The sequence below is a fragment of the Streptococcus thoraltensis DSM 12221 genome (assembly GCF_000380145.1).
Lineage (GTDB): Bacteria > Bacillota > Bacilli > Lactobacillales > Streptococcaceae > Streptococcus > Streptococcus thoraltensis.
This window is the reverse complement of sequence record NZ_KB904586.1, coordinates 1-57,671: the sequence shown is the minus strand read 5'-3', so window position 1 is coordinate 57,671 and position 57,671 is coordinate 1. Positions and strand designations below refer to the sequence as shown.

The window sequence follows — 57,671 nt, the reverse complement described above, 5'->3', positions numbered from 1 at the left end:
AGAAACGTTTGATGTTGACATGGTTATCATGTGTGTTGGTTTCCGTCCTAATACAGCACTCGGAAATGGTGAACTCGAAACTTTCCGCAATGGTGCTTGGTTGGTAGATAAAAAACAAGAAACTAGCATGAAGGATGTTTATGCTATTGGTGATTGTGCAACTATCTATGACAATGCTCGCGACGATCACAGCTATATTGCCTTGGCGTCAAATGCCGTTCGTACAGGTATTGTAGCAGCTCATAATCTTGCAGGACATGAACTTGAAGGAGTTGGTGTACAAGGTTCAAATGGTATTTCAATCTTTGGGCTTAACATGGTTTCAACTGGTTTGACTGAAGAACGTGCTAAAGAAGCAGGCTTTAATGCCGCAGTTGCATCTTTCAATGACAAACAAAAACCTGAGTTTATCAAACATGACAACCATGACGTAGCAATTAAGATTGTATATGATAAAGATACACGAGTTGTTCTTGGTTGCCAAATGGTATCACGTGAAGACATGTCAATGGGTATCCACATGTTCTCACTTGCTATCATGAAACACGTGACAATTGAAGAGCTTTCACTCATGGATATCTTCTTCTTGCCACACTTCAATAAACCGTACAACTACATCACAATGGCTGCACTTGGCGCAGAATAATCATGAAAAATCGGAGATCTTTTTGATCTTCGATTTTATTATGGCTTCGATCCAGTTTTTCTCTTCGAGAAAATCAGGAAAAGCATCAGCTAAATTGGTGGTTAAAAGGTTTTAATCTTCCAATTATTTTTCTCTTGAATAATTTAACTTGACAAAACATGAAATCCCTTGCATAATTAATGTAAGCAATGAAAATACATTGAAAGGGGACCTCTTATGCAAATTATTAAACGTGATGGACAAGTCGCAGAATTTAATCCTGATAAAATTTACCAAGCCATTGTGAGAGCAGCTCAAACAGTTTATGTCATTGATGATACTTGGCGTTCAAATCTTGCTCAAGTTACAAAGAAAGTCGTTCTTGATTTAGAAGAAGCACAGGTTGAGCGTCCAACTATTAACATGATTCAATCTCTTGTAGAAAATCGTCTTATGGATGCTGGCTTTATCAATATTGCAGAACACTATATTTCTTATCGTTTGCAACGTGATTTGGAACGTAATGGCTATGACGATAAGGTTATTGTACATCTTCATTTTGAACAGATTATGTAAATATCAAAAAAGTTGGAAATCATTCCAACTTTTTTCTTTAATAAAGACTCTGATACCTAGATGTTAAACCTTTGGAAATAGCAATACGATGATCTTGTGTTATAATGATGCCTTCAATATCAGGCGTTGACTCAATCATCATCATGGCTTCAACTATTGGAAGTCCAAAGAGTTTTGTTGTCCAAATTTCGCAATCAACGGACAGGTCAGCGACAATAGTTATACTGGCCATTTCTGTATCAATGGGATAACCTGTATCAGAATCAAAAATATGATGGTAGGTATGCCCATTATGAACTAGTTTTCGTTCATATATACCAGATGTGACTACTGATTGGTTTTCAATTTTGATAATCCCTAGATTCTGTCCGCGTTCTAATTCTGGATGTTGAATACCGATATACCATTTGGCATCGGATCTTTTCTGATTGGGACCATAAACCAAGACATTTCCACCAAGATTAATCATAGCAGAAGTAGCACCTTGTGATTTTAGATAATCTATAATACGGTCTGCAATGTAGCCTTTGGCTATCGCGCCTAAATCGATACGCATGCCTTTTTTAACTAAAAGTACAGTTCCCTCATGAGGGTTAATTTGAATGTGGTGAGGATCAATTAAAGTTAAAGCGTTTTGAATCGTAGAGTGTTCTGGAACGTGGGCATCAGAAAAGCCAATTCTCCAAGCATTAACGAGAGGACCAATGGCAATGTTGAGGTGGCTTGGTTTCCCTAGGCTGTGTTTTTTACCTAGAGCAATCAAATCGAGTAACTCAGGGTGTACTTTGATAGGCTTGATACCTGCATTTAAATTGACAGCCATCAGTTCAGAAGTCTCATCGTTGGCACTAAATCTTTTATTGTAGAGGTGTAGAAGATCAATGCAGTCATTAATCAGCTTTTCAGCATTGTCACTATCAATAAGAAGATCAATTTTTGTTCCCATTAGTCGCAGAGAGTGGGATTTTAAGGTCATGATACTTAGTTTTTCTTTTTGATTTCACCATGAGGGAAGTAAGTTCCTTCTGGCATATCATTAATAAAGACGTGGATAGCTTCTTTTGGAGCTTCTGTAACTCGAGAAACTACTTCTGTTACTTCGCGTGCAAGTTGAGCTTTTTGTTCGTTAGAACGTCCTTCAAATAAATCGATTTTTACAAATGGCATAACAGTTCTCCTTTAAGTTTTTTTGTAATTAAAAATACTAACTCACTAAAGAGTTTTATTTGCCAATATTTTAGCATAAATATGAGCAATTGTCAGATTTTTATAGAAGTTTTTTAGCATATCCTAAGTCGCAATAACCCTTGTTTTATGGTAAAATAGAAAAGATATTGAAAGAAGAGGTCGATATTTTGGCACAGTTATATTATCGCTATGGCACTATGAATTCAGGGAAATCTATTGAGATTTTAAAGGTTGCCTATAACTACGAGGAGCAAGGAAAACCTATTGTCCTAATGACTAGCTCTCTTGACAATCGTGATGGATTTGGTTTCGTTTCCAGTCGGATTGGTGTGAAGCGACAAGCAGAAGTGATTACACCCGAGACTGATATATACGGCTTCATTCAAAAACAGGCTATCAAACCTTACTGTGTGCTTATTGACGAGTGTCAATTTTTGTCTAAGGCTAATGTCTATGATTTAGCACGAGTCGTTGATGAATTGGATATCCCAGTCATGGCTTTCGGGTTAAAAAATGATTTTCGAAACGAATTATTCGAAGGCTCAAAGTATTTTCTATTACTAGCGGATAAGATCGATGAAATCAAGACTATCTGCCATTATTGCTCCAAAAAGGCCACAATGGTTTTACGGATGGAAGATGGTAAGCCTGTGTACGATGGGAATCAAATTCAAATTGGTGGGAATGAAACTTATACTTCGGTCTGTCGAAAACATTATTTCAATCCCATTTTAAATCAATAATAAGCGCAGCTATTTAACAAAGGAGAAAGAAAATCAATGAATATATATGATCAATTACAAGCCGTAGAAGATCGATACGAAGAGTTGGGAGAACTTCTATCGGATCCGGCTGTCGTTTCTGATACCAAACGTTTTATGGAATTGTCAAAAGAAGAAGCTAGTACACGTGACACAGTGAGTGCCTATCGTGAGTACAAGCAAATCCTTCAAAACATTTCCGATGCAGAAGAGATGATTAAAGATGCTGCTGGGGACGCTGACTTGGAAGAAATGGCAAAAGAAGAGTTGAAAGAGTCCAAAGCATCCAAAGAAGAGTATGAAGAAAAATTGAAAATCTTGCTCTTACCCAAAGATCCCAATGATGATAAAAATATCATCTTGGAAATCCGTGGAGCTGCTGGTGGTGACGAGGCAGCACTCTTTGCGGGCGATCTGTTACAGATGTATCAAAAATACGCTGAAACTCAAGGGTGGCGATTTGAGGTCATGGAGGCATCTTATAACGGAGTCGGAGGTATCAAAGAGGTTGTTGCCATGGTTTCTGGGCAATCCGTTTATTCCAAATTAAAATACGAATCTGGTGCTCACCGTGTGCAACGTGTCCCCGTAACCGAAAGCCAAGGACGTGTCCATACCTCAACAGCGACCGTCTTAGTTATGCCTGAAGTAGAAGAAGTGGAATACGAGATTGATCAAAAAGATCTTCGTGTTGATATTTACCACGCCTCTGGTGCTGGTGGTCAGAACGTCAATAAGGTTGCGACTGCCGTTCGTATGGTTCACATTCCAACGGGAATCAAAGTTGAAATGCAAGAAGAACGTACCCAGCAGAAAAACCGAGATAAGGCTATGAAGATTATCCGTGCGCGTGTGGCAGACCATTTCGCCCAAATCGCACAAGATGAGCAGGATGCTGAACGTAAATCAACTGTCGGCACAGGTGATCGTTCAGAACGTATCCGTACTTATAATTTCCCACAAAACCGTGTGACGGACCACCGTATCGGCTTGACACTTCAAAAGTTAGATACTATTTTGTCAGGGAAAATGGATGAAGTAGTAGATGCATTGATTATGTACGATCAAACGCAAAAACTTGAAGAATTAAATAAATAATGACTTATAGGCAGTTGATTAATGAGCTTTGTGAAGCTCTTGGAACCTTTGACGAAGAAGGAGAAGCCTTAATTTTCGCATTTAAGGAAAAAAAGGGGTGGTCCACAACAGATTTTGCCTTGAATCAGGCTAAGGAAGTCACGCTAGAAGATCAAAAACTCTTAGAGGGTATTTTTGAACACTTAAAAGCGCACAAACCTGTCCAACATTATCTTGGCTATGCATACTTTAAAGATTTGGTTTTGACAGTAACTCCAAATGTCTTGATTCCGCGTCCTGAGACAGAAGAGTTGGTGGATATTATCCTAGCTGAAAATGATTCTAAACCTTTGAGAGTGCTGGATATTGGGACTGGTAGTGGTGCTATTGCTTTAGCGCTCAAAGCTCAACGACCTGATTGGAGTGTGACAGCTGTTGATATTTCAGAAGCTGCTTTAGAGGTGTCTCGCTATAATGGCGAAAAACTAGGGCTCACAATCGAATGGTTGCAATCTGATGTGTTCAATCAAGTTTCAGGAAAATTCGATATTATCGTGTCAAATCCTCCATATATTGCGGAGAAAGATAGTGCTGAAGTGGGAATAAACGTTCTTTCACATGAACCGCATAGAGCACTTTTTGCGAATAATGATGGCTATGCTATTTATGAGCAAATTATTGAGGAGGCATCTGATTTTCTCCTTGAAAATGGACAAATATACTTTGAAATTGGTTATAAGCAAGGGCAAAAGGTCAAGGAGATGTTGGAGAGAAATTTTCCCAATCGTCAGGTGTCTGTTCTAAAAGATGTTTTTGGTAAAAATAGAATGGTGGTGTTAGGCAAATGACAAGTATAGAAAATCTATCTCAAGAATTGGATAAAGGGCAAGCAGTCGTTCTACCAACAGAAACAGTCTATGGTATTTTTGCCAAAGCCTTAGAAAAGCCATCTGTGGACTTGGTTTATGAGTTAAAAGAGCGTCCATATGACAAGGCTATGAATCTTAACGTGGCTTCTTATGCAGATATTTTGGACTTCTCTAAAAATCAGCCGGTTTTTCTTGAAAAATTAGTAAAAGGATTCTTGCCTGGCCCTTTGACCATCATTTTACAAGCCAATGAAAAAGTGCCAACTTGGATTAATTCTGGTCTTGACAGTGTTGGCTTTCGCTTTCCCAACCATCCTGTTACGCAGAAATTGATTGCTGAACATGGGCCGCTTATCGGACCGTCTGCTAATAAATCCGGTCAAGAAAGTGGAAAGTATTTTAATACTATAATGCAATCTTTCGACAACCAAGTTTTGGGATATGAAGATGATGCTTTCTTAACGGGTATAGATTCAACAATTCTTGATTTATCATCTGACAGAGCTAAAATTTTGAGACAAGGTGCCATTTCAAAAGAAGATTTGTTGGCACTGGTTCCAGAACTTAACTTCTAAAAGGAGGATTTTATGCTTCGCTCTTTAACTATGGCAGATATGCCAGCAATTCGTGAGATTAATGCTATATCATTGGGCTATCCTGTGACATTAGAATTGACACAAAGGCAATTTAAAAAAATGTCAAAGAGTCCTGAACATCTTTTGATTGGATTTGAGGATGATTTGTCGCATCAAATTGTTGGTTACATACATGCTGAAGTATACGAAAGTTTGTATTCAGAAAGTGGACTAAATATCCTAGCACTATCAGTCTTGCCTGATTGTCAAGGACAGGGAATCGGCAAAGCGTTAATATTGGCATTAGAAAAACAAGCTAAAGAACAAGGATTTTCCTTTATCCGCTTGAATTCTGCTAGTCATCGGGAAGAAGCGCATGCTTTTTACCGTAAAATGAACTATAACGGTGATAAGACCCAATTACGCTTTATCAAAGAATTATGAGGTAATAATATGATTTTTGATCAAAAAGATTTTAAAGCATACGATGCTGAGTTATGGCAGGCTATGCAAGATGAGGCTGACCGTCAGCAAAATAACATTGAATTAATTGCTTCTGAAAATGTGGTTTCAAAAGCTGTTATGGCTGCGCAGGGGTCGCTATTGACTAACAAATACGCCGAGGGGTATCCAGGAAATCGCTATTATGGTGGTACACAGGCAGTTGATGTGGTCGAGAAGTTAGCCATTGAACGTGCTAAAGAGTTATTTGGTGCTAAGTTTGCCAACGTTCAACCACATTCTGGAAGTCAGGCAAATGCAGCTGCATATATGGCTTTAATTGAATCGGGTGATACAGTTTTAGGGATGGATTTGTCATCTGGTGGTCACTTAACACACGGCTCTCCAGTTAACTTCTCTGGTAAGACTTATCACTTCGAGGCCTATGGACTAAACCCAGATACAGAAGAGCTTGATTATGAAGCCATTTTAGAAAAGGCAAAAGCGGTCAATCCTCAGTTAATCGTAGCAGGCGCATCGGCTTATTCAAAAGCCATTAACTTTAAGAAATTTCGTGAGATTGCTGATCAAGTTGGTGCCAAGCTCATGGTTGATATGGCGCATATCGCTGGTTTAGTGGCAAGTGGACTTCACGATAATCCTGTGGCTTATGCTGATGTCGTAACCTCAACGACCCATAAAACACTTCGTGGACCACGTGGTGGCTTGGTTTTGACTAATGATGAAGCTCTTGCTAAGAAAATCAATTCAGCCGTCTTTCCTGGACTTCAAGGGGGACCTTTAGAGCATGTTATTGCTGCTAAAGCAGTTGCTTTTAAAGAAGCCCTTGATCCAGCTTTCAAAGACTATAGCCAACAGGTCATTGCCAACGCTAAAGCTATGGTTGCTGTTTTCCAAGAAGATGCTGAGTTTCGTGTCATTTCAGGTGGCACAGATAACCATCTCTTCTTAGTTGATGTGACAAAAGTTGTTGAAAATGGTAAAGTAGCACAAAATATATTGGACGAAGTCAATATTACCCTTAACAAAAACGCTATTCCCAATGAACAGTTATCCCCATTTAAAACATCTGGTATCCGTATTGGAAGTCCTGCCATTACCAGTCGTGGCATGAAGGAAGATGAGGCAAGGACTATTGCTAAATTGATTATCAAAACCCTGAAAAATACTGATAATAAGACTGTTTTAGATGAGGTTAGAAGTGACGTGAAAGCATTGACAGATGCCTTTCCGCTTTATGAGAACTAAAAGTCATGCTGGATTTATATTTAAAACAATTAGTCATCCACCAATTTAGTCCAAATGATACCGAATTGGTTTTGGCGCAAGCTCCCATTCAATTTACACCGCGTCTAGACGAGTATTTTCGTAAGAAAATTTCTAAAGTTTTCTCAGATGATGCTAAACGTGGACAATTTACTGAAGACCATCCTTTTTTAAACAATCTGAACGATGATTTATTAGAATCATCCATCAAAATTGCACAGCTTTGGAAAGAAGAATTTGTCATTTCTGAAGATCAAAAGACTAACGACCTTGTTTTTATTGAGTTCGATAAAGATGGTCAAACCCACTTTGCTTTCTTAAGAATCGTTCTCCGTGAGAATTTGGCACACCTAGCTGATGGTGATACTCCGATTTCTTTGACACAAAATAACTTACCAAGTGCTGCTCAGACTCCTGACGAAGCGCTGATTATCAATCAAGAAAGTAATCGTTATTATCTGATTGAAAAGCGAATCAAGCACAATGGCTCGTTTGCCAATTATTTCTCAGAAAATCTTCTTCAAGTTGAACCCGAGCAGTCGGTTAAAAAATCCATCAAAATGATGGAAAATACAGCTCAAAAGGTTGCAGAACAGTTTAATAAGGACGATTTCCAATTTCAATCAAAAATGAAGGCAGCTATTCATAAGAATATTGAGGAAGAGCAGCAGTTATCGCCTGAAAAATTAGCAGACGAGCTTTTTGATGATAATTTGACGGCTCGTTTAACTTTTGTCGATCAATTAAAAGAGACGGTGCCAGAACCGATTTCCGTGGCGGATATTGACCATAGCCGTCAGTCGAAAAAATTGGAAACCCAAAAACTATCCTTATCCAATGGTATTGAACTTTTAGTACCAAATAATGTTTATCAGGATGCTGAATCGGTTGAATTCATCCAAAATCCAGATGGTACATACTCAATCTTAATCAAAAATATTCAGGATATTACCAATAAATAATGTTTAAATTTATTAAGAGAGCGATAGTAATCGTTGTAGCTGTCGTTCTTTCTTTTCAACTTTTCAAAATACACCGAGATGTCTCTAACGTCCTTTCCTATCGTCCAATGATTGAGGAGATTTTGGCTGAAAATGATTCAACAACTAATGAGGATTTGATTTTAGCCATGATTTATACCGAAACGAAAGGACAAGAAGCTGATTTGATGCAATCGAGTGAAAGCTCAACGGGGGTTGCTAATTCTATTACAGATAGCCGAGAGAGTGTCAGGCAAGGTATCACTGTCTTGTCAGATAATTTAGAGAAAGCCTATGATTATGACACGGATGCCTGGACAGCTGTGCAGGCTTATAATTTCGGAAATTCCTATATTAATTATGTTGCTAAACATGGAGGGGAAAATACTATTGATTTAGCCAAAGACTATTCTAAAGCGGTAGTAGCTCCAAGTCTTGGAAATGAGTCAGGTGATACTTATCGCTATTATAATCCGGTTGCCCTTTTCTATGGTGGCGGTAAATTGTACCGAGACGGTGGCAACATCTATTACGCTAAACAGGTTCAGTTTAACTTGTTCTTGATTAAAGTTATGAGTAAATTCTAGAAAGGGTGCTATGACAGCATTATTTCATTATTTTAAAAGGTATCTTAAAGAGACAATCTTAGGACCCCTATTTAAGTTATTAGAAGCCTCTTTTGAGTTGCTCGTTCCCATCATTATAGCTCGAATTGTCGATCAGATTATCCCACAAAACAATGAAAATCATCTGCTTATGATGATTTTTCTGCTATTTGGACTTGCTCTTGTAGGGATAGTAGTTGCTATTACAGCTCAGTATTTCTCATCTAAGTCAGCTATTGGGTACACACAATCACTGTCTGATGATCTTTTTGCAAAGATTATGAGTTTGCCTAAGGAGAGAAGAGATAGACTTGGAACCTCTAGCTTGGTTACTCGGATGATTAGTGATACCTACCAAATGCAAACAGGAATTAATCAGTTTCTTCGGCTCTTTTTGAGGTCACCCTTTATCGTTTTTGGAGCTGTTATTATGGCTTTTACCATCAGCCCAAAGCTAACGACTTTTTTTCTGATAATGGTTGTGGCTCTTTTTGTGGTGGTTTTTGTCATGAGTCGCCTACTGAATCCTATTTATGGGAAAATCCGTCATTCCATTGATCATCTGGTTGATTTAACCAGAGAACAATTGGAGGGGGTTCGAGTTATTCGAGCCTTTGGTCGGGCAGACAGCGAAGCACAAGCCTTTCAAGATGAAAATATAAGATACAAAGACCACCAATTATCGGCAAGTGTCCTGTCGAGTTTAGTTGGTCCTTTAACTTTTATCATCGTTAATCTAACCTTGGTCGTGGTTCTATGGCAAGGGAATCTTTTGATTAATGATTCTACTTTGACACAGGGGATGCTGGTTGCCTTAATCAATTATCTTTTACAAATTCTAACAGAATTGCTCAAGATGACCATATTGGTTACCTCACTCAACCAGAGCTTTATCAGTGCCAAAAGGGTTCAAGAGGTTTTTGATAAAACCAGTGAACTTTTAGAAGCGCCATTTGAAGCTATGGAAACAAAAGGGCAAGAAGATTTGTCTATTTTAGCTGAAAACCTTACTTTTATTTATCCCAACTCTGCCAAACCATCTTTGGAAAATATTTCCTTTACTCTTCGAAAAGGAGAATTTTTGGGCATTATCGGTGGAACGGGATCTGGGAAATCTACTCTTGTTAACCTACTGGCTAACCTTTATCAAGCACAGTCAGGACAGTTGGTGATTTATGACAATGGAAAAACTCCCAAACATTTAAAAGAATGGCGTGACTGGACAGCAGTTGTCCCCCAAAAAGCTCAGCTTTTCGAAGGAAGCATTCGCAGTAATTTAAACCTTGGTAGTGACATTGATTATGCTGATGAAGATTTAAAAGATGCTTTGGACATTGCTCAGGCTAGTGAATTTGTCGAAAACAAAGAGGGGCAATTAGATGCTGAAGTTGAAGCCTTCGGTGGCAATTTTTCTGGCGGTCAGCGTCAGCGTTTGACGATTGCACGTGGATTGATTAAACAAGCACCTTTTCTCATTCTTGATGATTCTAGTTCAGCTTTAGATTTTCTGACAGAAAGTCGCCTTTTAGCCGCACTACATGAAGAGCGACGTAGAAACAATGGTCAATTAATCATGGTTTCCCAAAGGACAAGAAGTTTAAGATCTGCCGATAAGATTTTAGTCTTAGACCAAGGTTGCTTAATTGCCCAAGGTAAGCATGAAGAACTACTTGAAACCTGCCAACTTTATCGCGATATTCACTATTCTCAAGAAAGTCAGGAGGCAAAATGAAAGCAAGAAATCAGCAAACAACTCGCCAACGTTTAGTCTCAGATATGCTAGAATATTGCTGGCTTTTAGTCATTATTTTGCTTGGTACAGTTCTACAAGTTGGGTTAACCGTTTATCTGCCTGTTCTTATCGGACAAGCAGTGGATGGGGTTATTAGTCCGCATCGTCTAAGTATCATTCCACCACTCTTAGTTCAAATGATTTTTGTTATTGCCCTAAATGCCGTAGTTCAATGGATAAATCCCCTTTTGACCAATCGTTTGATTTTTTCATACATCACTGACTTGCGTGAAAAGGTTAATCATCATCTGAATCAGCTACCGATTGCAAGTATAGATCGTTTTGGTGTTGGTGATTTGGTTAGTCGTGTTACCGCTGACTCTGAGCAACTGACTAATGGTTTACTTATGATTTTCAATCAATTTCTAGTTGGTATCCTAACCATTATTGTAACGATTTTAACCATGGCCAAGCTAGATTTACTGATGGTTCTTATCGTCTTAGTATTGACGCCGTTATCGCTTTTAGTGGCTCGTTTTATTGCTAAGAAGAGCTATACCTTTTTCCAAGAACAAACTAAGGCTCGCGGAGCTCAAACCCAGTTTGTAGAAGAAGCTTTTAACCAAGAGACTTTAGTTCAGGTCTTTAACGCCCAGCCTCAGATGGTTGAACATTTCAAAAATCTCAACCATCATTACGCTAATGTTTCTCAAAAGGCTGTCTTTTATTCTTCTACGGTCAATCCGACAACTCGATTTGTCAATGCTATTATTTACGCTTTACTGACGGGAGTAGGAGCTTTTCGTATCATTCATGGTAATTTTACCGTTGGGCAATTGGTAACGTTTTTGAATTATGTTAATCAATACACCAAACCTTTTAATGATATTTCCTCGGTTATGTCAGAACTACAAAGTGCCTTAGCTTGCGCTGAGAGACTTTACACCATTTTAGATCTTCCAGCGCAAGAGGAAAATCAGCACCAATCCTTCCATGATAATCTTGCTGGCCAAGTAAGTTTTGAACATGTTGCCTTTGGTTATGAACCAGATAAACCCTTAATGAAAGATTTAAATTTAAGGATTGAAGCCGGTAGTAAGGTTGCAGTTGTTGGTCCGACAGGTGCTGGAAAGTCGACTCTTATCAATCTTCTGATGCGATTTTACGATATTGACAAGGGAGAAATTGCTATTGATGGCATTGCTATCTCTCAAGTCACGCGCCAAAATTTGCGCGATCAGATTGGTATGGTGCTTCAAGAAACCTGGTTAAAATCAGCTACCGTTCATGATAATATCGCCTATGGCAATCCGAGTGCTTCAAGAGAAGAAGTGATTACTGCAGCTAAAGCCGCTAACGCTCATTTCTTTATCAAGCAACTACCTAAAGGCTATGATACTTATCTGTCAGATGGCGGTGCTTCTTTATCTCAAGGGCAACGACAATTGATTACCATTGCTCGTGTCTTCTTGAAAAATCCTAAATTGTTGATTTTAGACGAAGCAACCTCGTCCATTGATACAAGAACAGAATTACTGGTACAGGATGCTTTTGATAGTTTGATGGAGGGGAAAACCAGCTTTATCATCGCCCATCGTTTATCAACCATTCGCAATGCTGATGTGATTTTGGTGATGGTTCAGGGAGATATTGTTGAACACGGTAACCATGAAGAATTAATGGCTAAAAAAGGCATTTATTACCAAATGCAGACAGCGCAAGAATAATATAAAACCAGCAATTCGGGCTTCTGAATTGCTGGTTTTATGATTGTTGTTCTTGTTGCAAAACACCTTTAAACCATTTCATCATAAAATTCCTTTTTTATATCATTGCATAAATCAAAAATGTGTTAGTAATAGAACTTTAAAAATAGAATGAGTCATGACAAATAGGAGCGTTTTTGATAAAAATATACAAAATAAACACTGAAAGCACAAGACAATATTGATAAAAGGACTAGGGTACCTAAATTTGACCAAAAATGATTAAATAGATAAGATTCATTGAAACTCATATGCTCAAAAATGTTCTTCAATGTAAAATTATTTGCTGGGAAATATTGTATGATCTTACTGAAGAGAGTGCCTTTTGGTAACAATTTATCTAATCCTTTTGGTAAAATAGTCACTGCTACTGAAGCAATCATTGTTACATTTGCTGAGGATGTAAGGGTAGAAAGAACTAAAGTCATACTTGTGATGACTAAAATATTTAAAAGTTGAATAAATAAAATAAGTAGGAGTACTTGAAGATTTGTGATCAGTATTGGAAAATTGAAAAATTTTAAATAAAAATTGGCTTGAATATTACCCTCCCAACCTGAAAATCCATATAAATACCAAAAAACCAATAAAACACTTGAAAAAACGGAGATGAAAATCATAAAAGAGAGTGAATAGGAAACTGCAATTTTATTGATTGTTAACTTACTGCGTCCATATTTTGTGGTAAGTATTAGCCCATCGATACGTTGATTCTTTTCTTCAGAAAAAATACCTGCAATCACAATTATGCTTACTAAAGCAATAGGAATAAAAATTGAGGTTATCGTTTTAAATAAGTCAGACCAGGAATAATATGTTGTCAGTTTAAACTTTTTAACTTGTTTGGTATCGTGATATAGCCTAGAAAGAGGTCGTATAGGGACATTCTCTATTGATATATTAGGATTTTTTGCAACTAAACTTGGTAAGTTGCTTTGATTACTGAGCATAGTGTCAGCTATATAATATGAAAATACATCCATAGGATAACTAGTAAGTTTTTCTGGACTCTTTTTATTTTCTGTATAAAATAGAAGGTAATCATTTAAGACTTGTTTGATTTTATCATCATCTAAATGACCTTCGAACTTTTTAGCTATTTTCTGATTGTATTGAATAGCCTCTCTTTTTGAAAATTTAGTCCCTGTGGCCATTTGAGAATTACCAAAATCTAGCCAAAGTATTCCAAGTACAACAACTAACAAGATAGGAATAATAAACTTAAAAATAGGAGTATTGCAAATTTTTTTAATCTCAAAGCGATATAAGTTTTTCATTAGTTACCTCTTCTGACTAGGAAAATAATTAAGATAGATATCCTCAATATGGGGGGATACCAATATTGCTCCATTAACTGGTTGGATAGGGGAAATAATTCTTAAATGAACAGTATCTGAATCAATTTTCTGATTCGAAATGATGAGATCTTGTGGCAATTTTTCAACAACGTCTGTTGCGACACTAACTTCCCAGACTTTTCCTTCAAGTTGTTTTAGATAGTAGGCAATGTTTTCATTCTCTAAAATTTTCCCCTCCTTTAAGATGATAATGTTATTAGCTATTGACTCAACATCACTTATAATATGAGTTGATAGTATTACTGTTTTTTGATTTCCTAATGAACTAATCAAATGTCTAAATTTAATTCGCTCATTAGGATCTAAACCGACAGTAGGTTCATCTAGAACCAGTAGATGTGGGTCATTTAGCAAACTTTGTGCTATTCCCAATCTCTGTTTCATTCCTCCAGAAAAGGTCTTTATTTTGTTATTTGCCTCAACTGTTAATCCAACCAATTCTAACAACTCCCAGCATTTTTCCTCTAAATTATATTTAATTCCCTTTAGAAGTCCCATATAAATGAGAAATTCCAAAGCTGTGAAACTAGGATAATAGTTAAAATTTTGAGGTAAATATCCAATCTGATCTAATAACAAGCCTCTATTAGAAAGTATGTTTTTATCATTAAAATAGAGATTACCTGATGAAGGTTTGACAACGCCACAGATGATATTCAGTAATGTCGTTTTTCCTGCTCCATTTGGTCCTAATAGTCCATATACTCCATTTTTAAGTTTCAGACTTACATGGTCAATCACCTTTTTATCAGAATAATTTTTTACGATATTTTCTAGTTTTAACATTTGATTACCTCTAAAAAACAAAAACTGCTAGTGTAAATGATTAAACTAGCAGTTTTTACTCAAAAGCTACACGAACTAGCTAAAAAATACTAGTTACTTATTTATCTTACACGGGTTTTACCGTAATGACCATACCTTGACTCATGTTCGTAGGCTCTTTGACTCGCAGTAGAAGTAAAAAGATGCCATGCACTACGATAACCACATTATAAACATTCCCAACTTGCTTCACCATTTACAGAAATTTGTTCTTCAACAGTTAATTTTTTCATATTACAGCCTCCTTTATTACTATTTAAAATATTGGAGGCGCTTTAATTTTATATTATTATTTTATCTTATATAAGAAAAAAGGTCAATATTGGATTTAGAATGGATTAATCTTTTATCATTCGAAAGTAATAGTGTCTTGGTTGGTTTGAGATAAAAAGGCTTAAAACCAATTTCTGATTATCTGTAAATTCCACAAAATCCACATCATCTTCATTACATCTTTTGTAGAACTAGGGGAGAGCCTTTGACTGACTTTTAGATAACTATTTTTTTACAATTCTAATTTCTACTGCCATTGTGAACATGTTTTAGTTTAGAAACCTTATTCCAGATGGGTCACGAATGGTAGAATTCATTTCCTGATTCAAATGTTTATATGAGGTTGAATTGTGTGGAGGTAGGATCAAGTCGTCTGAAAGACTGTTTGAAGTCGGGAATGAGAGGAACGAGGAACATTCGCCTTATACTAAAACAACGTCTTTTGAATTACCTTTGATACCTCGTCACTTTCAGTATTATCTGTGCCTTAGTTTCTTGTCTGAATGTTAATTTATTTCTATAATCCAGCAGACTAAGCCATCTGTTCCTGATAGTGATAACGTAAAGTTAAATCAGTAGTCTTCTTAAGATGTTCCATATGAGTCTTTCTAGTGTGAGTTTGAACAGTTGCCACTAGAAGTCATATGGAACTTTTTTACGCCCAAAAAGCCCTATAATCCCTGCGGTGGCATTACCCACTACAGAAATGATAGGGCTAGAAATTCGAATTTCTTCGCTTTATTGTGACCTTATTTTACAAAGTCATTAATTTCTTTTTCGATGTTAGCAACTTTTTCGTTTGCTTCATCTAAGGTCTCACCAACAGTTGCGATATAGAATTTGATTTTTGGTTCTGTTCCTGAAGGGCGGACTGCAAACCATGAATCATCTGTCAAAGTGTATTTAAGAACATCTGAAGGAGGAGTTGTTAGTTTAGTTGTTGTGCCATCAAGTGCAACAGCTTTTTGTTCTGAGAAGTCTTCAAAGAGTGCAATATCGGTTTTATTGAACTGTTTCGGAGCATTGACACGGAATTTAGACATAATGGCTTTAATCTGTTCAGCACCATCCTTACCAGACAAAGTGACAGAAATGGTTTTTTCTGCAAAGTAGCCGTATTCCTTGAAAATCTCGTCGATACCGTCAGCGAGGGTCAAACCACGAGAGCGATAGTAGGCAGCGATTTCAGCGACCATAAGAACAGCTTGAATAGCGTCCTTATCACGTACGAATGGTTTAATAAGGTAACCAAAGCTTTCTTCAAAACCAAACATGTAGGTGTGGTTACCGGTTTCTTCAAATTCTTGGATTTTTTCAGCAATGAATTTGAAGCCTGTCAAGACGTTAAACATGGTTGCGCCGTAGCTTTCGGCAATTTTAGTGACCAATTCTGTTGACACGATTGATTTAGCAAGAGCAGCATTTGCAGGGAGTGTACCAGCTGTTTTGTGAGCTTCAAGCACATACTTGGCTATAAGCGCACCAATTTGATTTCCAGAAAGATTCCAATAAGAACCGTCGGATTGACGCACTTCAACACCAACGCGGTCAGCATCTGGGTCCGTCGCAAGGAGAACGTCGGCATCAATTTCGCGACCTAATTCTTCAGCGAGTGCAAAGGCTGCTTGGCTTTCTGGATTTGGAGAAGTAACCGTTGAGAAATCAGGATCTACAGTCGCTTGTTTTTCGACGATTTGAACGGATTCAAAGCCAGCTTCAGCTAGGGAACGGCGAGCTAACATTTCTCCAGTTCCATGAAGTGGTGTGTAGACAATTTTCATGTCCTTACCATATTGTTCAATCAAGTCATGGTTGATATTAATTGTTTTTAACGCATCAAGGTAGAGACGGTCTGTTTCTTCTCCAAGAACAGTGATAAGCCCAGAAGCCTTACTTTCTTCCAAATCTGCCAATTCAACAGAGAAGGGATTATCAATTCCGCGGATATAGTCCGTGAGTGCAGATGCGTCTGCAGGTGGCATTTGCCCACCATCTTCGCCATAAACTTTATAGCCGTTAAATTCTTTAGGGTTGTGGCTAGCAGTTACCATGATACCAGCGATGGCATTGTAGTGGCGCACAGCAAAAGATAGCTCTGGTGTTGGACGGAGACTTTCAAAAACGTATGACTTGATACCATGAGCCGCCAAAACCTGTGCAGACTCAAAGGCAAATTCTGGTGAAAAATGACGGGTATCATAAGCGATAGCCACACCACGTTTTTTAGCCTCCTCACCTTTTGATTCGACCAATTTGGCTAAGCCTTCAGTTGCTTGACGGACAACAAAGATATTAATACGATTAGTACCGGCACCGATATAGCCGCGCATACCTGCTGTACCGAATTCCAAATTTGTATAGAAAGCATCTTCTTTAGTCGCTTCATCCATCCCTTCCAGTTCTTGGCGAAGGTAATCAGGAAGCTGGTCAGAAGCTAGCCATTTGTTATAAGTTTCTTGATAGGTCATAAGCAACTCCTTTTAAAGTTCTTTAAATCGTTTGAAATTTGTTCTAAACGCTTTCAATTATACCATGTTTACAGAAAAAAAACCATGAGATTTACATGGTTTTGCTTATTTTTTAAATCGCTCCAGTCTGGGTACCATAACAGAAACAAGAACTGCAGAAATAATCATCTCAGCGATAGCATTTGACGAAACGATAGCTGCGAGTAATGCCTGAATATTACCGCCATAAATCGTTGAGAAAAAGACAAAAATTCCTGAAAGGACAAATACGGTATTGGTTAAGGAACCAATCAATCCAGAGAGGGCTAAACCGACTCGATTATTGAGCCACTTATGTATGAAAAAAGGAGTAATACCGATTAAAACACGGGGAACGATGGCTATAAGAGCAGAAGTGAAATTCCCATTTTCGACAAATGGTGAAAAGAGGTAGCTAGTAGGTAGTATGATGATACTATTTGTAATAAGACTCATCAACCCCATCAAGAAACCTAAACTAGCTCCGACTCTGGGACCATACAAGATTGCTGCGATAATAACTGGGATTTGAACAAGTGTTGGCTTTATAGGGATAGGCCAAAGACTAAAAATCATATTGCTCAGAAGTTGAATGACGAGCATGACAGCGAAGAAAATAGCGATGATTGCTGTTCGGCGGGCTTTGTTAGTTTTCACAGAGTGTCTCCTCAATGGTTTTTAAAATAATATTAAGATCAGCAAGGGCACCACGTCCAACATCACCACAGGCAAGAACTGCTGATTTGGGTTCTATCTCACGATAGCCATAAGATTTTAACCGTTCGATATTGGCTTGTGTTGCAGGGTGGTCATACATCTTGGTATTCATGGCGGGTGCAAAAAGTTTTGGAATGCCAGAAGGTAACGCAAGAGCGGTTGAGGTTACCATGTTATTTGCCATTCCATTTGCTAGTTGGGCAATAGTATTAGCAGAAGCTGGAGCAAGAATGAACAAATCAGCTTCCTTACCAAGGTCAATATGATTAATGCGATCTGCTATTTTTTCCTCCATAACATCTAAATGCACAGGATTTTTAGAAAGAACTTGTAGGGTTAAGGGAGTGATAAATGTTGTAGCAGCTTCTGTCATGAGAACATGGACCTTGTATCCCAATTTTCCCAACTGACTAGTAATATCAGCCGCTTTATAAGCCGATATAGAACCTGAAACCGCCAGTAAAATCGTTTTAGTCATCTTTGATCACCTCTTTATATATTAGCTTAGCAATTTCTGTTTTAGTCGTAGCTTCTTGAACAGTATCATAGCCAACTAGCCAAGCTTGGTGATGACTGGCAGTGATTTGACTCAAATCATTAGCCAAGATAAAGTCTGCTCTGTTGTTTCTAAGGCTATCACGTGCTACCGATACTAACTCTTCCTTGGACACATCCACTAATAGTTTAAAACCAATCAACTTGATATTTGGGTTCCATCGTTTAACCTGTGAAATCAGTTTTGGTGTTTTCTTTAAAAATAAGACCTGATAATCGGATTTTGAAGAAATCTTAGTTTCAGAATTACTTTTTTCTAAAAGTTGATCTATGTCAGATGTCTGTTTCAACTCATCTAAGTCAGTCATATAAACTGGAGTATAATCAGATACAGCCATAGCATGGATTAGAACATTGTGCTGAGGTACCAATGCTTCTAAAGCCTCCTGTAAGTTAGCGACAGAAGAGATTATGTTAAGCGCTAAATGAGGATGGCTTTCTGGTTTTAAAGCCTGTTTTGTTGTAATCAATGTCACTTCGTGACCTTGATTTAGAAACGTTTCAGCAATAACTTTCCCCAATCTCCCAGTTGAATGATTGGTGATGCCACGAACAGAATCAATAGCTTCAGTTGTTCCGCCTGATGTAATCAAAATTTTCATAAGCATATTGTACTAAAAAAGCCTTAATTGGTAAACTTTTTGATTGGTTTACAAAAAAAGATAAGTTGTTGAGTTCTTCAAGATCTTGATGTATCATAGATAAGGTTAAGAATCTATAAAAGGAGCTAAGTCTTGTCCAAGTCTTTAGAAATACTCAGTCCCTTGAAGCTAAATGTTTTTGGTCTTTATGAAGATCCAAGTAAACAAACCGTCCAACCGTTTGCTTGGGCGGATACTTTCTTGCGTTATATTAGTCAGCAGCCAGAAAGTATGATCCTACATTTTTGGCCAATGGAAAATATTGTAATTTTGGGAATGCTTGATCGACAAGTGCCCTATTTTGAAGATGGCTTACAAACTATTAAGAAACTTGGTTACCAGCCGATTGTGCGAAACATTGGTGGACTAGGTGTTATTTCCGATGATGGCGTTTTGAATTTTTCATTGATTCTACCAAATGCTAATCAATTATCTATAAATGATGCTTACCTTCTCATGGTGGATTTGATTCGAGACATGTTTAATGATTTTGAAGCACTTATTGAGCATTTTGAAGTGCCGCATTCCTATTGTCCGGGAACTTTTGATTTGAGTATCAAGGGGAAAAAATTTGCAGGAATTGCTCAGCGACGAATCAAAGATTCCGTCGTTATTTCGATTTACCTCAGTGTCTACGGAGATCAGGATTTTCGTGGTCGTTTGGTCAAATCCTTCTATGAAAGTGGGATTCAGAAAGAACCGACTACAGCTAAATACCCTGATATTGACCCAGAGTGCATGGCTAATCTCTCAGACTTACTTGGTACTTCATTTAGTATAGATGATATTCAAAATAGAGCCATTCAAAGCCTTGAAAAATTGGGGATGATCAAACACCAACTGCATTTAAATCAAGACTTAATGACAACTTATGAAAAATTTTTAAACCAACATTTGAAGCGTAATGTGAGCACTTTAAGCTGATTTTTAAGATAAATCTTGCTATAATGGTATGGTTTAAAAGAATGAAAAAAGACACAAGGAGAACCCATGGCAAAAGTAGCAAATTCATTACTAATTACAAAAGAAGAAGACCTTTATAGAATTAGCATGACTCCAGAATTACAAGATGTTCTTGGCAATATCGCCTACATTGACTTCACAGAAGAAGATACTATAGATGTTGATGATAGTCTTTTGAATCTTGAAAGTTCAAAAGCCGTTATGGAATTGACAAGTCCTCTAGCAGGTACTATCGTTTCTCGCAATGAAGCAGCGGGCGCGGATCCTGATTTACTAAATCAAGCAGATGCCTCTAAAAACTGGATTGTTGTTTTATCAAATGTTGATGAAGCTGCCTATAATGCGTTAGAAGACCCTAAAAATTAAGAAAACAGAGATTTTTATCTGTTTCCTTTTTTTATTTGGGTCAAAAACGAACTTTTATCATTAAAAAAGAAAACATCATGCGTTTTTTGTTCTGGTATGATATAATATTCTTACTATCTAGAAGAGGTGTCTCATGAAATCTGATATTGAAATTGCTCAAAGCATTGAACTAAAACCGATTACGGAAATTGTTGAAAAAGTTGGTATTGGCTTTGATGATATTGAACTTTATGGAAAATACAAGGCTAAATTATCTTTTGATAAGATTAAAGAAGTCCAATCAAATGAACCAGGGAAACTGATTTTAGTAACGGCTATTAACCCTACACCTGCAGGGGAAGGGAAGTCGACCATGTCTATCGGTCTTGCAGATGCTCTCAATAAGATTGGTAAACAAACTATGATTGCCCTTCGTGAGCCATCACTTGGTCCGGTTATGGGGATTAAAGGTGGTGCAGCTGGTGGCGGTTATGCGCAAGTTCTTCCGATGGAAGACATCAATCTTCATTTTACAGGCGATATGCACGCTATTACAACAGCTAATAATGCTTTGTCTGCTCTTTTGGATAATCACCTCCAACAGGGTAACGACCTTCAGATTGATCAACGTCGTGTCATCTGGAAGCGTGTGGTTGACCTTAATGATCGTGCCCTTCGCCAAGTTATTGTTGGCTTGGGTAGCCCAGTCAATGGGATTCCTCGTGAAGATGGTTTTGACATCACTGTTGCCTCAGAAATCATGGCTATTCTCTGCTTAGCCACTGATCTCAAGGACCTCAAAAAACGGCTTTCTAATATTGTGGTCGCCTATGATGTCAAGCGTAAGCCTGTTTACGTGCGTGACCTCAAAGTGGAAGGCGCATTGACCCTCATTTTAAAAGATGCTATAAAACCAAACTTGGTACAAACCATTTATGGCACACCAGCCTTAGTTCATGGTGGACCGTTTGCGAATATCGCTCATGGTTGCAACTCAGTTTTAGCCACGACAACGGCTTTACGTTTGGCAGACTACACTGTGACAGAAGCTGGTTTTGGTGCAGACTTGGGAGCTGAAAAATTCCTTGATATTAAGACACCAAACCTTCCTAAATCACCAGATGCCGTTGTTATCGTAGCGACTCTTCGTGCTCTAAAGATGCATGGTGGAGTTGCCAAAACAGAATTGGCAGAAGAAAATGTTGAGGCTGTCCGTGCAGGATTTGAAAACCTAAAGCGTCACGTTGAAAACATTCGTCAATACGGGATTCCTGCGGTCGTTGCTATCAACGAATTTGTAGCAGATACCCCAGCAGAAATCGCTGTATTGAAAGAGATCTGCCAAGAACTCGATGTGCCAGTTGAATTAGCTAGTGTTTGGGCTGATGGTGCCGACGGTGGTATTGAACTTGCTAAAACCCTCGTTGAGACAATCGACAAAGGAGAAGCCAATTACCAACGTCTTTACAATGACGAAGATAGCTTAGAAGAAAAAGCCCGCAAAATTGTGACCAAAGTTTACGGAGGAACTTCAGTGCAATTTGGTCCGAAAGCCAAAATGCAACTCAAACAGTTTGCTGAATTTGGTTGGGATAAATTACCAATCTGTATGGCTAAAACTCAATACTCTTTCTCAGATAATCCCGCTTTGCTTGGAGCACCAGAGGGCTTCGATGTTACCATTCGTGAATTCGTTCCCAAAACAGGTGCAGGCTTTATCGTTGCTTTGACAGGTGACGTCATGACCATGCCTGGTTTGCCAAAACAACCAGCTGCGCTTAACATGGATGTTCTAGAAGATGGTACGGCAATCGGCTTATTCTAATCAAAAAGAAAGCCAGCCTTTCTTTTTGGGCTACAATAATAGAAAAACTTTTTGAGAAATTTTGCTAAAAAGTTATCAAGGAGGCATTTATGTCTATAGAAACCATTGAAACCAAACGCCTGGTTTTGAGACCTTTTATGCTTGAAGATGTGCCAGCCATGTTTGAGCACTGGGCGGGTCGTCAAGATAATATCACACATGTTACTTGGCAAGCACATGAAAATCAGGAAATTACTAGAGACGTTATCACTTCTTGGATAAAAGAAGAGCGTTCTGGCTATTACCATTGGGCCATTGTTGAAAAAGCAAATCAAACACTGATAGGCAATATCTCTATCGTTGCTTACAAAAGAGATACCAAAACTGCTGAGATTGGTTATATTTTGGGCAAAGACTTTTGGAATGAGGGCTTTATGACAGAAGCCTTGGAAGCAGTAATTGCCAACCTGTTTGAAAAAACGGACATCAATCGTATTCAAGCTGTTTTTGATACGGAAAATCCAGCTTCTGGAAAAGTTATGACTAAGGCAGGCATGTCATATGAAGGAACACTTCGTCAAGCATCGATTAATAACCGCGGTCTCGTTGATATTGCCGTCTTTGCCATTTTAAAATCAGATTATCTAAAGGAGAAGACCTATAATCATTAGACGGGCTAAGCACTCTGATGCTAAAAAACTCTTAGCCATTTATGCCCCCTATGTGGAAAAAACTGCCATTACCTTCGAACACACCGTTCCAAGTGTAGCTGAATTTAAACAACGCATCAATCAGACCCTAACTAAATTTCCTTACCTTGTTTATCAAGAAGAAGGTGAAATTTTAGGTTATGCCTATGCCAGCACCTATAAGGACCGCACAGCCTATGATTGGTCTTGTGAGGTGTCTATCTATGTTGCAGAAAATGCACGTGGTAAGCAGGTTGGAACTAAGTTATATGATGCTTTAGAAAAAGAACTGGAGATGATAGGAATGAAAAACTTCTTAGCTTGTATCACCTATCCTAATGAAGCGAGTATCGGTTTCCATCAAGATCGTGGTTATGAAAAGGTAGGGCATTTTACTAAAATTGGCTATAAATTTGAACGGTGGCACGATATTATTTGGTTGCAAAAACGTTTGGAAGACTAACACGAAGAGACTTACCAGTAAATCTCAGAAATTATCCAGCTATATCAAAAAGTGGAGCCTATGCGATTTGTCCCTTCAGTATTTGCGAAGCGTTCAGCAAAGGGGAAGGGGCGTAAAAACTCGGGTAACGTTTGATAGTCATTCTACGACGAATTTGTTGCCAATATAGGTATCAGAGATGGCGAGGGCGCTTATATTATCGGTAGTTGCAGAGACATTTAAAAAATTATTGATAAGGTGGTAGAAGAGAGATAAATTCTTTACTAATGTTTAGATTTCTGACATATTGCATTTCAGAAAAAGTGAAAAAGTAATCAATTTAAAATCTCTTTTTACCTATTTTCTGCTATAATATTTTATAGTTAATTCTAGATTGAGAGGAAAGAGACATTTACGAAAAAGAAAAAATCATAATCCTATTAGATCGTGGTAAACGAGGTTTTTTGAGAGGAATCTTTAGTCGGACAACAGTTATTGCTATTTTGTTGATTTTACAGATTCTTTTTTTTGTTGCCTCATATCGGTGGTTCCAAACTTATAAGGTTCAATTTGAAATTTTTGAAATCACCTTATCCATTGTGACAGTTTTGTATCTTATTAATAGTGATATGGATTCAACGGCTGTTATTACTTGGTTATTAATTTTAGTGCCTTTCCCAGTGATAGGTAGTTTGTTCTTGCTTTATACTAAGCAGGATTTTGGTTTCAAGGCCATGCGAGCGGGTATTCAGCGGACCATTGATGCGACTCAGCCCTACCTCATTCAAGATGGGGAAGCCGTTTTGGAGTTGAAAAATCGTCATTCTAGCAATTATAATCTAATTTCATATCTAGAAAATTCGAGTGGCCATTTCCCAGTTTATCGCCAAACTGACGTGACTTATTTTGCTTCTGGAGAAGAAAAATTCAAGGCTCTCAAAGAAGAACTCCGCAAAGCTAAAAAGTATATTTTCCTTGAGTACTTTATTATCGGTGAAGGTCTCATGTGGGGTGAAATATTAGCAATTCTTGAGCAGAAAGCTGCTGAAGGGGTTGAAGTACGTGTCATGTACGATGGGATGATTGAATTTTCAACCCTAAGTTTTGATTACACCAAACGTTTGGAAAAAATCGGTATCAAAGCCAAATCATTCGCCCCATTATCACCATTTATTTCAACGTATTATAACTATCGTGACCACCGTAAAATTTTAGTGATTGATGGTAAGGTAGCTTTCACAGGGGGGATTAATCTGTCCGATGAGTATATCAATCAAGTCGAACGATTCGGACATTGGAAAGACACAGCAATTATGTTAAAGGGTCGTGCCGTTGATACCTTTACTATCTTGTTCTTACAGATGTGGAATATCAATCAAGAAGAAGTAGAAATTGAACCGTATCTTGCCCTTCACGAACACCGTCCTAATAATGGCTTTATCGTGCCTTACGGCGATTCACCTTTAGATGGTGATAAAATCGGTGAGAACGTCTACATTGATATCTTAAACCAAGCAAGAGATTACGTCCACATCATGACCCCTTATTTGATTCTGGATGGTGAATTAGCTCATGCTTTGAAATTTGCAGCCCAACGTGGTGTCGATGTGAAAATTATTATGCCAGGTATTGCAGATAAGAAGATTGCCAATGCTCTTGCTAAAACTTACTATGCATCTTTGATTAAAGCAGGTGTCAAAATTTACGAATACACTCCTGGCTTTATCCATGCTAAAGTGTTTGTCAGTGACCGCTATAAGGCAGTCGTTGGAACAATTAATTTAGACTATCGCAGTCTCTACCATCACTTTGAATGCGCAACCTATATGTATCAGGTTTCATGTATTCCTCAAATAGAGAATGATTTTCAGGCTACACTGCTCCAAAGTCATCTTGTTAGCTTGGAGGAAGTTCAGAATCGTCCATTCATTACAAAAGCTGTCGGTACGCTAGCTAAAACAATAGCGCCACTGATGTAGCCTAAGAGAATCTGAATTTTTTTATAGTCAATAAAATTAACTTTCAGAACAAGGAGTTGAGACACGGGCAGCACTTGATACTCTTCGAAAATCAAAAGCAGACCTTGTTGACGTGATTTGACGAAGACAGTTCTATCTGCTATCTGTGTCGCCTAGTCTCATTTTGCCTTCCGTTGAGTATGAATGCGGCAAGTCTAAAGTGACGAACTATCAAAGTTAATCCCAAAGACTATATTGTTGCTATTTCGAGATAAGCAAAAATAACCTAGATTATTTTACTGTTATCCAATCATTTTCAAACATTCATTAATAGAATAAGGAGCGTACAGAACTTTATGTGGTTAATAAAGTTCTGTATTGCTCTCTTTTTGATATAATAAAAGATATTTTATCTTTCAAAGGAGGGGCAATGGCTAAACGTCGTTCAGGTAATAGTAGGATACCTATTACTCGACTCTTACCAAAAAATCACTCAAGCATCGGCCGAGCCATATTCAGTCGCGGTGCTGTTATTCTTTTGGCTATTTTATTGGAACTTATTTTCATAGGTCTTGGCTTTTTATGGTTCAATCGCGTGTCTTTAAGAGTTGTTTATCTAGAACATCTTATCGGGGCTCTGGTGGTCGTTTATCTGTTTAACAGCAAGATGGACGCCGTTTCTAAGAATACCTGGCTCATGTTAATGATGCTTTTTCCTATCTTTGGGTCTCTATTCTTTCTTTACACTAAAACTGACTTTGGTGTTAGAGATTTAAAACGCAAGGTTATCCAATACACAGACGAGGCAGGTAAACATCTCAAACAGGATGCTAAATTGCTAGCAACTATTAAAGATAATCACCCACATACCTATCAATTGGTGACCTATCTCAATAAAAGCCCTGGACATTTTCCAACCTACGAGGGTAGCCGCATGACTTACTATGCTTTGGGGGATGATTTTTTCCCAGCCTTTAAAGAAGCCTTACTAAATGCCGAATCTTATATTTTCTTAGAATACTTCATTATTGATGAAGGAGTTATGTGGGGAGAAATTCTAACCATTTTAGAACAAAAAGTTAGTGAAGGAGTCGAGGTTCGAGTCCTCTATGATGGCATGGTTGAATTGAGTACACTTAGCTATGACTATACAGATAGGATGAAAGCTCTAGGTGTTGATGCGCGTGCCTTCGCTCCGATACGGCCTTTTTTATCCACCTACTATAACTATCGCGACCATCGTAAAATCACTGTTATTGATGGGCAAGTAGCCTTCACAGGAGGTGTTAACTTAGCTGATGAATACATCAATCAGATTGACCGCTTCGGTCGTTGGAAGGATAATGCCATAAAAATCGAAGGGCAGGCTGTTCAAACCTTTAAAGCACTCTTTTTAACCATGTGGTCAACGACGAGTAATGAAGATGATTTTGGAGACTTCATGCTAGATTATCCCTCAAGCGTTGAGGCTTCTGGCTATGTTGCACCATATGGAAATTCTCCGATGAATTACCATCATATTGCTGAAAATGTCTATATTGATATTCTAAATAATGCTAAAGACTACGTGCATATCATGACCCCTTATCTTGTGATTGATAGTGAGATGATGCACGCCCTCACCTTTGCCGCTGAAAGGGGAGTAGAAGTGTCAATCATCATGCCAGGTATTCCTGATAAACCTTATGCCTTTATTTTGGGTGAAACCTATTTTAAAGAACTGCTTGATGCAGGCGTTTCTATTTATCGTTATTCCCTTGGTTTTGTTCATTCTAAGGTCTTTGTCAGCGATGATATTAAAGCCACCGTAGGGACGATTAATCTAGACTATCGAAGCTTGTACCATCATTTTGAGTGTGGTGTCTACATGTATCGTTCTGAAGCAGTTAAGGATGTGGAAAAAGATTTCCAAGAAACTTTAACAAAATGCCAGCGCGTGACCTATCTCAGTTTAAAATCAAGACCACCTTTGCGAAAACTCAGTGGTTACTTACTCAAAACAATCGCGCCTCTCTTGTAATCTGGAACCTTATATGGTATGATTAGAGTATGCGATGAGTCGATTGTGGTTTTAGCCACTATTGCGCTGGGAGGTCATTAGGCAGGAAGCCGACCTTGGTAAGTTGTGTGAACCTTCTTACCTCACTATTAAGTGCCCTAATCCTCTGTCTATAGACAGAGGATTTTTTCCTTTTTCAGACATTGCAATTTAGGTGAAAAATAGTATAATGAAAACTAAGAAATTTTTAGAAAATTAGGACTATAGTTTTCTAAAGAAGAAAAGGGGTTTACATATGGGATATACCGTTGCAGTTGTCGGTGCCACAGGCGCTGTTGGCACACAAATGATTAAAATGCTAGAAGAATCAATTTTACCAATCGATAAGGTTCGCTACCTCTCATCTAGTCGCTCAGCAGGTAAGGTACTGCAATTTAAGGGGCACGACGTGACCGTTGAACTGACTACCGAAGATTCTTTTGATGGTGTGGATATTGCACTCTTCTCGGCTGGAGGCTCAACATCTGCTAAGTTTGCCCCATACGCTGTAAAAGCAGGAGCTGTAGTGGTTGATAACACTTCTTATTTTAGACAAAATCCAGATGTTCCCTTGGTCGTTCCTGAAGTCAATGCTCACGCCATGAAGAATCACAACGGTATTATTGCTTGCCCTAACTGTTCAACTATTCAAATGATGGTTGCTCTTGAACCTATCCGGCAAAAATGGGGGTTAAATCGCATCATTGTGTCAACCTACCAAGCTGTTTCAGGAGCAGGACAATCTGCTATCAATGAGACTGAGAATCAATTACGTCAAGTTTTAAACGATGGTATTAACCCTAAAAATGTAACTGCTACCATCCTTCCTTCTGGTAGCGATAAAAAACGTTACCCCATCGCTTTTAACGCTCTTCCACAAATCGACGTCTTCACAGATAACGATTACACTTACGAAGAGATGAAAATGACAAATGAAACCAAAAAAATCATGGAAGATGATAACATTGCTGTCTCGGCAACATGTGTTCGTATTCCAGTTCTTTCGGCGCATTCTGAGTCAGTCTATATCGAAACAAAAGAAGTAGCAGCCATTGATCAAGTAAAAGAAGCTATTTCTGCCTTTCCTGGTGCTGTTTTAGAAGATGATGTTGCCAATCAAATCTACCCTCAAGCTGTCAATGCTGTCGGAACTCGTGATACCTTTGTTGGTCGAATTCGCAAAGATTTGGACCAAGAAAATGGTATCCATATGTGGGTTGTCTCTGATAATCTTCTCAAAGGGGCTGCTTGGAATTCTGTCCAAATTGCTGAAACACTTCACGAAAAAGGGCTCGTGCGTGCCACTAATAATCTTAAATTTGAATTGAAATAAGCATCAGTTCTAATTCTAAGAACTCTAATTATGGTAACCTTGCTCTTCAGCAATAAGTCTTGTCTAAAACATTCAAAACTACCCTTAGCCAACTATTTAGATAGTGACTATTTAAGATTTCTAGGTAAAAGAGAGGGAAAACATGTCAATTGAACAACTGCGAAATGCCAAAATAATCACCGCAATGGTGACACCATTCAAGGCTGATGGCTCTATCAACTACGATGCTCTGCCAAAATTAATTGAACATTTGCTTGAACATCACACAGATGGTCTTCTATTAGCCGGGACAACAGCTGAAAGTCCAACTCTAACGCATGAAGAGGAGTTAGAATTGTTCTCTGCTGTTCAAAAAATCGTAAATGGGCGTGTCCCTTTGATTGCTGGTATTGGAACCAACGATACCCGTGATTCTGTTGAATTTGCTAAAGAAGTGGCAGAATTTGGTGGTTTCGCTGCAGGTTTAGCTATCGTTCCATACTACAACAAGCCGACTCAAGAGGGACTCTATCAGCATTTTGCTGCGATTGCTGATGCTAGTGATTTACCAATTATCATTTACAATATCCCAGGTCGTGTTGTCGTAACGCTTGAACCTGAAACCATGTTACACCTTGCCCAACACCCTAATATCATCGGTGTTAAAGAGTGTACAAGTCTTGAAAACATTGCCTATCTTGTTGAGCAATCACCAGAAGATTTCTTGATTTATACTGGGGAAGATGGGGAAGCTTTCCATGCTTTAGCTTTAGGAGCAGATGGGGTTATTTCTGTTGCCTCTCATACCAACGGCGATGAGATGTATGAAATGCTAGAGGCACTTGAGCAAGGCGATATCAAAAAAGCAGCTCAAATACAACGTCACTTTATTCCAAAAGTCAATGCTTTGTTCTCGGTTTCCAGTCCAGCGCCAGTAAAAGCAGTCCTAAATCACCAAGGTTTTAAAGTAGGACCACTGCGTTTACCACTAGTTTCTTGTACGAATGAGCAAGCTAACGAGATTATAAAAGTCGTTTTAAGTCAAGAACCATCACAACCCATTAAAGGTGTTCTAAGACCAACTGAATACTAAAATAATAGAATTGGAATAAAAGAATGCTGGCTATTTAACAATAGTAGTGGGTGACTTATATTTAGGATTTGTAGAGCATTACCTAAACAGTTCCCTATCAAGTAGACAGTAAAAATAATATAGTCAAATGAATTACCTTTCAGACAGGGAGCTGAGATGCAGAACAATACCTGATACTCTTCGAAAATCAAAAGCAGACGTCGTTGACTTGATGTGATGAACTTTAGTTCTATCTGCTATCTGTGTCGTCTAGTCTGCTTTTGGTTTTCATTGAGGATGAGTAGGACAAGTCGAAAGTGACCAGGTATCAAAGTTAATTCAAAAGACTATAAAACCTTAGCTACGACCTTATTCCTTATTTCCTTAGTTCAAGTGGTAGAAGACCCTTATGCTTCATTTAATTCTTGTAAAAATAGATCTATCATCGCTCAATTTCTCCAAGGATACAAGACACTGTTTTGAAGTGACGAAAAAGCTTTTAATAGAAAAAGCAATGTTTTTATGTTCCGTTTAATACTTCCATATTATCAAGTGCAAACTGACGTGCTTATTAATAAGGAGTTGCTTTACTTTGCAATAAGTTAAGGTGGAAATGTAACGGTTGTTACTTCAGTTTATTTCTTATCTGACTTTGGTTAGGCATATCTTGGTATTTACCATTTTCACCTTTTGTCAATAAATAACGTAAAAACTCTATAATCTTTACCACGGATTTACCCACGATAGAAAGTATAGCGTCAAAAAAAGACAAACATCAAAATTAATGTCTGCCTTCAATCTGAATGAACTTCCATTGCGGAAGTTTATTTTTTAAGTTTTAGTTTTTTGATGCTTCTTGGAATTCAGGGTTTTTCCATGCTTCATCAATGATAGCTTTAAGCTCGTCTGCAGAAGCTTTCATTTTTTGTTGCTCTGCATCGTTCAACGGAATGTTGATTGGACGTACAATACCATGTGCACCAATAACAGCTGGTTGACCAATAAAGACATCTTCAACACCTGGGTATTGACCTTCTTGGAAGACTGAAAGTGGAAGTACTGCATTTTCATCATCAAGAATAGCTTTTGTAATACGAGCAAGTGCTACAGCAATACCGTAGAATGTTGCGCCTTTTTTGTTGATGATTGAGTAAGCAGCATCACGAACGCCTTCAAAGAGTTCAACCAATTCAGCTTCGTCAACGTTACGAACGTCTTTAAGGAAGTTTTCAAGGTTCACACCGGCAACGTTAGCGTGTGACCAAACCGCAAATTCAGAGTCTCCATGCTCACCCATGATATAAGCGTGAACTGAACGAGCATCAAGGTCAAGTTTTTCAGCAAGTGCTTGACGGAAACGAGCTGAGTCAAGTGAAGTACCTGATCCGATAACGCGTTCTTTAGGGAAACCTGAGAATTTCCATGTTGAGTATGTTAGGACGTCAACAGGGTTAGCAGCTACAAGGAAAATACCGTTAAATCCTGACTCAACAACTTGAGTAACGATTGATTTGTTAATAGCAAGGTTTTTACCAACAAGATCAAGGCGAGTTTCACCTGGTTTTTGTGGTGCACCTGCAGTGATAACTACGAGATCAGCATCAGCACAGTCTGAGTATTGCGCTGCGTAGATTTTTTTAGGTGATGTGAAGGCAAGAGCGTGGCTAAGGTCTTCGGCATCTCCAACAGCTTTATCGAATAATTGTGGGATTTCGATGATACCAAGCTCTTGAGCGATTCCTTGGTTAACGAGTGAGAAAGCGTAAGATGAACCTACGGCACCATCGCCGACAAGGATAACTTTTTTATGTTGTTTAGTTGCAGTCATTATCTAAACATCTCCTTAATTTTTTTGGGGCGTCTCCCCATACGACTTTATTTTATCACTTTAGAAGGGTAATGTCACGTATTTCAAAAGAATTCTAAGAAAATTAATGAAAAATTATTTAATTGATATTTCAACATTTCTGAAAACGAAATGAAATGAGGAATTAACAAACTTTCTAATAACAAGTAAAGTGTCCATTATTCACAAAAATTATGGTATAATAGTAGAGATAACGACTTAAAGAAAGAGATGAAAATGGAAGATAAAAATCTTATTAACGTCAATTTGACTAGCGAAATGAAAACTAGCTTCATTGACTATGCCATGAGTGTTATCGTGGCACGTGCACTTCCAGATGTTAGAGATGGATTAAAGCCTGTTCATCGTCGTATTCTATATGGAATGAACGAATTAGGCGTCACTCCAGACAAACCACATAAAAAATCAGCACGTATCACTGGTGATGTCATGGGTAAATACCACCCTCACGGTGACAGCTCTATTTATGATGCTATGGTTCGTATGGCACAGTGGTGGTCATATCGCTATATGCTTGTTGATGGTCATGGTAACTTCGGTTCCATGGATGGGGATGGTGCGGCCGCTCAGCGTTACACTGAAGCACGTATGAGCAAAATGGCTCTTGAAATGCTTCGCGATATTAATAAAAATACGGTTGATTTTCAGGATAACTACGATGGTAGCGAGCGTGAACCATTAGTATTACCAGCTCGTTTTCCAAACCTTTTAGTCAATGGAGCGACAGGTATTGCTGTTGGTATGGCAACCAATATTCCTCCCCATAATTTAGGAGAAACTATTGATGCCGTGAAATTGGTTATGGATAATCCTGATGTCACAACACGTGATCTTATGGAAGTTCTCCCTGGTCCTGACTTCCCGACAGGGGCTATGGTCATGGGGAAATCAGGTATTCATCGTGCCTATGATACCGGTAAAGGCTCAATTGTCCTTCGTTCAAAAACAGAAATTGAAGTGACTAAGACTGGACGTGAGCGCATTGTGGTTACTGAGTTTCCATACATGGTCAATAAAACTAAGGTTCACGAGCATATCGTTAAACTAGCTCAAGAAAAGCGTATCGAAGGTATTACAGCCGTCCGTGACGAATCAAGCCGTGAAGGAGTTCGTTTTGTCATCGAAGTGAAACGTGATGCTTCAGCCAATGTTATCCTAAATAACCTTTTCAAAATGACTAGTTTGCAAACTAATTTTAGCTTTAACATGCTAGCCATTGAAAAGGGTGTTCCTAAGATTTTGACGCTACGCCAAATCTTGGATAACTACATTGCTCACCAAAAAGAAGTTATCGTTAGACGTACTGAATTTGATAAGGCAAAAGCTGAAAGTCGTGCCCACATCTTAGAAGGTTTGCTGGTTGCGCTTGATCATTTGGATGAAGTCATTGCTATCATCCGTAATAGCCAAACCGACAGCGAAGCTCAAGCTGAATTGATGGCTCGTTTCGAATTAAGTGAACGTCAAAGCCAAGCCATCTTAGACATGCGTCTTCGTCGTTTGACAGGATTGGAACGTGATAAAATCCAATCTGAATACGATGAACTTTTGAAACTTATTGCTGATTTGATTGATATTTTGGCCAAACCAGAACGCGTTATTACGATTATCAAGGAAGAATTAGACGAGGTCAAACGTAAATTTAACGATGACCGTCGTACGGAATTGATGGTTGGTGAAGTCTTGTCTCTTGAAGATGAAGACTTGATTGAAGAAGAAGATGTACTAATCACACTTTCCAATAAGGGTTATATCAAACGTCTTGCCCAAGATGAATTCCGTGCTCAAAAACGCGGTGGTCGTGGCGTTCAAGGAACTGGGGTTAATGATGATGACTTTGTTAGTCAGTTGGTATCAACCAGCACCCACGATACAATCTTGTTCTTTACTAACTTAGGTCGTGTTTATAAGCTAAAAGGCTATGAAATTCCAGAATATGGTCGTACAGCTAAGGGGCTACCTGTTGTCAATCTCTTGAAGCTAGACGACGGCGAGTTCATTCAAACCATGATCAACGCTCGTAAGGATGATATTAAAGATCATTATTTCTTCTTTACAACCTATGCTGGTGTTGTCAAACGCGTTCCAACATCTGAATTTGATAATATTCGTCAAAATGGTCTCAAAGCCCTAACGCTTAAAGACAATGACCAATTAATTAATGTTCTGGTAACAACCGGTAAAGATGATATTATCATTGGAACCACAGCTGGTTATTCTGTACGTTTCAATGAGTCTGCTGTTCGTAGCATGGGACGTATCGCAGCCGGTGTTCGCGGGGTAAAACTTCGCAATGAGGACTATGTTGTAGGAGCTTCAACGATTACTGATGATCAAGAAGTGCTTATTGTTACTGAAAAAGGATACGGAAAACGTACGTCTGCTGAAGAGTACCCAACGAAGGGACGTGGTGGTAAAGGTATTAAAACAGCCAATATCACTGATAAAAATGGGGCTTTAGCTGGTCTTGTTACCGTCTCTGGTGACGAGGATGTCATGTTAATTACCAATAAAGGTGTTGTCATTCGTACTAATGTTTCGAATATTTCTCAAACCGGTCGTTCAACTATGGGAGTGCGACTCATGCGCCTTGATGAAACATCAAAATTGGTAACCTTTGCACTGGTTGATGCCGAAAGTGTTGGAGAAACAGCTGAAATCATAGAGACTGAGGATTAAAATGACTCAAAAAAAGAAAAATAAATTGGGTGGTTTCCTAAGAAATCTAATCATTGTTCTACTTATTGTTGTGGGAGTTGCTTTAATTTTTAATAAATCAATTCGCAATACGGTTATTGCATGGAATACTAACAAGTATCAAGTTGAACATGTTAGTCGAAAAACCATTAAAAAGAATCAAAAGACAGAAACGACTTATGACTTTGACGGTGTTCAATCTATTAGTACAGAATCCGTCCTGTCAGCCCAGATGAACGCTCAGAAGTTGCCAGTTATCGGAGGGATTGCCATTCCAGAAGTTGGAATTAACTTACCCATCTTCAAAGGGCTAGGCAATACTGAGTTAACTTATGGTGCTGGAACGATGAAGGAAAACCAAGTCATGGGTGGCGAGAATAACTATGCGCTTGCTAGTCATCATGTCTTTGGAATGACCGGTTCATCTGAGATGCTTTTTTCACCACTTGATCGTGCTAAAAATGGCATGAAAATCTATTTGACGGATAAAGATAAGGTTTACACCTATAAGATTACCAAAGTCCATGTGGTCGCACCAAGCGAGGTTGCTGTTATCGATGATCATGCTGGTCAAAGCGAGCTAACCCTCGTAACTTGTACGGATGCTCAGGCAACAGAGCGCACGATTGTTAATGCTGTTCTTGAAGGAGAGACGAGTTACAATAATGCTTCTGATGATATCCATAAAGCCTTTAACACGTCTTATAATCAGATTGTTCTCTAAAGCAATTCAAAAAGGAACTTTGTTACGGCAAGGTTCTTTTTGTTATGCAATTGACGTTATCGCTGTTTTTTTGAAACCTTTCTTTAAGATTTACATGTTATAATAATGATATAAAACTCTTTGAAATAGCATTGTACAGTATTAAATGTTCAAGGGGTCTATGGAGGAAAATATGTCTATCAAAAAACACTTAACAACGGCTGGAATTATCCTTGCTTCGCTCTCTTTTTCAAGTGGCGTTCTTGCTGAAAATCAGGTACAAGATGTCATTGACGAAAGCTATGTCCAGCCTGATTATGTACTCGGTTACTCTTTATCTGAAACTCAAAAACAAGAAACGCTTCGTTTGTTGGGTTATCAAGAAGGAAAAGATACTGACTTAAAAACCTTGAACACAAGTAGTTACGCAAAAATCATGGATGTTGCTGATGACAGTAGTTTACAGCTTTATTCCTCTGTTAAAATTAAAAAATTAGGGGCATCTAAAACCTTAAACGTTAATATTGTAACTCCTAAGAATATCACTAAAGTTACTGAAGACATGTACCGAAATGCTGCAGTCACTTTAGGTATTCAGCACGCGGACATTGAAGTAGCCGCCCCAATTCCGGTAACGGGTGAGTCAGCTCTGGCTGGTATCTATTATTCCTTGGAAGAAAATGGCGCCCAAGTGTCTGATGAAAGTAAAGGCTTGGCGCAAGAAGAATTAAATGCTTTATCAGATATTAATCAGGAAAATCAAGGGAAAGAAGGCTTCGATGCAGACAAACTCAATGTCGCTCTCACTGATATAAAGTCAGCTGTAGCACAAGCAGGAAAAGATTTAAGCAAGCAAGATGTGCAAAAAATTGTTGAAGACACTTTGAACAATTACAATCTTAAATCCAGCATGACTGAGAACCAGATTAATTTAATTGTTAATTTTGCAGTTAACTTGTCAAATAGTGGTGTCATTAACAACGGTGATTTTGTTAATACGTTATCGGATTTGAAAGATAGCATTGTTTCTAAAGCCAACGGTAATTTTAAAGGCATTGATCTTAATTTCGATGCTAATAAAGCTATTGAACAAGGGAAAAGTATTTGGCAACAAATCGTTGATTTCTTTAAAAATTTAATTGGATAAACAAGTCAAATCAGGAAGTTATTGAGTAATTTCCTGATTTTTCTATTTTTTCTGAAAATTATCTTGATTTCTATTTCTCAATGTCATATAATAGCAACTATCACTTATCAGAATTGTCTGATAATTTTTGAAAGGAGCTTGCCTATGGCAGAAAAGGTTAATTGGAAAAATCGTTTTAAAGCAATGGGACCGGGTATTTTGTTGGCTGCGGCTGCAGTCGGAGGGTCACATATCGTATCATCAACTCAAGCAGGTGCTATATACGGCTGGCAACTAGCGGTTGTTATTTTACTGGTCAATTTATTCAAATACCCATTTTTCCGTTTTGGGTCACAATATACCTTGCAAAACAACGAAAGTTTGATTGAAGGCTATTCTAAAAAAGGGAAAGGTTATTTAGTAGCATTCTTTATTATGAATGTCTTCTCAGCAGTTGTTAACACAGCAGCGGTCGGTATTCTTGCAGCTGCTATTCTTTATAATATTATTCCGAATGGATTTGGTCTATCAATTGCCCAATTAACAACTATTTTGATTGTTGTAACGCTTGGCATGCTCTTAATTGGTGGTTATCGTTTCCTTGATAAGTTCTCTAAATACATGATGACTGCCCTAACGCTAGCAACAGTGTTTGCTGTCGTCGTTGCTGTTTTCAAAAATCGTGAATTCGCACCAGATTTCGTTGCACCATCTCCATGGCAAATATCTGCCCTCCCATTTATCGTTGCTTTGATGGGGTGGATGCCAGCACCAATTGAAATTTCAGCTGTCAATTCGATGTGGATGGTTGAAAAACGTAAAACTCAAAAAGTATCTTACGCTGATGGACTCTTTGACTTCAATGCTGGCTACATCGGAACAGCTATCTTGGCATTTATCTTCCTCGCATTAGGAGCTTTGATTCAATACGGTTCAGGCCAAGCAGTAGAAGAAGCAAGTGCAGCATACATCTCTCAGTTTGTTAGTATGTACGCCAGTGCCTTTGGTAACTGGTCACGTCTCTTGATTGCTTTGATTGCCTTTCTTTGTATCTTTGGGACTACAATCACTGTTATTGATGGTTACTCACGCGCTAACAATGAAACGCTTCGTCTTTTGCTTAATAAATCCAAAGCAAGCACTAAAAGTTTGAATATTTGGATACTTACAACTGCAGTAGCTGGAATTGTTATTGTTTACTTCTTTGCAGGTGATGTGGCAACACTTATGCGCTTTGCTATGATTGCTTCGTTCTTGACAACACCAATCTTTGGTTACCTTAACTACACACTCGTTCACAATAAAGAAAATCGTCTATCACACCGCCTCAATGCTCTTTCTATCGTTGGTCTTACTTACCTTACAGGATTTGCATTATTCTTCTTAGCTAATACTCTTGGATGGGTTGGTTAAAATCGTTTTGTTACAGAAAGGAAAATCTCTATGACAGATACTAAAGAACTCCTAGTTGCTGACTTAGCAAACCAATTATTTAACGCCTTAACTTTTAAAGAACCTCTAGAAATGGCTGATTTAGAAGGCAAGGTCAATGATTATGAAACAGCTTATCAAGTTCAAGATGCTTTTGTTGCCCTTCGTCAAGAAGAAGTCCAAGGTTACAAGGTTAGCCTAACTAGCGAAGAAACACAGCGCATGTTTGATTCTGACGAGCCATTTTATGGACAAGAAACTCTGACACAATTTGTTCAAGGTCCTATCACCCTGTCCTTTTCCGATTTATTAGAACCATTGATTGAGATTGAATTAGTTTTTCGTGCCAAAGAGGATTTGTCTGTTGATGACTCTCCAGAAGACCTTCTTGAAAAACTAACCATCGCTCCAGGTATTGAGGTGCCCGATGCACGCTTTAAAAACTGGTTCCCAAAACTCAACAAATATTTGGTTGTCTCTGATTGTGCTGTTGGTGGTCGAGTTGTCTATGGGAAAGAACAGGATGTCAAAGGCAACTTTACAGTTGAAGATTTAGCCAATATCTCAGGTGTTTTAATCAAAGACGGACAAGAAGTTGATAAGGGAACTTCCGCAGACGTGCTAGGCAACCCTTTAAATTCGGTTACTTGGTTGGTTAAAAAATTAGCCAGTCATGGTAAGACTTTCAAAAAAGGGCAACAAGTATCAAGCGGTACTTTCATCATTCCACCACACTTGGAGAAAGGCCTTTATCGTGTCGATTACGGCAGTGGTGTCGGTTCTTTAGAATTAACTATCGAGTAGCAGTACCATAAAAACAGCCACATTCTAGTCACAGAATGCAGACAATCTTCTCTGAACGATAGAGTATTTGCAGATGTAAGACATGATTATCAATAAAATAGACTCTTAGAAATGTTGATTTCGTAACTTTTCTAAGAGTTTTTCTTTCCTAAAAAACTCATAACCATTCGTTTACCGGTGCTTATGAGTTGTTTCAAATAGAAGGTGCAAAAGGCTCTAGAAGTCCCATCAATTAAAAAGGTTGAAGAAAATTGTCCAAAATGAACGTTTTTCAACCTGAAATCCGATTAATGCTGGTCTTTTATTTTTTATAGAGTTTTTTATTGACTTTAGTTCTCATGGAAACTATAATGGTTTCAAATAGTTTTTATGAGAACTATTTGAAATTCAGTGATTAAAGGAAGTTAATTATGTTTCTAGCTTTAAATGAAATCAAGCACGCTAAATTGAGATACGGTCTTATATTAGGTCTACTCTTTCTAATTGCCTATCTCATGTTCTTTCTGACAGGCCTAGCCTTTGGATTGATGCAAGATAATCGCTCTGCCGTCGACAAATGGCAAGCAAACACGATATTTTTAAATAAGGAAGCCAATGACCTTTTGTCTGCGTCTAGTATCCCAGCTGACACTGTAGATAAAGTCAAAGCAGACAATGTAGCCCCCCTAAGCCAAATGGCCAGTTCAGCATGGACTCAGAAGAATCCTAAGGATGACGACAAAGAAAAAGTTTCACTCTTTGGGATTAAAGGGTCTAGCTTTTTAGCACCAAACATTACTAAAGGACGTCTCTTCAAAAATGATAAGGAAGTAGTCCTTGATCAATCCCTAGCTCAAGAAGATGACTTTAAGATTGGACAAACCCTTCATCTGGCAAGTACCGATAAGCGTTTAAAAATTGTAGGTTACACTGACAATGCCATGTTCAGCGTGGCGCCTGTGCTTTATATGAATCAGAAAGCTTTTAATCAAGTGAAGTTCGGTAAAGACAGTTCTGAATCACCCATCAACGCTGTTTTAGTCAGAGGAGATGTTTCTCAATCTCCTAAAGATTTAAAAAAATTAAGCATAGCCGATTTCACCCAAAAATTACCTGGTTATAACGCTCAAAATCTAACATTTGGCTTTATGATTGGCTTCTTGATTATCATCGCTTCAGTTGTTATCGGTATCTTTATGTACGTTTTAACCATTCAAAAAGCACCGATTTTCGGTGTCATGAAGGTTCAAGGGATTTCAAATGGTTATATAGGGGGAGGAGTCATGTCACAAACTTTCTTGTTAAGTGTTATCGGGACAGGTTTTGGACTTCTTGGAACTTGGCTCACCTCACTTATTTTGCCAGAGGCAGTTCCTTTTCAGAGTAATTGGCTTCTTTATGGCGCAATTGGTATAGCCTTGATTATCTTTGCGCTTCTAGGAACATTATTCTCTGTTAGATCCGTATCGAAAATTGATCCTCTTGTTGCCATTAGTTAGAAAGGAAAAGCATGTCAGTATTAACCTTAAAAGGAGTCACTAAGTCTTTCAAAGACGGTTCTAAAACCATAACAGCATTAAAAGAAACAAATATTCAAGTAGACGCTGGAGAATTTGTTGCCATTATTGGACCATCTGGTTCTGGAAAATCAACATTTTTAACCATCTCAGGCGGTCTTCAAACACCAAGTAGTGGTGATGTCTTGATTAATAACCATTCTTACTCAGGATTGTCCGAGAAAAAACGTTCCAAACGACGTTTTCAAGATATTGGATTTATCTTACAGGCATCTAACTTGGTTCCCTTTTTGACCGTAAAACAGCATCTGCAATTGGTTGATAAGATTAATAAATCAAGTCGTCACAAAGTAGCAGAAGGGCTTTTAAATGATTTAAGCATTTCTCATCTAGCGGATAAATTGCCCGAAGAATTGTCAGGAGGAGAACGCCAACGTGTGGCTATCGCACGCGCCTTGTACAATGATCCAGCCTTAATCCTAGCTGATGAACCGACCGCTAGTTTGGACACAGAAAGAGCTTACGATGTCGTCAAGCTCCTAGCTAAAGAAAGCAAAGAAAAAAATAAGGCAATCATTATGGTAACTCATGATAAACGCATGATTACTGAATGTGATAAGGTCTATGAGATGCAAGATGGTGTCTTGCGAGACGTTAGTGATGCCCATTAAAAAGCCTTGCTTAGCCACATGTGGTTTATAAACTATTGATATTGTTTTTATTGGTATGAAATCATTTTATACTGGCGTAGCGTGTATCGGAAGAGTCTTACCTAATGAGACACAGAACTGATTGCAAAGCTCTATTTTGATAGCGTCACCCATGTTTAGCAAAAAGATATAGAAAAGGCTTTCATTAAAAGTTAGACAATTCACATAGCCTGTGATATAATTTAAGCATAAAAAGTTTTTTGGAGGATTTTTCATGAAAAAGAAATTGATTTACGGAACATTACTGTTCGGCTCATTGCTAACACTTGCTTCTTGCGGAAGCGATACAGCTAAAGAAGCGTCAAAAACAGCTGATACAGCTAAGTCTGAAGTAAGTAAGAAAGCCGACGATGCTAAAAAAGCCGTTAAAGATGCAACTTCAGCCGACCTTAAAGATGGTACTTACAAAGCTGAAAGCGACTACGATTCACGTGGTTGGAAAGTGGTTCACACTATCACAGTAAAAGATGGTAAAATTACAGAATCAGACTTTGGTTACGAAAACAAAGATGGTGAGAAAAAAGCTGATGATGAAGAATACAACAAGAACATGAAAGCCAAATCTGGTGTTTCTTCTAAAGAAGCTACAGAGCAGTTGAACAAAGAGCTTGTTGAAAAACAAAATGTTGATGATGTAGAAGTTGTTTCAGGTGCAACACATACTTCAAGTAACTTCGAACTATCAGCTAAAGAATTGCTCAAAGCAGCAGAAGAAGGTAATACTGAAACTGTGACAATCAAATTGCCCGCAGAGTAATTGACAGATGTCATATAACGTTAGAGTGAGACAAGTCTTCATTTCGATAAGAAAGAGCTTGTTTCACTCTTTTTCTTGTGATATTCTTACTATGTAGAAAGGAAAGTGGAAGTTATGAAACGTAAAATTTGGCCATTTCTTATCCTCTTTATATCTGTATTGAGCCTGGTAGGATGTCAGAAATCGGCAAATGATAAAAATAGTTTACCCATTGTCAAGGAGCCCGAAACACGAACGGAGTCACTTTTGCACACAGTCGTTCAATTGAGTATCTACCATGAACATCAAGAAAAAGTGATGGATGAAGCCATTGATTATATCAAAGAAATGGAAAAACTACTGTCGACCAACCTTGAAGGTGCTGATGTTTATAAAATTAATCAAGCAGCTGGAAAACAAGCGGTTAAAGTCGATCCCAGAACCTTTGAAATCATCGAAGCAGCACAGGACATGTCCAAGAAGAGCAATGGAAAATTTGATGTCTCAATTGGCGCTGTCACCAATCTTTGGCGTATTGGAGATGAAGTCGCTAGAGTTCCAAGTAATGAAGAAATCAAAAATGCACTACCTTATATCAACTACAAGGATATCCAGCTAGATAAAGAGAAGAAAACCGTCTATATTAAAAAAGGGATGACTCTAGAATTAGGAGCTATTTCCAAAGGCTACATTGCTGATGGTGTCAAAAAACTCTTTAAAAAACGCAACATTACAACAGCTATTATCAATCTAGGTGGAAACGTCCTAACCATAGGGAAATCGCCTAATGACCCAAAAGGTTGGAATATCGGGGTTCAAAATCCTGACGAAGTTCGTGGTGATACCGTTGGCTCAGTTCATGTTAAAGACAGTTCCGTTGTGACGTCTGGTATCTATGAACGCTATATTGAAAAAGATGGCAAAAGGTACCATCATATCATGGATCCTAGAACGGGCTACCCTGTTGAAAATGCTATTTCTGGAGTGACTGTCTTTACAAAAACATCGCTCCAAGGTGATGAATTATCCACCTCTTTATTCCTTCTTGGTATCAAAGATGGGATGAAACTAATTGATGGCATGGCTGGTGTTGAAGCCGTCTTCATCGACAAAGAAAATGGCATCCATATCAGCAAAGGACTGAAAGATAACTTTACATTAAGAAATGAGGAGTACCACCTTGTCACCGAAAAATAATCAACTTACCCTACCCATCTTTCTTGAATTTGTCGAATTACGAACCAAAGTAGCCAGCGTCTTTCCGATGACCGTTGGTATCCTATGGTCTGTTTATCATTACCAACAGTTTAATCTTCTCAATACCGCTTTATTTATCCTAGCAGTCCTTAGTTTCGACATGTGTACTACAGCTATAAACAACACCATAGACTATAAAAAAGCTGTCGATAGGACCTACCAAAAAGAAGATAACGTTATTGGTAAGCATCATTTAGATTATAAGCAGATGGTTAATATCATTTTTATGTTGCTGATTTTCGCCTCGCTCATATCCTTGATACTCGTTTACCGAACAGACGTCCTCTTACTTCCTATCGGAGGAATTTGCTTTCTAATCGGGATTTTCTACACTTTCGGACCTTTTCCCCTCTCCCGCTTACCTCTGGGAGAGCTTTTTTCCGGTATTACTATGGGATTTGGCATTTTCTTCCTAGCGATTTTTGTGCAACATCCTAACACTTTGCTAAGTAGCCATTGGGCAGGCACCGTGATGACTATTGATTGGCACTGGATTGAGACGATTATTATATTCTGGTTGAGTTTACCACTTGTTTGTCTCATTGCTAACATCATGTTAGCAAACAACCTCTGTGATTTTGAACAAGATCTTAAAAATGAACGACAAACACTCGTTTATTACATCGGTAAAGAAAACGCTTTGCTGCTTTATACCTTATTGAGTATTATTCCTTGGGTTGTCTGGTATTTAGGTATTATCTTAGGTCAAATTCCTCTTATCGGTGTAGCAGGAGTAGTCATCATGCCTTTATATGCTAAACATCTGAAAACTTTTCGAAAAGAACAAATCAAACGTCAAACATTTGTCATGTCCATTAAAAACTTTGTGCTCTTTTCAATCATGTATCTCCTAACGATACTAATAGCCCTCATTTTCCCCTATCTATAGTCTTTTGAATTAACTTTGATACCTGGTCACTTTCGACTTGCCGTACCGTATTAATCCTCAATGAAAATCAAAAGCAGACTAGGCAACACCGTTGCAGATAGAACTGTCTTCATCACATCAAGTCAAGAAGAGCTGCTTTTGATTTTCGAAGAGTATCAGGTACTGTTTCTGCGTCTTTCTGTTCCTTGTTCTGAAAGTTATTTCATTTGACTATAAAAGCCAAAAAGACACTGATTGTTTGAAGTCAGTGTCTTTTTTCATATTATAAGGGAAGAATGAGCTCATCCTCTTGATTCTCTTGATTAGATGAGTCTTTGGTTGATTGGATTTCAATGATTAAATCGTGAGGGAGGCAGATAGATAGTTGCCCTTCTTGATTAATCCAACCTGTTTTGACAGCAATCTGATCAGGACTATTATCCTCTCTAACGCGAATACTATCCCCATCAACTTCTACAATATTGTATTGCCCTTTATCGGGATGGTAGGTTTTTTCAAAATGAGGACCACTTTCTTCAAGAGGATAGGTATCAACAACCTTCCCATGGATTTTGACCACGGCAACTAAACCAGACGACGGTGGTGTAGTCATTTTTTGATAGATTGTCCAGATAGCTGGGACAAAGGAAATGATAATAGCCAGTGTTATAAATAAATAATCAAAGGGCTTAAAGTAAGCTAGAATTTGTTTTACTTTTGTTTTTTTAGTTTTCACAATATTTATTCTAAAAGAAAAGAATGGCTTTGTAAACTATTTAAAGAATAAATTATTGTCAGACAACTATTTGTTATTCGTAAGATGATTTTACAACAACAGATTTGTAATAAATGATATACTAGTATAAAACTATAAAAATTCACAGGAGGTTAATGATGTCCTACAAAACGATTATAAAATCGCTCGACAACATCCAATCTAGGCAGGAAGAAACTTACAAATTCCTGCACCGAAATCCTGAATTATCAATGCAGGAAACCCAAACAGTAGCCTTTATCAAAGAGGAACTAGTCAAACTTGATTACCAGGTGCTAGAGATTGGTGGAGGTCTTGTTGGGATATTAGAAAACGGTGAGGGACCAACCATTCTCTTTAGAGCTGATATGGACGCTCTTCCCGTTCAAGAAGAGACAGAGTTAGACTATGCTTCTGAGGTTGATGGTGTCATGCATGCTTGTGGGCATGATATGCATATGACGGCTAGCTTAGGTGCTGCTTGGGCACTTGCCAACAATAAAGAAGCCTGGTCAGGTACTTATCTTGCTCTCTTTCAACCAGGCGAAGAAATAGCAGCAGGCGCAAAAGCAATGTTAGAAGATGGTCTTCTTGAAAAAATACCAAAGCCTGATATTGCCTTGGCTCAACATGTCTTGACCACTCCCGAAGCTGGTCATCTTGGAACCAAAGAAGGTCCATTTTTATCAACGGCAGCATCACTAAAAATCACTATCAATGGTCGCGGGGCGCACGGCTCCATGCCAAATCTTAGTATCGATCCTATCGTTATCGGATCAGCCATCGTCTCAAAATTACAGACGATTGTTGCGCGTGAAGTAGATCCTTTCCAATTCGCCGTCGTAACTGTAGGTTCTTTCCAATCAGGAAATCAAGCCAACATTATCCCGGAAACGGCAACCTTGCGTTTGAATATTCGAGCCTATGACGAAATCGTCAAAGAACAATTGATTTCAGCTATTAAACGTATTGCTATCGCAGAATGTGAGGCAGGAAACTGCGAAAAAGAACCAGACATTGAGGTTTACGATAGTTTCCCATTAACAGATAATGATGCCGAAATCACTGAACATGTGACAAACGCCTTTAAAGATCATTTTAGCGCTGACAAAGTTGTCAATTACAAACCGATGACAGCTTCTGAAGATTTTTCTGCAATCCCTAGAGCATTTGAAATTCCTTATTTGTACTGGGGATTTGGTGGCTTCACTGCCAATCAGAGTATCTATGCCAACCACAATCCGAAATTTGCGCCAGCCATTCAACCAACTCTAAGAACAGGAACAGAAGCTGCTCTAGTAGCCATCTTAAGCTATCTTGGAAATAAGTAACATGGAAGAGAATCAATACAAAATGCTAGTTAAGGTAGCTACCTTAGCCGGTATCATCATGTTAGAATCTAATGCAGAATCCTATCGTGTAGAAACCACTGTAGAACGTATTTTATCCGTCAGTCAGTTACCAACAGTAGAAGCATTTGCTAATACTACAGGGCTTTTCATCACATTGGATGGGCCAGACTTTCCAGAGCCCATTACCTATATTAAACGCATTTCTCAACGTGAAACTCACTTATCGAAAATCCATGCAGTAAATCAAATATCGAGAGATTTAATTTCAAAAGAGATTGATTTAGCAACAGCATACCATAATCTCTTATCTATAAAAAAAGATAATTATTCCATTAAAAGCTCTCATATGGCAACGATTCTTTTAGTTCTTTCCTTTGCTGTTCTTCTTGGCGGCGACTTTAACACTTTTTTATTAGCAATGCTTGCCTCCTTTTTATTGGTTTTTACTTACTACATTAGACAAATGTTTCAGCTCAATGACTTTATTTTTGGAATTTTTGCAACCATGGTAGTAGCCTTTTGTATGCCTTTTATAACCAGATTTGTTGGTGCATCTGACCGCGCCTTAGATATTACTATCATCTCTGTACTCATGCCACTTTTTCCTGGAACGGCTTTTACAAACGGTTTTCGTGATTCCTTTAAAGGTGATTATGGGGCAGGGGTAGCTAAGATTGTCGAAGCCTTAACCATAGCAGTCAGTCTAGGCGTCGGTGTTGCCTTAGGTCTCTTTATTGCGAAAGGAATCATGTCATGATATTGAGCTTTCTTTTTCAAATTCTAGGAGCATACGTTGCTACCGTAACAGCAGGTGTATTGTTAGAAGCCCCAAAACACTTGGTCTATCAAACAGGCTTTATTGGAGCAGCTGGTTATGCGGTTTATCTTTTCTTTTTAGATAAAACAGATAATGCCGTAGCAACCTTATTGGGAGGCATTGTTATCGCCTTTTTATCTCAAATCTCCGCAAGGAAACTAGCTTCTCCAGTAACCGTTTTTTACATTCCAAGTTTCTTTCCCCTTGTACCTGGTGCAGGTGTCTACCGGATTGCTTATTATTACATCCAAGATAACCCCAAATTGGCTGGCGAAAACTTGATTGAATCCGTTCTTGTTTCTGGAGCCATTGCCCTATCAATCTTCATTGTGGATTCGTTTTTAGAAATCCAAAATCATCTTAAACACACTAAACATTAGCCCACGGAGGACTATATTTTTATGAAACTTATGAAATCAATTCCAGGTGGAACCTTATTGATTCCTATGCTGATTTCAGCCATTATCCATACTTTCTCACCAACCTTTTTTAATATTGGTGGATTGACCCAAGCCATGTTTTCAGGCGATGCCATCAATTTTATTCTAGGCGCTGCGGTCTTCCTATCAGGTTGCACCTTGAAATTAAAAACCTTAACCCACGTCTTTAAACGCTATGGTGTCTTATTAGCTGCGCGTTTCATCATCAGTACAGTAGCAAGCCTTATCTTCATCAAACTCTTTGGACTTGACGGTATCTTTGGACTTAGCGCCATCGCCTTTATTTGTACCCTAACATCAATGAACCCAACACTCTTTCTAGCCTTGATGAAAGATTATGGCGACGAGAGTGACCAAGCAGCATTTGGTTTGCTTGCTGTTATGGCCTTGCCAATCATTCCCATGTTCATTTACGGATTGACCAGCCCAACATCACTTGATTTTATGCCGATCCTTTCAACCCTGATTCCACTGGTACTTGGTATCATTATCGGTAACCTTGATCATGATTTAAGCCAGCACATGGCGCCTGCTATGGGTTTTATCATCATCGTGCTAGGATGGGCTGTAGGAGCAAACATCAACCTATTTGAAGCCATGAAAGCAGGCTTGCCAGGAATCCTTATGGCCGTCTTGTATTACCTCATTGGTGCTTTACCGCTCATCTTAATTGAAAAATACATCCTGAAAAGAAGTGGCACGTCAGCAACTGCCCTATCAACAGTAGCTGGCTTATCTGCATCTGTTCCATTATTGATGGTAGCAAACAACCCAGAAATAAAAGCATACGCTTCACAATCAGCAGCCATAACCTCTTTAGTTGTGGTCTGCACAGCCATCGTTGCACCAATTTTATGCCAAAAACTTGCTGGTAAACCAAAACAAAAATAAAAGAATAACCGTAACCATAACTCCTCAGAAACGTCTGAGGAGTTTGCTCATTTTTAGATCTAAAACACCATAACTTAAAGTCACAAAGTGAGCTAATAAAGGTTAACCTGAATTCAATATAGCGATGGAAAACATTGGAGAATAATGATTTGACACCTGACGCATCAAAAAAACGATTTTAAAATATTCAGAGGTAGATTATTAGTTTGGATAGGAGCTAGAAGTTTTACACGCCGAAGCTAAATGAATAAAAAGCAATCTGGAAACGACAAGATAATCTTTAATGAATCAGAAAATAAGATAAGCACAGGTTATTAGAAACAAATTATTGACTATATGAGTCTCTACTTTAATGAGACATTTTCCAAATAATCTTTGAAAAATGTAAATCTATCTAATACATAAAAAAAGCAACCAACCGTTGCTTTTTTTATTTTTCATCTAATTCTTCCATATTATCAAGTGCAAACTTGCAAGCCTGAATCACAAAACTCGAGAAGCTAACATTTTTATTGATAAGAACCTGCTCTATTCTACCTACAAGTTCAAGTGGAAACCTAATTGTTTTTACTTCAGTTTCTTTTTTATCTGATATTAGTTTTGAAAATAGAGAACGTGTAGCGGGAGAGACATCATGGAATTTTTGGTCATTACTAAAATATTCTCTTGAAGGATTTATCAACTTCTCAGAAGCACTTTTAAATATAGCAACAGCAAGCGGTCTCCTTTCCTTTGCATCATCTATTTTAGGTATCATTTTTATTATCGTTCGTAAGCTTACAATCGGAGGTAGTGTCAACGGTTGGGCTAGTATGGTCGTAATGATGTTATTTATTGGGGGTATTCAGTTGCTTTGTTTAGGAATATTAGGGAAATACATCTCTAAAATATTTCTTGAAACGAAGAAACGACCAAGTTATTTTATTAAGGAGACAAATTTGAAATGATTAAAAAGGTGGCTACAAATACACTATTTAGATTAATTACTTTCAGTATATTATCTATTATTCCAATACTTCCTTTTATTTATAAGGGTGTTTTCCATATGGATTGGGATGCTTGGTTTCACTTCTCAAGAATATATGAGATAGCACAAAATATACAACATGGCAAATTAATCCCAGATGTTTCCTATTTTTCTTTCAATAATCAGGGATATGCCGTTAATTTCTTCTACCCCTATTTCAGCAATTATCCTATAGCTTTGTTATGGTTAGTTATCAAAAAACCAGTAACGACTATATTTGTTTTTAATATTCTATTCCATATTATAGGACTTGAAATAGCATACAAAACTTTCAATAAATTAAAGAGTGATTCTGTATTTTCATTTATATTTGCAATCATCTATATTTTTGGAGTCGGTTACTTCAATGTTAGAATGCTAAGTATGGGAACATACAATCAACAAATTGCTTTTCTCTTTTTACCACCTGCTATCGTAGGAATCTATGAAATAATCGCCGATGACTATCACAAATGGTATAGAATTGTCATTATGAGTGTCTCTTTGATTACCTTAACCCATCTTCTTACCACTTATTTGTTAGTGTTCTATTCTCTTATTTTGGTACTTTTTACAATCTTATTTAATCATCATACTGTGACATTAAAACGATTTTTTTACTGGATAATCACTGGTGCGATTATTATTCTGTCAACATTACTATTTACGTTACCACTAATCGAACAAAAAATGGCTAATGATTGGTTAGATGTTCCCGCTTTGAATCTTGGTTCTAATGGAATTATTAGTCGGAGTGTTGAATCTGTAAGCATTTGGAACCGACTGTCCACCGCATTTATGTTTCAAGATATAATTATTTTGGTATTTATCGTAACCTTAGTAATCGCAGTTTATCAAAGATTGTTCAAACATGAAAACCAAATATTATTATGGGGGATTGCAGGTATTTCTGTTCTACAATCGAACCTAATTCCATACTATTATCTTCAGAAATTTAGTTTTATTGATATGATTCAAAGTTTAAATCGATTTGACTTCTTTCTATATACCTTCATTGCTTTATTTGTGGTACTTACTTTATGCAACTATCATTTAAAAAAAACTATAAGCTATATAAACCTCATGTTGTTGTCGCTAGGTTTATATCTACTATTTTGTAGCCAAAACTTTTCACAAGAAAAAAATATTTTAAGCGGTGATATTTCTGAATTCGATAAAATAAGCTATTTTGGAACAAACGATAACATCATGAAAGGACTTTCTAATAGTAATTTTGGTTATTTTGACCAAGATGCAGGGAAAGGGTATTATCGTGTTAATGGATTTATGGATTATCGAACAAAACAACAGATAAAACAAAGACCTAATGAAAAAAATGGATTCAATATTGACAGTGGAAGTTATAAAATAAAAAACAAAGACTCATATGCGCCGATTATAAATTTTGAAGACGAATACTTTGTGTCAACTAATGATTTCATTGAGAATGCGGTTTATTTTGATGGACAGCGCAAATTAAAAAAATTTAAACAGGATAAGTTTGAGTTCTCAATTAAAGATATACCTAAAGGTACCAAAGTTGTCAGAACACCTATAACGTATCTAAAAGGCTTTAAAGTGGAAGATACCAATGGAAATCGATTAGATGGCTATAAAGATAGCAATGGCTGGTTAGCAATCAATAACCCTAATCGTTCAAAAGTGGTAATTACTTATCACAAAACAATGGTACATAAGTTGTCCATTGGGGTATCATTAACTACCTGGTGTATTTTACTATATATTTCACTTTTTACAAAAAAGACAAAAGATTTATACCTATAAAGATAGCACAAATCATTGTTATAACTTAAATCCTTAAGGTTGATTTATCAGCCTTTTTATTTTTTACTCGCCATTTATTTGTCAATAAACAACATAAACTCCCTTCAAACATCTTTCCGAAAAACTGTAATTTTCTTGAAAAACATGTGAGAGTATGCTATACTTCTATTTATAGGAATAAAGGAAAAACTATCATGAAACGTGAATTATTACTAAATAAAATCGATGAACTTAAAGACATCATGCCTTGGTTTGTCTTGGAATATTACCAATCTAAACTGGCTGTACCTTATAGTTTTACGACCTTATACGAATATCTCAAAGAATACCGTCGGTTTTTCGAGTGGTTAATGGAATCTGGTATTTCAGATGCTGAGAAAATTTCTGATATTGATTTGTCTATCCTGGAGCATTTAACTAAAAAAGATATGGAATCTTTTGTTCTTTATCTGCGAGAACGGCCGTCTCTTAATACTTATTCAACAAAACAAGGTGTCTCACAGACCACTATAAATCGGACGTTGTCAGCCTTATCCAGCCTTTTTAAATACCTTACCGAGGAGGTTGAGAATGATCAAGGCGAGCCTTATTTTTATCGAAATGTGATGAAAAAGGTTGCTACCAAGAAGAAAAAAGAAACCTTGGCTTCTAGGGCTGAGAATATCAAACAAAAACTCTTTCTTGGCGATGAAACCATGGCATTTTTAGAATACGTAGATTGTGAATATGAAAACAAACTATCTAATCGTGCCAAATCATCTTTCCAAAAAAATAAAGAACGTGACTTAGCCATTATTGCACTACTTCTGGCTTCTGGCGTTCGTCTATCGGAAGCTGTCAATCTTGATTTGAAGGATTTGAACCTCAATATGATGGTTATCGAAGTGACTCGCAAAGGTGGCAAACGTGATTCTGTCAATGTTGCTGGATTTGCCAAGCCCTATATAGAGGCATACCTAGCCATTCGTAAAAATCGCTACAAGGCTGAAAAACAAGACACAGCGCTCTTTTTAACCGAGTATCGAGGTATTCCTAATCGTATTGACGCGTCAAGTATTGAGAAAATGGTTGCTAAGTATTCTCAAGATTTCAAAATCCGTGTGACCCCCCATAAACTACGCCACACACTCGCTACTAGGCTCTATGACGCTACTAAGTCACAAGTTCTGGTCAGCCATCAACTAGGTCATGCCTCAACTCAAGTCACTGACCTCTATACGCATATCGTTAATGATGAACAAAAGAATGCCTTAGATAAGCTATAGTTTACCAAAATGTAGACGACAAACTCTCTCTTAAATGCTAAAAAATTGCAAATGTAATAAAACTTGATTGTCAGTAAAACAACTCTTAGAAATGTTGTTCTAGTAAACGTTCTAAGGGTTGTTATTTTTCCAAAAAAAGCTAAAAAGATTGGAGAAAAAGTTATTTTGAGCAATTTTTTGGTTTGATAAATTTTATTTTACACAATTATAGTTACGTCAATATATGAAAAACCTAACATTATTGGATATGCTGTTAGGTTTTTATTGAATTAGAAAATTTATTTTTTGCATAACTTTATTTACGTAAAATAACGTAAACCCCATAAATCTATTTCATAGAACACCTACGATTCGCAATCCCCTGAAAAATAAGGAGATTTTGTTCTTGGAAAACCTGATTCAAGAATACTAACACAATCGTAACAAAGCTTTTATAGCCATAGACCTCCTACTTCTTACTATCTTTCTATACCTATTAACCTAAAATTTTTTCAGTATCTACAAGTCTGTGCGAGGTCATACAAGACTCGCTATCCTTTAACTTAGCATGTAAAAAGCCACTCTAAAATGTTAAAGCAGCTTTTTTACATAACTTTATTTACGTCAATTAATTATTCTTTTTTATCAAAACTTTGGTTCCTTGATCAATCTGGCTACTTATCACAATATCAAAACCTAACCTGTCTAAAATCTGTTTAGTCATATATAAGCCTAGTCCGGTAGCTTTTTGATGTTCGTGACCATTATAACCGGTAAAGCCCTGCTCGAATAAACGTGGTATATCTTCTTTTAGTATCCCTATACCAAAATCCTGTATTTCAATACTTCGTTCATTTATGGCTATTTTTATTTCTGATTCGAAAGGGCTATACTTTATGGCATTATCAATCACTTGAGATAAACAAAATTCCAACCACTTCGCATCGGTAATCACTTCTGAGTCACCAGTCAGATTAATTTGAATTTTTTTAGCTATGCATTGACTACTGAATTTCTTAATGACAGAACTGACACTGGTTTTCAATGATATTTGGGTAAAACGATAATCGTCATTTTCTTGTTTATATTTGAGGTAGGACAGGAGGTTATTGATGTCATTTTCTAAGCGAAAAACTTGTCCCTTGAGCTCTTGTTTGCTCATTTGATTGGTTTGAATCATTAAAGACATTGCTGAGACTGGGATCTTCATTTGGTGGGACCACATCTTAACCAATCCTTCTAGGTCATCTTGTGCTTTTTTTATATCCAGAACTTGCTGCGCTTCTGCTGCTACTAATCGATTTATCAGAACTTGATAAGCTACTTCTGATGGTAATTGGGCTTTTGGTAAATCCTCGACTGCTTTTAAGTTTTCTAAAGTCAATAATTTGCGCTTGAAAGACTGATAGCTCAGAATTGACCAAAACATCAGAAATACTAGACTAACGGTTAGGCTAGTAAGAAAATAAGCGTGTGGCAGATGGTAAAGGTAGAACATGAGATGATAAGTCAGTGTTGTTAGTAAATACAAGGCGTACCACGGTCTATACTCTTTAAAATAGCTGAATATCATTTTAGAAAATACCCCACACCTCTAGCCGTATGAATATGATCAAAACCAATGCTCTTTAACTTTTTACGAAGACGGGTCATGTTAACATTCAAGGTATTGTGATCAATAAAACTGTCATCTTGCCAGAGTTTTTCTAGAAAATCTTCCTTGGCAATCACTTGCTGATCATGTGTCATCAGAATCCGCAAGATTTTAGCTTCTGTAGGAGATAGATCGATGCTTTCATGCTGGTCTGACACGACAGTACCATCTGCTAATAGCTCATAACCAGCAAAAGAAAGTTCTTCTTTGTTAAATTGTTTACTTCTTCGTAAAAAAGCTGAAATTTTTGCCTCTAAAACGTTTAACGAGAAGGGTTTCGAGATAAAATCATCACCTCCCATATTGAGCGCCATCACAGCATCCATATCATCATTGCTGGAAGAAATAAAAATAATAGGTACCGTCATCGTTTTACGAATTTCACTAGTCCAGTAAAACCCATTAAAAAATGGCAAGGTGATGTCCATGAGAATCACATCCGGTTGTATGCTCTCAACCTCCTGCTTTATATCTCGAAAATTGGTTACTGCATAGACTTGATAATAATTTGAAAAATGCTGCTTGAGAAGAGTGACAATGGTCGTATCATCTTCAATAATATAAAGTTTATCTTGCTTGTTCATAGGATTATTTTAGCAAAAAAGTGGCGAAAAATCGCCACTTTCAGGTTGAAGAAAAAGTCTATTTTAGATATCTTCCTCCAAGCTTTTTTTCTCAGTAGCCAAAAACAAAAACACTCAAAAACACTGTTATTTCAACGTTTTTGAGTGTTTAATTATTCCCCATTTCCCTGCGAGATGTTCCGAAATATCAAAGTTGCAGGGGTTTGTCTACGTTCTGAAAGTGGCGAAAAATCGCCACTTTCCCTACCTTTCGATTAAGTGATAGTAAGTTCGTCCTGTCAATCGATAAATGAGATAGTAAATGATGACAATAGTAAGAATAACTCCTCCAGAGATTTGGTAAACAAGGAGATCATTGTCAACACCAAAGAGTAAGAGCATTTGCTTGAGCATAATCATAGCTACTAGAAAATGGCAGATTGCCATGATTAAAGGCATAAAGAAGACCATGAGCGTTTGAGAGCCAATGATTTTTTTGACTTGAACCTTGGACATACCGATTTCTTGCAATATATGATAAGATTTTTGATCTTCGACACCTTCTGAATAACGTTTATAGTAAATAATCAAGGCTGCTGCTAAAAGAAAAGCTGTTCCTAATAATAGACCGGTGAAGAGAAAACCACCAAAAAGAGCATAGCCTTCGTCTTTAAAATCAACTTCTCGTGTTAGTTCCACGACTGCTTTTTCACCCTTATCATTAGTCCACACACCTTTTTTATGACTTAATTTTTGATAGTCTTTCTCCGTTAAATCTGCAAATACCTTGTAAGTTTCATGGTATCCAAAACCATCTGTGTTTGCAAACCGTTTTTTGATAGCTGTCATCTCACTTTGATTGCTGACAACTAAAACACCGGGATTATAGGTATTAACCACATCAGGCATCTTAACAGACTTAAAGTTTTTAATATTGTCATAACGTTTACCAAAAATCGTTAGTTGCTTCAGTTGGCTATCGCCTTTTTGCTTGAAAAAGGCTGTCTGATTGGCTTTTAAATCTGGTAAGTCGTTACCAAGTTTTCTAAAATCATCCTGTTCGATGAGATAAACAAATCCTAATTTACTTAATTTTGGTTGATCAATAGTCTTTTGATTAATGGTGATTTCTTTATCACGCGTCAATGGGGCAGAAATCATGGCTGTCTGATAAGCAACAAGGGCTTTATCGTCTTTATGTAATTCTGGAATAATGGTTTTTTTAGCGAATTCTTCAAAACTCGTTTTCCCTTCAAAATGCTGTATCTCAAGCTTAGTATTTCTTGGAAAGAGTTGATTAACCATATTTTCAGTATTTCCAAAGAGCGATGAAGTCGTCGCAATAGTAACAAAACTCATGACCGCTAAAATGGTAATATTAGCTAATCCTACAGCATTTTGCTTCATCCGAAAAAGCATTTGAGAAACTGTGATAAAATGCTCTGTTCGATAGTAATATGCCTTATTTTGACGTCTTCGTTTCAAGTACCAAGTCGTAAAAGATACATAGAATAAGTAAGTTCCTAGAATAACCAGAATTACTGCAATCAAAAAACGATAAATCAAAGCCAAGGCTGCTATCTTAGTCGAGGTAAAAGATAAAGCATAGCCAACTCCCAATAAAACTACAGAAAGGATAGCCATGAAAAAGTTCCCTTTAGGCTCCTGCTCTGCCTTAGCTGCCGTTTTAAATAAATCCAGAGGGGATGATTTACTAATAGCGAATAAGTTGATAAGTATTAATAGTAGGAAAATACCAGCAAAAATACCAATAACGATGAGAAATGATAATGGGGTAAATGTTAATAGTAATTTATCATAATGAATGAGGTTGACAAAAATGAGATAAAGTAGGTTTGAGAAGATTGCCGAGAGAATGCTTCCAAGAAAAATCAAGCCTATAAAAATAGTTAGTATTTCAATACTTGATATTAGGGACACTTTTTTCTTACCCATCCCTAATACATTATAAAGCCCAAACTCTTTACTACGTTGCTTTAAAACAAAACGATAACTATAAACAACCAAAATTGTTGATAATAACGTTAAGACACCCACTCCAAATCCCAAAATCATTTTTCCATGCGACATGTTATCTGAAATTGGGCTATAAAGTATCAACAAGGTTGAACATAAGGTGACATAGAGAATGGTACTGGTGATAAGAAATGGACCATAGATGTTTTTGGATTTTAGCAAATTATTCCAAGCCATTTTAAGATAAAACATGGTTATCACCTCCTAAAAGGGCATTCATAGCTAATGAAATATCTTTACTAAAGGTTTGAGGATTCTTATTTCCTCTGTAAAGTTGGTGAAAAATCCGCCCATCTTTGATAAAAAGAACACGTTTGGCATGACCGGCAGCCATAGCTGAATGGGTTACCATTAAGATAGTCTGACCAAAAGCATTGATTTCTTCAAAGAGAGATAGTAAGTCTTCTGAATTTCGAAAATCAAGCGCAGCAGTCGGTTCATCAGCCAAGAGAATATCAGGCTGATTAATCAAACTTCTAGCTACTGCTACTCTTTGCTTTTGCCCACCAGAAATTTCCATAGGACGTTTGTCTAACAAGTCTTTGATGTGTAGCTGTTCCGCTAGGGGAACGAGGGCCTTCTCCATTTGAGAATAGGGTTTGCGGTCTAGGACCAATGGCAGAAAGATATTATCTTTAATCGTTAAAGTATCTAAAAGATTAAATTCTTGGAAGACAAAGCCTAAGTGCTTGAGTCGAAAACCGGCTAATTGATTTTCTTTGATTTTGGTAATATCTTGCCCTTTCAAGTGAACAGAGCCAGAACTTGGTTTTTCCAAAGTGGCTAAGATATTCAAAAGCGTCGTTTTCCCTGAGCCAGATTCTCCCATAATAGCGATAAATTCGCCTTCATTAACCTTGAAGTCAATATCTTGTAGGGCGCGCGTTTCTGTTTTGGCAAAACGTGTGCGAAAAACTTTTTTTAGATGATTAATTTCTAATAACATGAATCATACTCCTTTTTCTATTATAGCTTAATTTTTTTGAATTGATAGCTAGGTTCTAATCTCGTTAACAGAATCATCAGCATAACTATCAGGCTTCAAAAGTTGATTTTCATAAGTTTTTACTTCACTATCCACTAACTTTGAAATTTTTAGATTCAATTAGGTGCCATCATAAAGCCTAAAACTCCTATTGACTGTGATGTAACCTGCAGAATTTTGCTCAAAATAGGGGACGTTTTCTAGTCCTTTAAAAGCCTAATTTGTAAAATTAAGCTAGACAGAAAAAAGCCATTTATGTTAGGCTCAGATAAACACCACATTTGTCTGAAAGGAACTAACATAAATGACCTATACCCATCTTACCACAAATGAACTTGTCATGATAGAGGCTTATTACAAAGAAGGAATAGCCGTTAGCCATATTTGTCAATCCCTCAAAAGATCAAGACAAACGATTCATAAGGTCATTGCTTATCTCAAGGCTGGCCACACTGCTTATGATTACTACAAGGACTACAAAGCTAACA

General features: G+C 37.6%; 52 protein-coding genes and 2 pseudogenes (1 of these 54 running past the window's edge). 39 read left to right on the top strand and 15 right to left on the bottom strand.

Annotated features, from left to right (window positions below; all coding sequences use genetic code 11):
• Together nox and A3IA_RS0100265 are read left to right on the top strand one after the other, a co-directional pair.
• Positions 1–646 carry the end of a H2O-forming NADH oxidase gene (gene nox, locus A3IA_RS0100270; RefSeq protein WP_018379363.1) on the top strand. It extends 722 nt beyond the left edge of the window, so the window shows 646 of its 1,368 coding nt (coding positions 723–1,368); its start codon lies off the left edge, out of view; its stop codon occupies positions 644–646.
• Between the two features lie 216 nt (positions 647–862).
• On the top strand, positions 863–1,201 hold the full coding sequence (locus tag A3IA_RS0100265) for an ATP cone domain-containing protein (RefSeq protein ID WP_018379362.1): 339 nt from the start codon (positions 863–865) through the stop codon (positions 1,199–1,201).
• Between the two features lie 37 nt (positions 1,202–1,238).
• Here A3IA_RS0100265 and A3IA_RS0100260 read toward each other — a convergent pair whose 3' ends face one another.
• Together A3IA_RS0100260 and A3IA_RS0100255 are read right to left on the bottom strand one after the other, a co-directional pair.
• Positions 1,239–2,177 (bottom strand): FAD:protein FMN transferase, encoded by a 939-nt coding sequence (locus A3IA_RS0100260; protein WP_018379361.1) that lies wholly within the window; start codon positions 2,175–2,177, stop codon positions 1,239–1,241.
• A 5-nt stretch (positions 2,178–2,182) separates the two neighbouring features.
• Positions 2,183–2,368, bottom strand: a complete 186-nt coding sequence (locus tag A3IA_RS0100255; RefSeq protein ID WP_018379360.1) for a 4-oxalocrotonate tautomerase — start codon at positions 2,366–2,368, stop codon at positions 2,183–2,185.
• A 188-nt stretch (positions 2,369–2,556) separates the two neighbouring features.
• Here A3IA_RS0100255 and A3IA_RS0100250 point away from each other — a divergent pair, with 188 nt between their 5' ends.
• The 10 genes from A3IA_RS0100250 to A3IA_RS0100205 are packed head-to-tail and all read left to right on the top strand — an operon-like array spanning position 2,557 to position 12,443.
• Positions 2,557–3,132 (top strand): thymidine kinase, encoded by a 576-nt coding sequence (locus A3IA_RS0100250; RefSeq protein ID WP_026217473.1) that lies wholly within the window; start codon positions 2,557–2,559, stop codon positions 3,130–3,132.
• 36 nt (positions 3,133–3,168) lie between these two features.
• Complete coding sequence (gene prfA / locus A3IA_RS0100245) at positions 3,169–4,248, top strand: peptide chain release factor 1 (protein WP_018379358.1); 1,080 nt, start codon at positions 3,169–3,171, stop codon at positions 4,246–4,248.
• Positions 4,248–5,075 carry a peptide chain release factor N(5)-glutamine methyltransferase gene (prmC, locus tag A3IA_RS0100240; RefSeq protein WP_018379357.1) on the top strand — a complete coding sequence of 276 codons (828 nt, stop codon included), beginning with the start codon at positions 4,248–4,250 and terminating at the stop codon, positions 5,073–5,075. The genes prfA and prmC overlap by 1 nt, the downstream gene beginning before the upstream one ends.
• On the top strand, positions 5,072–5,671 hold the full coding sequence (locus tag A3IA_RS0100235) for an L-threonylcarbamoyladenylate synthase (protein WP_018379356.1): 600 nt from the start codon (positions 5,072–5,074) through the stop codon (positions 5,669–5,671). Before prmC ends, A3IA_RS0100235 begins: the two co-directional genes overlap by 4 nt.
• A gap of 12 nt (positions 5,672–5,683) precedes the next feature.
• Complete coding sequence (locus tag A3IA_RS0100230) at positions 5,684–6,115, top strand: GNAT family N-acetyltransferase (protein WP_018379355.1); 432 nt, start codon at positions 5,684–5,686, stop codon at positions 6,113–6,115.
• 9 nt (positions 6,116–6,124) lie between these two features.
• A complete protein-coding gene (glyA, locus tag A3IA_RS0100225) occupies positions 6,125–7,381 on the top strand; it encodes a serine hydroxymethyltransferase (RefSeq protein WP_018379354.1) in 1,257 nt (418 codons plus the stop codon).
• A gap of 5 nt (positions 7,382–7,386) precedes the next feature.
• Positions 7,387–8,361, top strand: coding sequence for a nucleoid-associated protein (locus A3IA_RS0100220; protein WP_018379353.1), 975 nt, complete (start codon positions 7,387–7,389; stop codon positions 8,359–8,361).
• Entirely contained in the window at positions 8,361–8,966 is a 606-nt protein-coding gene (locus A3IA_RS0100215) for a lysozyme family protein (protein WP_018379352.1), read from the top strand. The genes A3IA_RS0100220 and A3IA_RS0100215 overlap by 1 nt, the downstream gene beginning before the upstream one ends.
• A 10-nt stretch (positions 8,967–8,976) precedes the next feature.
• The gene (locus A3IA_RS0100210) at positions 8,977–10,716 is read left to right on the top strand and encodes an ABC transporter ATP-binding protein (RefSeq protein WP_018379351.1); all 1,740 of its coding nucleotides are present in this window, start codon (positions 8,977–8,979) and stop codon (positions 10,714–10,716) included.
• A complete protein-coding gene (locus A3IA_RS0100205; protein ID WP_018379350.1) occupies positions 10,713–12,443 on the top strand; it encodes an ABC transporter ATP-binding protein in 1,731 nt (576 codons plus the stop codon). Before A3IA_RS0100210 ends, A3IA_RS0100205 begins: the two co-directional genes overlap by 4 nt.
• A gap of 155 nt (positions 12,444–12,598) precedes the next feature.
• On the opposite strand, the gene A3IA_RS0100200 is transcribed toward A3IA_RS0100205, so the two are convergent.
• From A3IA_RS0100200 to A3IA_RS0100175, 6 genes are all read right to left on the bottom strand, one after another.
• Positions 12,599–13,759 (bottom strand): ABC transporter permease subunit, encoded by a 1,161-nt coding sequence (locus A3IA_RS0100200; RefSeq protein WP_018379349.1) that lies wholly within the window; start codon positions 13,757–13,759, stop codon positions 12,599–12,601.
• 3 nt (positions 13,760–13,762) lie between these two features.
• The gene (locus A3IA_RS0100195) at positions 13,763–14,626 is read right to left on the bottom strand and encodes an ABC transporter ATP-binding protein (RefSeq protein WP_018379348.1); all 864 of its coding nucleotides are present in this window, start codon (positions 14,624–14,626) and stop codon (positions 13,763–13,765) included.
• Positions 14,627–15,687: 1,061 nt separating this feature from the next.
• The gene (locus A3IA_RS0100190) at positions 15,688–17,406 is read right to left on the bottom strand and encodes a phospho-sugar mutase (RefSeq protein ID WP_018379347.1); all 1,719 of its coding nucleotides are present in this window, start codon (positions 17,404–17,406) and stop codon (positions 15,688–15,690) included.
• A gap of 105 nt (positions 17,407–17,511) precedes the next feature.
• Positions 17,512–18,081, bottom strand: coding sequence for an ECF transporter S component (locus tag A3IA_RS0100185; protein WP_018379346.1), 570 nt, complete (start codon positions 18,079–18,081; stop codon positions 17,512–17,514).
• Entirely contained in the window at positions 18,071–18,619 is a 549-nt protein-coding gene (coaC, locus tag A3IA_RS0100180; protein ID WP_018379345.1) for a phosphopantothenoylcysteine decarboxylase, read from the bottom strand. The genes A3IA_RS0100185 and coaC overlap by 11 nt, the downstream gene beginning before the upstream one ends.
• Entirely contained in the window at positions 18,612–19,298 is a 687-nt protein-coding gene (locus tag A3IA_RS0100175) for a phosphopantothenate--cysteine ligase (protein WP_026217471.1), read from the bottom strand. The genes coaC and A3IA_RS0100175 overlap by 8 nt, the downstream gene beginning before the upstream one ends.
• Before the next feature lie 132 nt (positions 19,299–19,430).
• On the opposite strand from A3IA_RS0100175, the gene A3IA_RS0100170 reads away from it, so the two are divergent.
• The 9 genes from A3IA_RS0100170 to dapA all read left to right on the top strand — a co-directional run bounded on the left by A3IA_RS0100170 (position 19,431) and on the right by dapA (position 29,981).
• Positions 19,431–20,261 carry a lipoate--protein ligase family protein gene (locus A3IA_RS0100170; RefSeq protein WP_018379343.1) on the top strand — a complete coding sequence of 277 codons (831 nt, stop codon included), beginning with the start codon at positions 19,431–19,433 and terminating at the stop codon, positions 20,259–20,261.
• A gap of 66 nt (positions 20,262–20,327) precedes the next feature.
• The gene (locus tag A3IA_RS0100165; protein ID WP_018379342.1) at positions 20,328–20,666 is read left to right on the top strand and encodes a glycine cleavage system H family protein; all 339 of its coding nucleotides are present in this window, start codon (positions 20,328–20,330) and stop codon (positions 20,664–20,666) included.
• 133 nt (positions 20,667–20,799) lie between these two features.
• Positions 20,800–22,470, top strand: coding sequence for a formate--tetrahydrofolate ligase (locus tag A3IA_RS0100160; protein ID WP_018379341.1), 1,671 nt, complete (start codon positions 20,800–20,802; stop codon positions 22,468–22,470).
• A gap of 89 nt (positions 22,471–22,559) precedes the next feature.
• Positions 22,560–23,120: a GNAT family N-acetyltransferase gene (locus A3IA_RS0100155; protein ID WP_018379340.1), complete on the top strand. Its 561-nt coding sequence runs from the start codon at positions 22,560–22,562 to the stop codon at positions 23,118–23,120.
• Positions 23,110–23,601, top strand: a complete 492-nt coding sequence (locus tag A3IA_RS0100150; RefSeq protein ID WP_026217469.1) for a GNAT family N-acetyltransferase — start codon at positions 23,110–23,112, stop codon at positions 23,599–23,601. Before A3IA_RS0100155 ends, A3IA_RS0100150 begins: the two co-directional genes overlap by 11 nt.
• A gap of 389 nt (positions 23,602–23,990) precedes the next feature.
• Positions 23,991–25,559 carry a cardiolipin synthase gene (cls, locus tag A3IA_RS0100145; protein ID WP_051072798.1) on the top strand — a complete coding sequence of 523 codons (1,569 nt, stop codon included), beginning with the start codon at positions 23,991–23,993 and terminating at the stop codon, positions 25,557–25,559.
• Positions 25,560–25,968: 409 nt separating this feature from the next.
• On the top strand, positions 25,969–27,558 hold the full coding sequence (gene cls, locus A3IA_RS0100140) for a cardiolipin synthase (RefSeq protein ID WP_018379337.1): 1,590 nt from the start codon (positions 25,969–25,971) through the stop codon (positions 27,556–27,558).
• 274 nt (positions 27,559–27,832) lie between these two features.
• Positions 27,833–28,909, top strand: coding sequence for an aspartate-semialdehyde dehydrogenase (locus A3IA_RS0100135; RefSeq protein ID WP_018379336.1), 1,077 nt, complete (start codon positions 27,833–27,835; stop codon positions 28,907–28,909).
• A gap of 142 nt (positions 28,910–29,051) precedes the next feature.
• Positions 29,052–29,981 carry a 4-hydroxy-tetrahydrodipicolinate synthase gene (gene dapA, locus A3IA_RS0100130; protein WP_018379335.1) on the top strand — a complete coding sequence of 310 codons (930 nt, stop codon included), beginning with the start codon at positions 29,052–29,054 and terminating at the stop codon, positions 29,979–29,981.
• 817 nt (positions 29,982–30,798) lie between these two features.
• Here the strand turns inward: dapA and A3IA_RS0100125 are convergent.
• Positions 30,799–31,788: an L-lactate dehydrogenase gene (locus tag A3IA_RS0100125; protein WP_018379334.1), complete on the bottom strand. Its 990-nt coding sequence runs from the start codon at positions 31,786–31,788 to the stop codon at positions 30,799–30,801.
• A 255-nt stretch (positions 31,789–32,043) separates the two neighbouring features.
• Between A3IA_RS0100125 and gyrA the strand changes: the two genes are divergently transcribed.
• The 10 genes from gyrA to A3IA_RS0100075 all read left to right on the top strand — a co-directional run bounded on the left by gyrA (position 32,044) and on the right by A3IA_RS0100075 (position 43,676).
• On the top strand, positions 32,044–34,506 hold the full coding sequence (gene gyrA / locus A3IA_RS0100120; protein WP_018379333.1) for a DNA gyrase subunit A: 2,463 nt from the start codon (positions 32,044–32,046) through the stop codon (positions 34,504–34,506).
• A 1-nt stretch (position 34,507) separates the two neighbouring features.
• Complete coding sequence (locus tag A3IA_RS0100115) at positions 34,508–35,248, top strand: class A sortase (RefSeq protein ID WP_018379332.1); 741 nt, start codon at positions 34,508–34,510, stop codon at positions 35,246–35,248.
• 172 nt (positions 35,249–35,420) lie between these two features.
• A complete protein-coding gene (locus tag A3IA_RS0100110) occupies positions 35,421–36,374 on the top strand; it encodes a DUF1002 domain-containing protein (protein WP_018379331.1) in 954 nt (317 codons plus the stop codon).
• Positions 36,375–36,518: 144 nt separating this feature from the next.
• Positions 36,519–37,766, top strand: coding sequence for an NRAMP family divalent metal transporter (locus tag A3IA_RS0100105; RefSeq protein WP_018379330.1), 1,248 nt, complete (start codon positions 36,519–36,521; stop codon positions 37,764–37,766).
• Between the two features lie 30 nt (positions 37,767–37,796).
• Positions 37,797–38,588 (top strand): 2-keto-4-pentenoate hydratase, encoded by a 792-nt coding sequence (locus A3IA_RS0100100; protein WP_018379329.1) that lies wholly within the window; start codon positions 37,797–37,799, stop codon positions 38,586–38,588.
• A 410-nt stretch (positions 38,589–38,998) separates the two neighbouring features.
• Positions 38,999–40,066, top strand: a complete 1,068-nt coding sequence (locus A3IA_RS0100095; RefSeq protein ID WP_018379328.1) for an ABC transporter permease — start codon at positions 38,999–39,001, stop codon at positions 40,064–40,066.
• 11 nt (positions 40,067–40,077) lie between these two features.
• On the top strand, positions 40,078–40,755 hold the full coding sequence (locus tag A3IA_RS0100090) for an ABC transporter ATP-binding protein (protein ID WP_018379327.1): 678 nt from the start codon (positions 40,078–40,080) through the stop codon (positions 40,753–40,755).
• Between the two features lie 253 nt (positions 40,756–41,008).
• Positions 41,009–41,551, top strand: coding sequence for an FMN-binding protein (locus A3IA_RS0100085; RefSeq protein WP_018379326.1), 543 nt, complete (start codon positions 41,009–41,011; stop codon positions 41,549–41,551).
• Between the two features lie 114 nt (positions 41,552–41,665).
• Positions 41,666–42,727 carry an FAD:protein FMN transferase gene (locus tag A3IA_RS0100080; RefSeq protein ID WP_018379325.1) on the top strand — a complete coding sequence of 354 codons (1,062 nt, stop codon included), beginning with the start codon at positions 41,666–41,668 and terminating at the stop codon, positions 42,725–42,727.
• Positions 42,696–43,676, top strand: coding sequence for a 1,4-dihydroxy-2-naphthoate polyprenyltransferase (locus tag A3IA_RS0100075; protein ID WP_051072797.1), 981 nt, complete (start codon positions 42,696–42,698; stop codon positions 43,674–43,676). Before A3IA_RS0100080 ends, A3IA_RS0100075 begins: the two co-directional genes overlap by 32 nt.
• Positions 43,677–43,938: 262 nt before the next feature.
• On the opposite strand, the gene A3IA_RS0100070 is transcribed toward A3IA_RS0100075, so the two are convergent.
• Complete coding sequence (locus A3IA_RS0100070) at positions 43,939–44,391, bottom strand: NusG domain II-containing protein (protein ID WP_018379323.1); 453 nt, start codon at positions 44,389–44,391, stop codon at positions 43,939–43,941.
• A gap of 158 nt (positions 44,392–44,549) precedes the next feature.
• Here A3IA_RS0100070 and A3IA_RS0100065 point away from each other — a divergent pair, with 158 nt between their 5' ends.
• The 4 genes from A3IA_RS0100065 to A3IA_RS0100050 are packed head-to-tail and all read left to right on the top strand — an operon-like array spanning position 44,550 to position 47,909.
• Positions 44,550–45,740 (top strand): amidohydrolase, encoded by a 1,191-nt coding sequence (locus tag A3IA_RS0100065; protein ID WP_018379322.1) that lies wholly within the window; start codon positions 44,550–44,552, stop codon positions 45,738–45,740.
• Between the two features lies 1 nt (position 45,741).
• Positions 45,742–46,518 (top strand): threonine/serine exporter family protein, encoded by a 777-nt coding sequence (locus tag A3IA_RS0100060; RefSeq protein ID WP_018379321.1) that lies wholly within the window; start codon positions 45,742–45,744, stop codon positions 46,516–46,518.
• Entirely contained in the window at positions 46,515–46,958 is a 444-nt protein-coding gene (locus A3IA_RS0100055; protein WP_018379320.1) for a threonine/serine exporter family protein, read from the top strand. The genes A3IA_RS0100060 and A3IA_RS0100055 overlap by 4 nt, the downstream gene beginning before the upstream one ends.
• A 21-nt stretch (positions 46,959–46,979) precedes the next feature.
• A complete protein-coding gene (locus A3IA_RS0100050) occupies positions 46,980–47,909 on the top strand; it encodes a 2-keto-3-deoxygluconate permease (RefSeq protein WP_018379319.1) in 930 nt (309 codons plus the stop codon).
• A gap of 430 nt (positions 47,910–48,339) precedes the next feature.
• Here the strand turns inward: A3IA_RS0100050 and A3IA_RS13525 are convergent, their stop codons facing one another.
• Positions 48,340–48,504, bottom strand: a complete 165-nt coding sequence (locus A3IA_RS13525) for a YlcI/YnfO family protein (RefSeq protein ID WP_280513100.1) — start codon at positions 48,502–48,504, stop codon at positions 48,340–48,342.
• Here A3IA_RS13525 and A3IA_RS13330 point away from each other — a divergent pair.
• From A3IA_RS13330 to xerS, 3 genes and pseudogenes are all read left to right on the top strand, one after another.
• Positions 48,503–48,856, top strand: a pseudogene (locus tag A3IA_RS13330) (glycosyltransferase); the annotation flags it as partial. The gene A3IA_RS13525 and the pseudogene A3IA_RS13330 sit on opposite strands and share 2 nt — an antisense overlap.
• On the top strand, positions 48,853–50,700 hold the full coding sequence (locus A3IA_RS0100040) for a hypothetical protein (protein WP_018379316.1): 1,848 nt from the start codon (positions 48,853–48,855) through the stop codon (positions 50,698–50,700). The pseudogene A3IA_RS13330 and the gene A3IA_RS0100040, both read left to right, overlap by 4 nt.
• Positions 50,701–50,894: 194 nt before the next feature.
• The gene (xerS, locus tag A3IA_RS0100035) at positions 50,895–51,965 is read left to right on the top strand and encodes a tyrosine recombinase XerS (RefSeq protein WP_018379315.1); all 1,071 of its coding nucleotides are present in this window, start codon (positions 50,895–50,897) and stop codon (positions 51,963–51,965) included.
• Between the two features lie 607 nt (positions 51,966–52,572).
• Here xerS and A3IA_RS0100030 read toward each other — a convergent pair.
• The 4 genes from A3IA_RS0100030 to A3IA_RS0100015 all read right to left on the bottom strand — a co-directional run bounded on the left by A3IA_RS0100030 (position 52,573) and on the right by A3IA_RS0100015 (position 57,144).
• Positions 52,573–53,328, bottom strand: a complete 756-nt coding sequence (locus A3IA_RS0100030) for a sensor histidine kinase (protein WP_244862313.1) — start codon at positions 53,326–53,328, stop codon at positions 52,573–52,575.
• A 185-nt stretch (positions 53,329–53,513) separates the two neighbouring features.
• Positions 53,514–54,182 (bottom strand): response regulator transcription factor, encoded by a 669-nt coding sequence (locus A3IA_RS0100025; RefSeq protein WP_018379313.1) that lies wholly within the window; start codon positions 54,180–54,182, stop codon positions 53,514–53,516.
• A 243-nt stretch (positions 54,183–54,425) separates the two neighbouring features.
• Positions 54,426–56,390: an ABC transporter permease gene (locus A3IA_RS0100020; RefSeq protein ID WP_018379312.1), complete on the bottom strand. Its 1,965-nt coding sequence runs from the start codon at positions 56,388–56,390 to the stop codon at positions 54,426–54,428.
• The gene (locus A3IA_RS0100015; RefSeq protein WP_018379311.1) at positions 56,377–57,144 is read right to left on the bottom strand and encodes an ABC transporter ATP-binding protein; all 768 of its coding nucleotides are present in this window, start codon (positions 57,142–57,144) and stop codon (positions 56,377–56,379) included. Before A3IA_RS0100015 ends, A3IA_RS0100020 begins: the two co-directional genes overlap by 14 nt.
• Positions 57,145–57,487: 343 nt before the next feature.
• Between A3IA_RS0100015 and A3IA_RS0100005 the strand changes: the two are divergent.
• A pseudogene (locus A3IA_RS0100005) lies at positions 57,488–57,671 on the top strand (helix-turn-helix domain-containing protein); the annotation flags it as partial.

Bases quoted from the DNA above. Each gene is read 5' to 3' on its own strand.
- glyA (WP_018379354.1), top strand. From the start codon at position 6,125: ATGATTTTTGATCAAAAAGATTTTAAAGCATACGATGCTGAGTTATGG.
- A3IA_RS0100165 (WP_018379342.1), top strand. From the start codon at position 20,328: ATGGCAAAAGTAGCAAATTCATTACTAATTACAAAAGAAGAAGACCTT.
- A3IA_RS0100265 (WP_018379362.1), top strand. From the start codon at position 863: ATGCAAATTATTAAACGTGATGGACAAGTCGCAGAATTTAATCCTGAT.
- dapA (WP_018379335.1), top strand. From the start codon at position 29,052: ATGTCAATTGAACAACTGCGAAATGCCAAAATAATCACCGCAATGGTG.
- A3IA_RS0100160 (WP_018379341.1), top strand. From the start codon at position 20,800: ATGAAATCTGATATTGAAATTGCTCAAAGCATTGAACTAAAACCGATT.
- A3IA_RS0100100 (WP_018379329.1), top strand. From the start codon at position 37,797: ATGACAGATACTAAAGAACTCCTAGTTGCTGACTTAGCAAACCAATTA.
- A3IA_RS0100205 (WP_018379350.1), top strand. From the start codon at position 10,713: ATGAAAGCAAGAAATCAGCAAACAACTCGCCAACGTTTAGTCTCAGAT.
- gyrA (WP_018379333.1), top strand. From the start codon at position 32,044: ATGGAAGATAAAAATCTTATTAACGTCAATTTGACTAGCGAAATGAAA.
- A3IA_RS0100095 (WP_018379328.1), top strand. From the start codon at position 38,999: ATGTTTCTAGCTTTAAATGAAATCAAGCACGCTAAATTGAGATACGGT.
- A3IA_RS0100015 (WP_018379311.1), bottom strand. From the start codon at position 57,144: ATGTTATTAGAAATTAATCATCTAAAAAAAGTTTTTCGCACACGTTTT.
- A3IA_RS0100065 (WP_018379322.1), top strand. From the start codon at position 44,550: ATGTCCTACAAAACGATTATAAAATCGCTCGACAACATCCAATCTAGG.
- A3IA_RS0100155 (WP_018379340.1), top strand. From the start codon at position 22,560: ATGTCTATAGAAACCATTGAAACCAAACGCCTGGTTTTGAGACCTTTT.
- A3IA_RS0100210 (WP_018379351.1), top strand. From the start codon at position 8,977: ATGACAGCATTATTTCATTATTTTAAAAGGTATCTTAAAGAGACAATC.
- A3IA_RS0100125 (WP_018379334.1), bottom strand. From the start codon at position 31,788: ATGACTGCAACTAAACAACATAAAAAAGTTATCCTTGTCGGCGATGGT.
- coaC (WP_018379345.1), bottom strand. From the start codon at position 18,619: ATGACTAAAACGATTTTACTGGCGGTTTCAGGTTCTATATCGGCTTAT.
- A3IA_RS0100215 (WP_018379352.1), top strand. From the start codon at position 8,361: ATGTTTAAATTTATTAAGAGAGCGATAGTAATCGTTGTAGCTGTCGTT.
- A3IA_RS0100260 (WP_018379361.1), bottom strand. From the start codon at position 2,177: ATGACCTTAAAATCCCACTCTCTGCGACTAATGGGAACAAAAATTGAT.
- A3IA_RS0100115 (WP_018379332.1), top strand. From the start codon at position 34,508: ATGACTCAAAAAAAGAAAAATAAATTGGGTGGTTTCCTAAGAAATCTA.
- A3IA_RS0100020 (WP_018379312.1), bottom strand. From the start codon at position 56,390: ATGTTTTATCTTAAAATGGCTTGGAATAATTTGCTAAAATCCAAAAAC.
- A3IA_RS0100235 (WP_018379356.1), top strand. From the start codon at position 5,072: ATGACAAGTATAGAAAATCTATCTCAAGAATTGGATAAAGGGCAAGCA.
- A3IA_RS0100195 (WP_018379348.1), bottom strand. From the start codon at position 14,626: ATGTTAAAACTAGAAAATATCGTAAAAAATTATTCTGATAAAAAGGTG.
- A3IA_RS0100085 (WP_018379326.1), top strand. From the start codon at position 41,009: ATGAAAAAGAAATTGATTTACGGAACATTACTGTTCGGCTCATTGCTA.
- prmC (WP_018379357.1), top strand. From the start codon at position 4,248: ATGACTTATAGGCAGTTGATTAATGAGCTTTGTGAAGCTCTTGGAACC.
- A3IA_RS0100200 (WP_018379349.1), bottom strand. From the start codon at position 13,759: ATGAAAAACTTATATCGCTTTGAGATTAAAAAAATTTGCAATACTCCT.
- A3IA_RS0100090 (WP_018379327.1), top strand. From the start codon at position 40,078: ATGTCAGTATTAACCTTAAAAGGAGTCACTAAGTCTTTCAAAGACGGT.
- A3IA_RS0100220 (WP_018379353.1), top strand. From the start codon at position 7,387: ATGCTGGATTTATATTTAAAACAATTAGTCATCCACCAATTTAGTCCA.
- cls (WP_018379337.1), top strand. From the start codon at position 25,969: ATGGCTAAACGTCGTTCAGGTAATAGTAGGATACCTATTACTCGACTC.
- A3IA_RS0100135 (WP_018379336.1), top strand. From the start codon at position 27,833: ATGGGATATACCGTTGCAGTTGTCGGTGCCACAGGCGCTGTTGGCACA.
- A3IA_RS0100175 (WP_026217471.1), bottom strand. From the start codon at position 19,298: ATGAAAATTTTGATTACATCAGGCGGAACAACTGAAGCTATTGATTCT.
- A3IA_RS0100040 (WP_018379316.1), top strand. From the start codon at position 48,853: ATGATTAAAAAGGTGGCTACAAATACACTATTTAGATTAATTACTTTC.
- A3IA_RS0100105 (WP_018379330.1), top strand. From the start codon at position 36,519: ATGGCAGAAAAGGTTAATTGGAAAAATCGTTTTAAAGCAATGGGACCG.
- A3IA_RS0100190 (WP_018379347.1), bottom strand. From the start codon at position 17,406: ATGACCTATCAAGAAACTTATAACAAATGGCTAGCTTCTGACCAGCTT.
- A3IA_RS0100025 (WP_018379313.1), bottom strand. From the start codon at position 54,182: ATGAACAAGCAAGATAAACTTTATATTATTGAAGATGATACGACCATT.
- prfA (WP_018379358.1), top strand. From the start codon at position 3,169: ATGAATATATATGATCAATTACAAGCCGTAGAAGATCGATACGAAGAG.
- A3IA_RS0100230 (WP_018379355.1), top strand. From the start codon at position 5,684: ATGCTTCGCTCTTTAACTATGGCAGATATGCCAGCAATTCGTGAGATT.
- A3IA_RS0100080 (WP_018379325.1), top strand. From the start codon at position 41,666: ATGAAACGTAAAATTTGGCCATTTCTTATCCTCTTTATATCTGTATTG.
- xerS (WP_018379315.1), top strand. From the start codon at position 50,895: ATGAAACGTGAATTATTACTAAATAAAATCGATGAACTTAAAGACATC.
- A3IA_RS0100055 (WP_018379320.1), top strand. From the start codon at position 46,515: ATGATATTGAGCTTTCTTTTTCAAATTCTAGGAGCATACGTTGCTACC.
- A3IA_RS0100110 (WP_018379331.1), top strand. From the start codon at position 35,421: ATGTCTATCAAAAAACACTTAACAACGGCTGGAATTATCCTTGCTTCG.
- A3IA_RS0100050 (WP_018379319.1), top strand. From the start codon at position 46,980: ATGAAACTTATGAAATCAATTCCAGGTGGAACCTTATTGATTCCTATG.
- A3IA_RS0100255 (WP_018379360.1), bottom strand. From the start codon at position 2,368: ATGCCATTTGTAAAAATCGATTTATTTGAAGGACGTTCTAACGAACAA.
- A3IA_RS0100075 (WP_051072797.1), top strand. From the start codon at position 42,696: ATGAGGAGTACCACCTTGTCACCGAAAAATAATCAACTTACCCTACCC.
- A3IA_RS0100060 (WP_018379321.1), top strand. From the start codon at position 45,742: ATGGAAGAGAATCAATACAAAATGCTAGTTAAGGTAGCTACCTTAGCC.